42 protein-coding genes and 4 pseudogenes (2 of these 46 running past the window's edge) are annotated in these 57,671 nt (G+C 57.8%); 33 read left to right on the top strand and 13 right to left on the bottom strand.

Annotation, left to right across the window (positions count from 1 at the left end; translation table 11 throughout):
- From CAUR_RS16925 to CAUR_RS16885, 10 genes and pseudogenes are all read left to right on the top strand, one after another.
- Positions 1–1,065 carry the 3' portion of a thiolase family protein gene (locus tag CAUR_RS16925; RefSeq protein ID WP_012259064.1) on the top strand. The gene continues 114 nt to the left of window position 1, outside the view, so 1,065 of the gene's 1,179 nt are visible here — the last part of the coding sequence; its start codon lies beyond the left edge, outside the window; it ends in the stop codon at positions 1,063–1,065.
- A gap of 986 nt (positions 1,066–2,051) precedes the next feature.
- Positions 2,052–6,509: pseudogene (locus CAUR_RS16920) on the top strand (carbohydrate-binding domain-containing protein); the annotation flags it as partial.
- Positions 6,483–7,709: pseudogene (locus CAUR_RS21825) on the top strand (RHS repeat-associated core domain-containing protein); the annotation flags it as partial. The pseudogenes CAUR_RS16920 and CAUR_RS21825, both read left to right, overlap by 27 nt.
- Positions 7,710–8,043: 334 nt before the next feature.
- A complete protein-coding gene (locus tag CAUR_RS16915) occupies positions 8,044–8,496 on the top strand; it encodes a hypothetical protein (RefSeq protein ID WP_012259062.1) in 453 nt (150 codons plus the stop codon).
- A gap of 383 nt (positions 8,497–8,879) precedes the next feature.
- Positions 8,880–9,125 (top strand): hypothetical protein, encoded by a 246-nt coding sequence (locus CAUR_RS21295; RefSeq protein ID WP_012259061.1) that lies wholly within the window; start codon positions 8,880–8,882, stop codon positions 9,123–9,125.
- A 235-nt stretch (positions 9,126–9,360) separates the two neighbouring features.
- Positions 9,361–9,549, top strand: a complete 189-nt coding sequence (locus CAUR_RS16905; RefSeq protein WP_015909380.1) for a colicin D domain-containing protein — start codon at positions 9,361–9,363, stop codon at positions 9,547–9,549.
- Between the two features lie 2 nt (positions 9,550–9,551).
- Positions 9,552–9,857, top strand: coding sequence for a colicin immunity domain-containing protein (locus tag CAUR_RS16900; RefSeq protein ID WP_012259060.1), 306 nt, complete (start codon positions 9,552–9,554; stop codon positions 9,855–9,857).
- A 375-nt stretch (positions 9,858–10,232) separates the two neighbouring features.
- Entirely contained in the window at positions 10,233–10,766 is a 534-nt protein-coding gene (locus CAUR_RS16895; RefSeq protein ID WP_164927831.1) for a hypothetical protein, read from the top strand.
- Between the two features lie 40 nt (positions 10,767–10,806).
- On the top strand, positions 10,807–11,007 hold the full coding sequence (locus CAUR_RS21950) for a GH-E family nuclease (RefSeq protein WP_423191598.1): 201 nt from the start codon (positions 10,807–10,809) through the stop codon (positions 11,005–11,007).
- Positions 11,000–11,575 (top strand): suppressor of fused domain protein, encoded by a 576-nt coding sequence (locus CAUR_RS16885; protein WP_012259058.1) that lies wholly within the window; start codon positions 11,000–11,002, stop codon positions 11,573–11,575. Before CAUR_RS21950 ends, CAUR_RS16885 begins: the two co-directional genes overlap by 8 nt.
- A 461-nt stretch (positions 11,576–12,036) precedes the next feature.
- On the opposite strand, the gene CAUR_RS16880 is transcribed toward CAUR_RS16885, so the two are convergent.
- Both CAUR_RS16880 and CAUR_RS16875 read right to left on the bottom strand, forming a co-directional pair.
- A complete protein-coding gene (locus tag CAUR_RS16880) occupies positions 12,037–12,807 on the bottom strand; it encodes a transposase (RefSeq protein WP_083772591.1) in 771 nt (256 codons plus the stop codon).
- A complete protein-coding gene (locus CAUR_RS16875; protein WP_044233717.1) occupies positions 12,734–13,165 on the bottom strand; it encodes a hypothetical protein in 432 nt (143 codons plus the stop codon). Before CAUR_RS16875 ends, CAUR_RS16880 begins: the two co-directional genes overlap by 74 nt.
- Before the next feature lie 439 nt (positions 13,166–13,604).
- Between CAUR_RS16875 and CAUR_RS21290 the strand changes: the two genes are divergently transcribed.
- The 6 genes from CAUR_RS21290 to CAUR_RS16845 all read left to right on the top strand — a co-directional run bounded on the left by CAUR_RS21290 (position 13,605) and on the right by CAUR_RS16845 (position 17,508).
- Positions 13,605–13,823 (top strand): RHS repeat-associated core domain-containing protein, encoded by a 219-nt coding sequence (locus CAUR_RS21290; RefSeq protein WP_052303789.1) that lies wholly within the window; start codon positions 13,605–13,607, stop codon positions 13,821–13,823.
- A gap of 95 nt (positions 13,824–13,918) precedes the next feature.
- Positions 13,919–14,584 (top strand): hypothetical protein, encoded by a 666-nt coding sequence (locus tag CAUR_RS21625; protein WP_015909377.1) that lies wholly within the window; start codon positions 13,919–13,921, stop codon positions 14,582–14,584.
- A gap of 91 nt (positions 14,585–14,675) precedes the next feature.
- A complete protein-coding gene (locus CAUR_RS16860; protein WP_012259057.1) occupies positions 14,676–14,984 on the top strand; it encodes a hypothetical protein in 309 nt (102 codons plus the stop codon).
- A gap of 220 nt (positions 14,985–15,204) precedes the next feature.
- Positions 15,205–15,897, top strand: a complete 693-nt coding sequence (locus CAUR_RS16855) for a hypothetical protein (protein ID WP_012259056.1) — start codon at positions 15,205–15,207, stop codon at positions 15,895–15,897.
- 230 nt (positions 15,898–16,127) lie between these two features.
- The gene (locus CAUR_RS16850) at positions 16,128–16,583 is read left to right on the top strand and encodes a hypothetical protein (protein WP_012259055.1); all 456 of its coding nucleotides are present in this window, start codon (positions 16,128–16,130) and stop codon (positions 16,581–16,583) included.
- Between the two features lie 451 nt (positions 16,584–17,034).
- Entirely contained in the window at positions 17,035–17,508 is a 474-nt protein-coding gene (locus CAUR_RS16845; protein WP_012259054.1) for an NUDIX domain-containing protein, read from the top strand.
- An 18-nt stretch (positions 17,509–17,526) separates the two neighbouring features.
- Here the strand turns inward: CAUR_RS16845 and dprA are convergent, their stop codons facing one another.
- Positions 17,527–18,612 carry a DNA-processing protein DprA gene (dprA, locus tag CAUR_RS16840; protein ID WP_012259053.1) on the bottom strand — a complete coding sequence of 362 codons (1,086 nt, stop codon included), beginning with the start codon at positions 18,610–18,612 and terminating at the stop codon, positions 17,527–17,529.
- A 111-nt stretch (positions 18,613–18,723) separates the two neighbouring features.
- Here dprA and CAUR_RS16835 point away from each other — a divergent pair, with 111 nt between their 5' ends.
- Positions 18,724–19,008 (top strand): DUF427 domain-containing protein, encoded by a 285-nt coding sequence (locus CAUR_RS16835; protein ID WP_012259052.1) that lies wholly within the window; start codon positions 18,724–18,726, stop codon positions 19,006–19,008.
- A 234-nt stretch (positions 19,009–19,242) separates the two neighbouring features.
- Here the strand turns inward: CAUR_RS16835 and CAUR_RS16830 are convergent, their stop codons facing one another.
- Positions 19,243–20,124 (bottom strand): LysR family transcriptional regulator, encoded by an 882-nt coding sequence (locus tag CAUR_RS16830; protein ID WP_015909376.1) that lies wholly within the window; start codon positions 20,122–20,124, stop codon positions 19,243–19,245.
- A gap of 562 nt (positions 20,125–20,686) precedes the next feature.
- Between CAUR_RS16830 and CAUR_RS16825 the strand changes: the two genes are divergently transcribed.
- From CAUR_RS16825 to CAUR_RS16780, 10 genes and pseudogenes are all read left to right on the top strand, one after another.
- Complete coding sequence (locus tag CAUR_RS16825; RefSeq protein ID WP_157866470.1) at positions 20,687–20,830, top strand: hypothetical protein; 144 nt, start codon at positions 20,687–20,689, stop codon at positions 20,828–20,830.
- 547 nt (positions 20,831–21,377) lie between these two features.
- On the top strand, positions 21,378–23,057 hold the full coding sequence (gene nrfD / locus CAUR_RS16820) for an NrfD/PsrC family molybdoenzyme membrane anchor subunit (protein ID WP_012259049.1): 1,680 nt from the start codon (positions 21,378–21,380) through the stop codon (positions 23,055–23,057).
- Between the two features lie 13 nt (positions 23,058–23,070).
- Positions 23,071–26,034, top strand: a complete 2,964-nt coding sequence (locus CAUR_RS16815; RefSeq protein ID WP_012259048.1) for a molybdopterin-dependent oxidoreductase — start codon at positions 23,071–23,073, stop codon at positions 26,032–26,034.
- A complete protein-coding gene (locus tag CAUR_RS16810) occupies positions 26,031–26,969 on the top strand; it encodes a TorD/DmsD family molecular chaperone (protein ID WP_012259047.1) in 939 nt (312 codons plus the stop codon). The genes CAUR_RS16815 and CAUR_RS16810 overlap by 4 nt, the downstream gene beginning before the upstream one ends.
- Before the next feature lie 1,324 nt (positions 26,970–28,293).
- Positions 28,294–30,051, top strand: a complete 1,758-nt coding sequence (locus CAUR_RS16805; protein WP_012259046.1) for a M61 family metallopeptidase — start codon at positions 28,294–28,296, stop codon at positions 30,049–30,051.
- A gap of 30 nt (positions 30,052–30,081) precedes the next feature.
- Entirely contained in the window at positions 30,082–30,801 is a 720-nt protein-coding gene (rpiA, locus tag CAUR_RS16800; RefSeq protein ID WP_012259045.1) for a ribose-5-phosphate isomerase RpiA, read from the top strand.
- A gap of 52 nt (positions 30,802–30,853) precedes the next feature.
- Complete coding sequence (gene rpe, locus CAUR_RS16795) at positions 30,854–31,525, top strand: ribulose-phosphate 3-epimerase (protein WP_012259044.1); 672 nt, start codon at positions 30,854–30,856, stop codon at positions 31,523–31,525.
- 80 nt (positions 31,526–31,605) lie between these two features.
- Positions 31,606–32,586, top strand: coding sequence for a glucokinase (gene glk, locus CAUR_RS16790; protein WP_012259043.1), 981 nt, complete (start codon positions 31,606–31,608; stop codon positions 32,584–32,586).
- A gap of 60 nt (positions 32,587–32,646) precedes the next feature.
- The gene (locus CAUR_RS16785) at positions 32,647–33,375 is read left to right on the top strand and encodes an NUDIX hydrolase (protein WP_012259042.1); all 729 of its coding nucleotides are present in this window, start codon (positions 32,647–32,649) and stop codon (positions 33,373–33,375) included.
- Positions 33,376–34,501: 1,126 nt separating this feature from the next.
- A pseudogene (locus CAUR_RS16780) lies at positions 34,502–35,571 on the top strand (Uma2 family endonuclease).
- A gap of 403 nt (positions 35,572–35,974) precedes the next feature.
- Here CAUR_RS16780 and CAUR_RS16775 read toward each other — a convergent pair.
- From CAUR_RS16775 to CAUR_RS16750, 6 genes are all read right to left on the bottom strand, one after another.
- Positions 35,975–36,355, bottom strand: coding sequence for a thiol-disulfide oxidoreductase DCC family protein (locus tag CAUR_RS16775; protein WP_012259041.1), 381 nt, complete (start codon positions 36,353–36,355; stop codon positions 35,975–35,977).
- Positions 36,356–36,561: 206 nt separating this feature from the next.
- Positions 36,562–37,611, bottom strand: coding sequence for a serine hydrolase domain-containing protein (locus CAUR_RS16770; protein WP_012259040.1), 1,050 nt, complete (start codon positions 37,609–37,611; stop codon positions 36,562–36,564).
- A gap of 144 nt (positions 37,612–37,755) precedes the next feature.
- Positions 37,756–40,293: a VWA domain-containing protein gene (locus CAUR_RS16765; protein ID WP_012259039.1), complete on the bottom strand. Its 2,538-nt coding sequence runs from the start codon at positions 40,291–40,293 to the stop codon at positions 37,756–37,758.
- Positions 40,290–42,143, bottom strand: a complete 1,854-nt coding sequence (locus CAUR_RS16760) for a vWA domain-containing protein (protein WP_012259038.1) — start codon at positions 42,141–42,143, stop codon at positions 40,290–40,292. The genes CAUR_RS16765 and CAUR_RS16760 overlap by 4 nt, the downstream gene beginning before the upstream one ends.
- Before the next feature lie 149 nt (positions 42,144–42,292).
- On the bottom strand, positions 42,293–43,213 hold the full coding sequence (locus CAUR_RS16755; RefSeq protein ID WP_012259037.1) for a DUF58 domain-containing protein: 921 nt from the start codon (positions 43,211–43,213) through the stop codon (positions 42,293–42,295).
- On the bottom strand, positions 43,185–44,387 hold the full coding sequence (locus CAUR_RS16750; RefSeq protein WP_012259036.1) for a hypothetical protein: 1,203 nt from the start codon (positions 44,385–44,387) through the stop codon (positions 43,185–43,187). Before CAUR_RS16750 ends, CAUR_RS16755 begins: the two co-directional genes overlap by 29 nt.
- Before the next feature lie 92 nt (positions 44,388–44,479).
- On the opposite strand from CAUR_RS16750, the gene CAUR_RS16745 reads away from it, so the two are divergent.
- Both CAUR_RS16745 and CAUR_RS16740 read left to right on the top strand, forming a co-directional pair.
- On the top strand, positions 44,480–45,835 hold the full coding sequence (locus tag CAUR_RS16745; protein ID WP_012259035.1) for an NAD(P)H-dependent oxidoreductase: 1,356 nt from the start codon (positions 44,480–44,482) through the stop codon (positions 45,833–45,835).
- Complete coding sequence (locus tag CAUR_RS16740; protein WP_012259034.1) at positions 45,832–46,701, top strand: NAD(P)-dependent oxidoreductase; 870 nt, start codon at positions 45,832–45,834, stop codon at positions 46,699–46,701. The genes CAUR_RS16745 and CAUR_RS16740 overlap by 4 nt, the downstream gene beginning before the upstream one ends.
- A gap of 290 nt (positions 46,702–46,991) precedes the next feature.
- Here the strand turns inward: CAUR_RS16740 and CAUR_RS16735 are convergent, their stop codons facing one another.
- Positions 46,992–48,119 (bottom strand): PAS-domain containing protein, encoded by a 1,128-nt coding sequence (locus CAUR_RS16735; RefSeq protein WP_012259033.1) that lies wholly within the window; start codon positions 48,117–48,119, stop codon positions 46,992–46,994.
- Between the two features lie 348 nt (positions 48,120–48,467).
- Between CAUR_RS16735 and CAUR_RS16730 the strand changes: the two genes are divergently transcribed.
- Both CAUR_RS16730 and CAUR_RS16725 read left to right on the top strand, forming a co-directional pair.
- Positions 48,468–49,178 carry an SDR family NAD(P)-dependent oxidoreductase gene (locus tag CAUR_RS16730; protein ID WP_012259032.1) on the top strand — a complete coding sequence of 237 codons (711 nt, stop codon included), beginning with the start codon at positions 48,468–48,470 and terminating at the stop codon, positions 49,176–49,178.
- 166 nt (positions 49,179–49,344) lie between these two features.
- The gene (locus CAUR_RS16725; RefSeq protein ID WP_012259031.1) at positions 49,345–50,427 is read left to right on the top strand and encodes a sigma-70 family RNA polymerase sigma factor; all 1,083 of its coding nucleotides are present in this window, start codon (positions 49,345–49,347) and stop codon (positions 50,425–50,427) included.
- Between the two features lie 343 nt (positions 50,428–50,770).
- Here the strand turns inward: CAUR_RS16725 and malQ are convergent, their stop codons facing one another.
- Together malQ and CAUR_RS16715 are read right to left on the bottom strand one after the other, a co-directional pair.
- On the bottom strand, positions 50,771–52,261 hold the full coding sequence (gene malQ / locus CAUR_RS16720) for a 4-alpha-glucanotransferase (RefSeq protein WP_012259030.1): 1,491 nt from the start codon (positions 52,259–52,261) through the stop codon (positions 50,771–50,773).
- A gap of 138 nt (positions 52,262–52,399) precedes the next feature.
- Positions 52,400–52,699 (bottom strand): hypothetical protein, encoded by a 300-nt coding sequence (locus CAUR_RS16715; protein ID WP_012259029.1) that lies wholly within the window; start codon positions 52,697–52,699, stop codon positions 52,400–52,402.
- A gap of 178 nt (positions 52,700–52,877) precedes the next feature.
- On the opposite strand from CAUR_RS16715, the gene CAUR_RS16710 reads away from it, so the two are divergent.
- The gene (locus CAUR_RS16710) at positions 52,878–54,167 is read left to right on the top strand and encodes a DUF58 domain-containing protein (protein WP_012259028.1); all 1,290 of its coding nucleotides are present in this window, start codon (positions 52,878–52,880) and stop codon (positions 54,165–54,167) included.
- 199 nt (positions 54,168–54,366) lie between these two features.
- A pseudogene (locus tag CAUR_RS16705) lies at positions 54,367–57,671 on the top strand (SdrD B-like domain-containing protein) (its annotated part continues 2,422 nt past the right edge of the window); the annotation flags it as partial.

Raw genomic sequence — 57,671 nt, 5'->3', positions numbered from 1 at the left:
ATCGAACGGGCCGGCATTGATCCGGCATTGGTGGAAGACGTGATTATGGGCTGTGCAATGCCCGAAGGCGAACAGGGCCTGAACGTTGCCCGGATCGCCGCCCAACGCGCCGGCCTCCCCGACAGCGTGTGTGGCGTTACCGTCAACCGGTTCTGCGCTTCGGGATTGCAGACGATTGCGATGGCGGCCTACCAGGTTATGTCAGGGCAAAGTGATGTCGTGGTGGCCGGCGGTACCGAAAGCATGAGCATGGTACCGATGAGTGGCAACAAGTTCTCGCCGAACCCCTATCTGGCCCAGCACGATCCGGCAGTGTACATGAGCATGGGCTTAACTGCCGAGCAGGTAGCGCGGCGCTTTGAAATTGATCGTGAAGAGCAGGATGCTTTCGCCTTGCGGTCCCACCAGCGCGCACTGGCAGCACAGGCTGCCGGACTGTTCGACCGGAGCATTGTGCCGGTAGAAGTGGAGCTAGTCGAGCCGGGAGCAGACGGTCGCCCACAGCGCCGTGTCATGGTCTTCGACCGCGATGAGGGACCACGTGCCGACACCTCAGCCGAGGCCCTGGCGAAACTGAAGCCAGTCTTTGCCGCCGAAGGCACCGTCACCGCCGGCAACTCATCCCAGATGAGCGATGGTGCGGCTGCTGTTGTCGTGATGAGTGCTGAACGTGCGGCAGCGCTAGGCTTGAAACCACGGGCACGCTTCGTGAGCTTCGCAGTCGGCGGCGTGGAGCCAGAAGTTATGGGGATTGGCCCGGTCGTTGCCATACCCAAAGCGCTGAAGCTGGCCGGCCTGACCCTTGCCGACATTGATCTGATCGAACTCAATGAAGCCTTCGCCGCCCAATCGATTGCCGTCATTCGTCAGCTCGATCTTGACGAAGAGCGGGTGAATGTCAACGGCGGTGCAATTGCGTTGGGACATCCGCTGGGATGCACCGGTGCCAAATTGACCGTCCAGATCCTCGATGAACTCGAGCGGCGCGGCGGTCGTTACGGCATGGTGACGATGTGCATCGGGGGAGGTATGGGTGCCGCAGGCATTTTCGAGCGGATTAGCTAAGGAACAACGCCTGTTGCAACCGGTGTGAACAACAACAGGGCGGGGGCAATGCCTCCGCCCTGTTGGTTGCTGGCCTTTTGATCACTGGCTACCTGCGACATGTGGTAGTGCATAGGCGTGAGGCGGGAGCATACCCTCCACCACTCCTCTTTCCGCTGACACCTGATCCTGAATTCGCTTGACAGGCGATATCGAATTCTCTATACTCTTATGCGTCAGTAGCGTTCTCATATTCCTGGGTTTACCTTCTTCGGCGGCACTATGTGATAGTACTACCATCTACGCAGGTGTTCGCCGGCACGATTATGACAGGGAGGATGCAGGTATGCTCTGGCAGCGGCGAGCACAGCGATGGTGGTCATGGTTTGTCGCGTGGATATTCTTCATAACCCTCCTGCCACCAACAGGGATACAGGCTGATCCACAACAGCCGCCAGTCACCGAACCACCGCCCGCCCCCCCCCCCCCCCGCAGCGGTAGCTTCCTTACAGCTTGCTCCACAGCCTCCTGATCCGGGTATACCAACCCTGGCCGGAGCTGTTACCGTTTCACCCGATCCCCTTTCACCTGGAACCCCTGCTCTCATCAACGTTACCATCTGGAATCGTTCACCTTACGTCGCCCGTGATGTTACTGTTACGCTTGCAGGGCCAAAAGGGATATTGGCCGGACTTCCCGCCGAGTCTGCTGACACTGCCACAAAGGCAGTAGCCGTCGTCTCACCTGCTGACCATACCTGGCAATGGTCAATCGCTGAACTGGCACCGTATGGAACGGCCGTGCTTACCGGAACCATACAGGTTGATCAGCCGTTAGCGGGGCAGGCGATTGTCCTCCAGGGCCAGATTCAAGCCGCCGGTGTTGCAGAACCATGGTTCGTGCGTGGTGGCGCACTGATCGATACCAAACCACTCACGACCGAAACAACCTTTGATCCAGGACGTACAGCAACGCTCAACCTACCTGATGCACCTGTAACCGTTGAGATGCCGGCAACGCTGAGTCGTCGTCGTCTCACTGTACGGTATACCACGCAATCTGACAGGAGAAGCGTTGTACCTCCACCAGAGATCCATGGACGACCACATCTGGGTACTTTTTACCTGGAGGCCTTCGACGAGCAAGGCAAATCGGTCAGAACCTTCGATGCACCGCTGACCATTCGGGTGCGGTATACACCCGAACAACTTGCTGCACGCGGGATTGCCGAGTCAGACCTGACACTCTTCTACTTCGATGAAGAACAGAGCCGTTGGATACCGCTGCCGACAACCGTGGAGCCGGCAACAGGGATAGCCTGGGCAACCGTCGATCACTTTACTCCCTTCACACTCGGCGATGGATCGACGATATCAACCACGTATGTTCCTTCATTGCAAGGCTTTCAGGTCGGCACCTTTAGCGGTGCAATGAGCTACGGCATCCAGATCGAGGTTCCGGCAGGGCCAGGCGGATTGAAACCGGTTGTCAGCCTCTCGTATTCCAGTGCAGCCTCAGATGGACCTGGTGGATTGCGTGAACTCTGGCAGGCCGGTCCGGTCGGCAAAGGATGGTCGCTTAATGCAGGCGGATCGGTCATGCGCAACAAGAGCCTGGCCGGTAGTAACTGGGATCACTTCTCACTGGTATTTGAGGGTCGTTCATTCGACATCGTGCGCGGACAACTGCTCAGCCCATGTACTGACTATCAAAATGGAGCCGCACTTGAGTGTTGGAGCTGGCATGCGGTCGATGAGCATTTTGTGCGGGTTCGGGCTGAGCAGTCGAACGGAACATATATCTGGCGTGCCTGGACAACCGATGGTACCCGATATGATTTTACGCAACCTCTCTGGAATCGTCCCGATACGGATGTCAATACACCGGAGATATACGGATGGCTGCTGACCCAGGTCGTTGATGTACACGGGAACCGGATCGAATACCTGTACCACATTGATGTCGTCCCGGGAACAGTTTTTACCCCAACCTGGTATCTGGCCGAGATTCGGTGGGGGTTTGACGGAGCAACACCTGGCACCGGCACCCCACGCTATCGGATTACCTTCGAGACGGCCGATCGCGCAACCGGGATCAGTGCGGGAGTAGATGCAAACTATGAACACCCCTACCCAGGGAATGCATACTGGCGGCAGATCACACCTCACCAAAAATACCGGGTTGATAGCATTAGCGTCTGGAGTAGGCCGGGAGCAAACTACGAACTGGTACGGCGTCTCGTTTTATCGTATGCCTCGCTGAACGAGAGTGTTTTCAGCGATGCCCGCAACGGCCAGCGCGTGTTAACGCTCAAGGCAGTCCAACTCGTTGGGAGCGATGGAATACAGGCATTACCGGCAACAACCTTTACCTACCATCCACGAGACACCTCCGTCAATGCACCCAATCCCGGCGCGAATCGTTTGGCGACGATCACAAACGGTCAGGGTGGTAGCCTCACCATCACCTATGAAAAGACATTCCCAGCGAACAGTAGCTGGCTGGAAATAAACTATCATCGGGTTGCCAGCGTGCTGCGCAGCGAGACGGCAATTCCCGGCAGGTCAACCCAGACCCTTACCACGTACAGCTATAGCGCCCCGGCGCTCAATACACGAACCCATGCGGCAACCGTCGTGTTTGCTATGTATCCACCGAGTGGCAACGGGGATAGCCGCCAATTTATGGCCCGCCCCGAAGCGCGGGAATTTCGTGGTCATGGTCGGGTCATTACTCACGTCTATGCAGGGAATACTACGTCCACACCGTTACTCAAACGTGTGGTTGAATATTTCTACCAGGGGAACGGTGGTCCCAATCTTGACGCATTTCAGACCTGCAATCCAGCGCTGGTTACCCTCCCGAACAATCGCCTGGCAGTCAACGAGAGTGATCCCTGTTTTCAGCGGATGGTCGTGTATGAAGCCTGGAAAGGGCGACCATATCGGGTTGAGATCACTGATGAACAAGGGACACTCCTCCAGCAGACGACCTTTAGCTATCTCCACGTTCCACTCCCCTTCTTTGGCGCAGATCCACAGGTGCCAAATTCAGCAACGCTCAGTAACAATTATCGGCGAGCCGGGTTGTGGCGTGCTTTTAGCGGTGAGCAGCAACAGTGCGTCAATCTACCGGCCAATGGGTCAAGTGTTGAGCGTTGCACGGTTACGTTTTACGACCTTTCCCCTGGTCACAACACTAACAGCAATCAACAACCTTACGGCAATGTCACGCGTCGCGATCTTATCGCCAATGGGGTACTGATACGCACGACACGACAGCATCATACCATCGTTGACCAGGGGACAGTGTATCTAACCAATCGAGTGTGGGTAACAGTGGTCACCGATGGACAGGGGCAACGCATCGGTTTCAGCCTGCGTTTTTACGATGGTGCCACGACCCAGGCCGGCATTGGGACACGCGGCTTGCTGACCCGTGAGATCACGTTCAATGTGCCACCGGGCACAACAACTATCCCCAACGGGATGACGATCAGTGGACGGGATCACACCTTTACCTATGATGCGAGCGGACAGCAGGTCACCAGTAGTACCTACAGTGGAGCAGCTACCGCCACCTACCAGAACGGTACGTGGGTAGTGAGCGCACCGGGAGGTGGCAGTCCTGCACGAACTGCAACGACCGTCTATCATCAGGTCTATCGCTGGTTGCCGGTGCAGTATACCGATCCAAGTGGCGCTACCAGTCGGGCAGTGTACGATCTCCGCCTGGGCACACTGATTGAGGTTGATGGGCCGCTAAATGGTGACAACAGCTACAGTTGTACGACCAGTGCGCCAGAGACAATCATTCCCACACTGACAGACGATGTGGTGTGTGCAACATATGACGTTTTCGGGCGCACGACGTCAATCACCAGGCCGGGAGATCGGCGGGTGGAGCCGTCGCTGCGGATATGGTATGCCGATGCTGAACTGCCAGTTCGCTATACCCTCCAGGAACGCGACGGATTGAGCAGCAGCGATCCCTACCGGACAACCCATCACTTTTACGATGGATTTGGCCGCTTGATCCAGACTGCCCAGGAAACGAGCGATGGGACAGCCATCCAACGGATTATTCGAGAGAAGCGCTACGACGCTCTAGGGCGGGTCATTCAGCAGAGTCAGCCATGGCTTGTCAATGGCATGGGGGCAACCTACCAGCCACCTGATGCTCAGGTACGTTGGACGATCACAACGTATGATGCGCTAGATCGCGAACGTCAGGTCATTGATCCTCTGGGACATACCACGACCATAACCTACGGGGTAGGAGGAACAGGGAGCGACCGGTATACCATAAAGACTGTCTTGACACCACGCGGTGTGCGGACTGATTACCGACTTGACGCCCAAGATCGATTAGTGGAAGTTCTGGAATACCCCTTTAGCGGTACAGCAAGGGTCACCCGGTATCGTTACTCAGCCCTGGACCTGCTACGGGAAGTTGTGCGGAGCGATGGGAGCATAACAACCATTACATATGATGGTCTTGGGCGAAAAACCCAGCTCAATGATCCCGATGTCGGCACCTGGTTGTACGTCTACGACATCAATGGTAATCTCATCCGGCAGATTGATCCCCGCGGTCAGCGACTTTGCTACCGCTACGATGTTGTCGATCGCCTCATCGGTGTCCACGAGCGACTTGATGATGGCTGTCCAGCCGATCCGGTACACGATCAATACGTTTACCGCTACGACAATGCTGGACGCCTGATCGAGCATGCCGTCAGGGATGGTGTCACGGTACGCTGGAACTATGATGCGCGGAATCGGCGCCTTAGTATGAGTCAGAGCCTGCCGGCGCAGCCAATGCTCACCATCAGTTGGAGCTATTACGCCAACGACCTTGTGCAGAGCGTGACATATCCGGACACGAATGGCACAAGTGAGATCGTCACCACGAGCTACAACGCCGGCTGGCAACCGACTCAGCTTACCAGCTCGCTCGATGGGGTTATTGTCAGTCATGGCCGATACAATGCGCATAACCTGTTGACCGATCTCCACTACCCGAACGGGCTACGTGAACGCTGGGACTACGACGCAGCAGCCCGGCCCACCCGCTGGCTGCTGGGAACGGCCAGTGCGCCGGGGAGTATCGTTGATCGGAGCTATGCTTATGACGGTCATCACAATCTGACGCGAATTGCCGAAGGAAGCGCCATTCAGACCTTTGCCTACGACGATCGGGATCGCCTGATCCGCGCCAGTGTGCTTGATGCCACCACCCGCAGTCCGACCCTGACCATCCGGGCACGGGGCACCGCAGCCGGCGGGGTCTGGCCGAGCATGGCGCTACGGATCAACGGCGCCATCGTCCAGCGCTGGACGGTCACCAGCACGACCTTTCAGACCTATACCTATACCCACCCAACCCCCCTCGACGCCGATCAGACCATTGACCTGCTCTTCGAGAACGATGGTGTGGTGGGGAACGACGACCGCAATCTCTTCATCGACACCATTCAGATCGGCTCCCAGGTCATTCATGCCGGCCAGCGGGGAGTCAGCTATGACCGGGGGGCACTTGATGGGCGCGACGTGTACGCCAGCACCGGCGCGCTCTACTGGAATGGCGCACTCCGGCTCACCGAGCAGTATACCTATGACAGCGTGGGCAATCTGACCCGGAAAGCAGACCTGCCGATCACCTATGGCACCGCCGGGAATGGCCCGCACCGACCGACGACCATCGGTGGGCAGGAGGTGCGGGCCGACGCGGCAGGCAATCTCACGGCGGTGAATGGGCGGCAGATTGTCTGGAACGCCCACGGGTTACCGGCCAGCGTGAGCACAGCCGGGGTCAGTGAGCAATATGGCTATGATGCGACCGGCGCGCGGGTCACGGTCATCAGCAACGGGGTCCGCCAGCGCGTCGTCGGAGGCCTCTGGGAACAGCACGGCAGCAGCATTCGCCATGTCTATACCCTTGGGCAGCGACTGGTCGGCGTGCGTGACGTCACCAGTGGCACGTGCACCTTCCTCCACCTGGATCACCTGGGCAGTATCAGCGTTGCCACCACGGCCCAGGGGAGCGTCATCCGGCAGGAGTATGACCCGTGGGGTGCCCTACGGGTACCGGCCGTCCAGGCCGGCCACGTCCCGATCACGGCGACGAATCGAGCGTATACCGGGCAAGCGCGTGACGCCAGTGGATTGTTGTATTATAATGCACGATACTACGATCCCGACATCGGGCGGTTTCTCTCCGCCGACACCATCATCCCCGGCAGCCCGCCGCTCACCGTCTGGCCGAGCGACGCGACCGCGCAGGGGATGTGGCGCAGCGCCGGCAGCGGCCCGGTCAATCCGCAGGACCTGAACCGCTACGCCTATGCGCTGAACAATCCACTGAAATACACTGACCCGACGGGGCATTTGCCGCTGCTGCCGGTGCTGCTCGTTGGCGGGATTGCGCTGCTGAAGGCGATTGACTACGGCTGGACGGCGTGGGATGCCTTCCAAGCCACCCGCACGCTGGCCGATCCGCAGGCGTCGGTGGAGGAACGACGCGCGGCGGCTGCCAATCTGGCGCTGACCGCCACGCTGGAAGCGGCCGAACCTGATGACCTGCTGCCGGTTGGCTTGCCCCTCGATGACTTGCTGCGGCTTGGAATCATCGGGGGGAGCAAGGGGGCGGGGTCCCTGCTTCCGCTCGGCCGGTCTTTCGGTCAGTATGGCACGCTCGTTGAGGACCCAGGGATATCGATCACACTCCTTACGTATCATGCTACCAAACAGCACCAGGTAACGCGGGAGATGGTCGAGGCCTGGCAGCAGCTTCCCAAAGCGGTGCTCGCCCAACACAATGGTCAGCGCTTCCTCTGTATCACCAGCGAAGGTGCGTATGTCATCGACCGGGCAGGGCGGGTAGTCACTGCCTACCCCCGGAGTGAGTTTAAGCCTAAACTTATCGAAATCGCTAAGGAGCTTGGGATTATTCAGTAAGTACTGGAGTGGCTGTTATAGCGGCGAAAGGAGCGTCCTGATGTGGTTTGATATCCCTATCTATAATGGTGGCAGTAATCTGATCCTGGTATTCGCCCCCGCCGAACCTCGACGATGGTATAACGTCACCGCCCTATGTGACACCGATGCCGATGGCCGTCTCTTTGGCATCGAATTGTTGATATATGAAGAGCCGGAGATCGCCCTTGCCACGCTCCAGCATCAATTGCACGGCTTTGAGAATGTCGAAGTCAACGACGATGGGTTACTGTATATCACCCTGCGACGAGAACCGCGACCGTCGCACGCCGGCTTTGGGCGTGACGCCTTTGTTGGTATCACCAAGACCGGCCTTCTGGCGCGAGTGGAGATACCGTGGATCGCACTAGGCGCCGCAACGCCGGTGGCCGACCCGGCCAAGGCCCTCGCCGGACTCACATTCGAGAACGGGTATCCACCGCTCTATCCCGAGGACCCCGAGGCAGAACGGTGAAGCCTGCCCCAGAAGGGGCGCACAGGCAACCTGGGCAGCACGGCGGGGCAGGAAGTCGCGCTAACACGATGTCACCGGTCCCCCAGCGCGGGAGGAAAGCAGGTATCCTATCACTGTGGTCGCAGTCTGAGGCCGGTACATCGCCCAACATGGTCATCGCTTCCCGCTCCCCCATCACCCCGTCTCGAACAGTACGTTCCGGGTGATGGCGAGCACAGCGCGCTGATGCGCTGAACACCCCGCTGACATCCACCGACCTGACGGGGCATTGGGTTGAGAGCGCGTGGGACCTTGCCAATCTGGCCCTGAGCGCCGCTGCCGTCTGGCAACATCCCAGCGACCCCTGGAATTGGGCCGCGCTCGCTGCCGACACCGCATCCACCGTGCTGCCCGTCGTTCCTGGCGGCGGAGGGGCACTGATCCGCGCCGCAGCCCACGCCGATGAGGCGGCGGGCGCGGCGCAGGCGGCGGCACGGAGTGGGAATGAGTTTATCGATGATCTTCCTGATGACGACATCCTTTATATGTATTCGCGTCCTCCCAAGGATGGACAATTTCAGGGATTCCCCAAAGACCTCCCTCCCGGCGAGAGCGGCATGTCCTGCCAGATAGTATTGCAATTGCGGTAATGATCCTGTTCGAGGATGTTGGGAATCGTTCGAGAGAATGCCTGGAGCGGACAACTGAGTTCGTCCAACACCCGGTAGCAGAGTGATAGAACGACAGGATGTCAGCAAAACCATATTGCACGTTCCGTTACCCCGCTTTACCATGGGAGTGTCTGCATATGTCAGACGATCTCCAAAGTCGGTGCCCTACAACAGGACAAAGCACGCAACTTGATACACGAAGTAAGGACCTGCTGTGCCGACGGCTCCAACAACCCAGGTCATTCGCGGCACCTATCGTGGTCAAGACGTGATCCATTACTACGACTCTGCCACAGGATTGAATGTCATGACCGATCTCAACGGCACGTTTCTTAGCGGGTGGAAGCTCAGCCCGGAACAGATCCAGCATCTGACGACCACTGGCTCACTTGGCGGAGGATAGCGATGACCCTGACGGAATATAAGCGCCTGATCGAAGCCTTTCTCACGCACGAGATCTCTGCAGCAGAGTTCGAGGAACGGTACATGGCGGCTTTCCTAGCCGAACCGGGAGGTATGGACAAAGAACTGTTCTTGATCCTGGATGCCCTCTTCGCGGCAGTCGACTGCTACTGGCCTGGCTGTGCTCCAGGCGAGGAAACTCCGTTCGAGATCTCCGAGGAGCAGTTGCGCCGCGAAGCCCGTGACGCGTTGGCCCGCCTGGAGCAGCTCGCCGCTCGCCAGGCGCCGCCGCCACAGTCAGAAGACTAGCGGGTAGCGCACGAGCCGCCGGGACGTGGAGCGTGCGCCTGGGCGCACGTGCGCCACGCCTAGGGCGGTCGCCGCTGCACCCACGTCCGAGGCGAGAGTGGGAGCAGTGCCCTGGCGATACAGGCAATGCTTACCCACGCGAGCTACGTTCACGCTCAACGACGAAACGCCACCCAGGGCGGAGATATCTCCCTACGACGCGCCGGGCAATCTGATGAGCAAAACTGGGGTGGGAGCAGACACCCACGGCGCCAACGGAAACGACGGAGGCACGTCCCAGACCATCCTCCTGAGGCGCGGTGCGCAGCGGGGGTATCGGTCAGACTGCGTTCACCTGCGTTCACCGACACCGGACAGCACCTGGATGCCAGGGGGTTGCTGGAGTATCATGCCCGGTACGATGATCCGGCTAGCGGGCAGTTCATTACGCCGGACAGCAGCGTCGTCGGCGCGGGGCCGCTCACCGTCTGGCCGAGCGATGCAACGGCGCAGGGGATGGGGCGCAGCGCCGGCAGCGGCCCGGTCAACCCGCAGGACCTGAACCGCTCCGCCGATGCGCTGAACCATCCACTGACATACACCGACCCGACGGGGCATTGGGTTGAGACGGCGTGGGACCTTGCCAATCTGGTCCTGAGCGCCGCTGCCGTCTGGCAACATCCCAGCGACCCCTGGAATTGGGCCGCGCTCGCTGCCGACACCGCATCCACCGTGCTGCCCGTCGTTCCTGGCGGCGGAGGGGCACTGATCCGCGCCGCAGCCCACGCCGATGAGGCGGCGGGGGCGGCGCAGGCGGCGGCGCGGGGTGGGGGGGTAGTTGCAGCGGGCTGTACCGCAAGCCGGGCAACTGCACAAGAATGCCAACGATGTCACAAAGCGGCCAAGTGGCTTCAGAAAGGGAGTACGTGAAGCAGTTGAATCCAAAGCTACGCGAAATGAGGAAGGTGAAATGATCTGTCCGACTTGCGGACGAACAATGACGAAACCAGATCTGGACCACACCCCACCTTGGAGAGATAGAGTTGCAAGAATGTTCGGTTGGACACGTAAGCAGGTGCTAGATGAATACAATGACGTCACAAAATTGAGGGCTCAATGTCCATCCTGCAATCGCAGTAGGAAGTTTGAACAAGGAGCATCGTATGAATGAGAAGTCATTGGGCTTATGCTATTTTGACCATTTCGTTCTTCACCTGGGTGCAAATCCCATCGATCACCATGTATTTTGTCCGGAAGATGAGAAGGCAAGCTGCATACAAATCTTAACCTTCGACAACATCTTTTCGGGTTGCCGTGCATTTTGCTCTCTCGGATTATCCCTGTATGAAGAGGCCATTGCCAATTTGGCAGAGGTAATCTTGCCGATAAGTGGCGGTTGGGAATCTATTCCTTTTGTGTTGGCTAATACGCTGTTCTATATAATTAAGAATCGGTTAATATTGCGCAGGGGAACAGTAATAGGTGGCATTAGCAATATTGCTCCCGAATTCGCGCAACGATTTGGTAAACAAGCAATCTACTTTGCCCAACCATTTGGATTTCCCGAAGGCTTTGGAGAGCTAGTTTGCGACTCGAGACCTGGACGGGTCTACCTGGCGTGTTTGATCTCACAATCCGAGTATCTGTATCGTAAAGAAAAGGGTACCGACCAGTTTGAGGAGTTACTTGAAGAACGAGGAGTTGATGTTTTCGACATAGAAAGACCTTCTTGCATCTGAGGTGCATCACTTCTCCCAAGAAATTTTCGACAAATACGAAGTAAGCATAGATAATGAATTAAGTGGCGGTATTGCTGTTAATGGAAGAACGAACAGTGATGCACAACAAGGTGTGCTCTATACGCAATCCGTTTGCGTGTATTGCTGTTAATAGAGTCTCTGGGAAAGTGACATGTCCTGCCAGATAGCATCGCAATATGGTGACGGTGACCATCAGTTCTAGGGTGCAGACAACCGTTCGGGCAGAACCTGGACCTGGACAGGCTATTGAGTTCGTCCAATACCCGGTAGCGGGTTGATAGAACGACAGGATAGCAACAAAACCATATTGCGCGTTCCGTTACCCCGCTTTACCATGGGAGTGTCCGCAACTGTCAGACGATCTCCAAAGTCGTTGCGCTACGACAGGACAAAGTACACAACTGGATGCACGAAGTTCACTACCGTACAGAACATGTGGGCTAGGCTGCCTTCTTGTTCGGTGTCTGGATGCGTGCAGCCGGCAAGATTGCTGGAACTATCAAGCCCTCAGGGATTGGGATATACTCTTTGAGACAGCGCGCCAGCAAGCGCATTCCCAGCCGAAACAGGCTCAGGTCACACCGATGCACTCGATGGAGCTGTTGCATCCAGCCATCCCGCAGCGCGCACACGCCCAGGTACACCAGCCACACATACGCCAGGCATGCGGCAATCAACAAACGGCTCAAGCGAGCTGGGTCGCTGAGATGGCTTTTGTGGATGTGGAAGCCGCGGCTTTTCTGGTCGGAGAAGAACGTTTCAATGTGCCCACGTTTGCGATATGACTTGAGCGCAGTATCCAGGTCGAGCATGTTGGTGACCAGATAGATCGGCTGCTCATACTGCTGCTCCCAGACGGCCGGGATGCTGATCGGCCCATACTGCTTCTTGGTCATCCAGGCCGGAGTGAGCGCCAGCACCTCGCCGCGCGCTGGCCCCAGATCGGCAACATGAAAGGCATCGCCGCCAGCCGAGAGCAAGATGTTGGAGGCCGTGCGGCAGACGTAGTGCCAGTGCGCCTGGCGCAGCTGCTCTTGCAGATCGATGCCGTCAAACTCACCATCGCCCAAGAAGGTGACGCTAGTGCCGGGCGGGATGAGCGGCTGGACCTGAGAGAGCAATGCACAGTGAGTGGCCTCAGGGGAAAAGACCTTTGCTGCCCGCAACAACCACCCAGCACAGCGGCAAGGCGCGTCCGTGGTAGACCACACTCAGCATCAAGGCCAGACAGCCACGCCCGACTACACTGCCATCCATCACCAAGTGGAGCGGCTGAGCAGCCAGGGTGCTCAGGAGTTCTTGCGCGACGGGCAAAAACCAGCTTTGGAGCGTTTGGTCGTCGTGCTCAAGCCAGCGCCGAAAGCGTTTGATCAGACTTGCCTGGGTGGCACGGTTGGAAGGAGCATGGTCAGCAATCGTGGAGAGGTGGGCGTGCTGACCACCGGCCAAGCCGCAGATCAGGGCGACCAAGGTATTGAAATGGCGTTCGCGATGGCCTTGCGGGCGCGGGTGATAGAATTGCATGATGGCCTGTTTTATGGCACGATAGCGGCGATGCGTGTCGCTCATGGCGCTCCTCCTGACTACTACAAGTCGTTCGTACGGAGAAGCATACCAGAAGTGGCACGTATCACTGTTTCGAACACATTTTCTGTACGGTAGTCAATACTCGAATAAAGATTGAGCGATCTTCGTAGGTAAACGCTCGTGCAGAAGCGCTCGGCTATGCAATGGCACCCGCTGGCGCGGGCTCCCGGCCTCAGTGTTGCCCAGCTGTCCTGGTATCCGCCGGGCATGGCCGTAGGGCCCGCAGCACGGTAGAGTCATGCACTCCGGGGGCTGGGGTGACGCCCCATCCGTGGGGCTCCGGGGCGGACGGGACTGCTCCGGACGCCACCCGCGCAGGGCAGGCAGTCTGAGCACGAACGGCGTCCGCGGGCGCAGCTGGCGTGTCGCGGCGCATCCACAGCGACCACCCATCGCTCTGCTCAGGGCCGGCCTCGGCAGCGTGAGCCTGACGACCACCAGCGCCGGCGCGCTCGCCAGCCAGCAGGCATTCGACCCATGGGGGAAGGTGCGCGCGGGCAGCGTGGGGAAGACCACGCTGAAGTATACCGGCCAGCGGCTGGACGGGACGGGACTGCTGGAGTATCATGCCCGCTACTATGATCCGGGGCTGGGGCGGTTCATCAGCGCCGACAGCGTGGTGCCGGGGCGGGGGCGCTGACGGCCTAGCCGGGCGATGCCACCGCGCGGGCGGCGTGGGCAGCGGAGGGCGGCGGGCCGGCCAACCCGCAGGACCTGAACCGGTATAGCTACGGATTGAACAATCCGGTCAAGAATACCGACCCGACGGGGCATTGGATCGAGAGCGCGATTGATATCGCCTTCATCGCCTATGACCTCTACGACATCTCGCAGAATGGCCTGACGTGGACCAGCGGGCTGGCGCTGGCAGCAGATGTAGCCAGCCTGGCGCTGCCGATGGTGGCGGGCGGCGGGATGCTGATCCGCGCCGCAGCCCACGCCGACGACGCGGCGGGTGCCCTGCACGCTATGGCCCGCGCCGATGAGGCGGCGGGGGCGGCGCAGGCGGCGATAAGGGGTGGGGAGGCGGGGGCGGGGCAGATTTCGGAGTCTGCGCGCGAGGCATCCATAGTCTATCGCGGACTTGCTCAAGGCGAGGATCCAACAAAAGGTATCGTTGCCAGAGCACCGGGTTTACGCAATGTAGATCCGAAAAGCCACGTCGCAGGACTGCGAGCCAGTCCCTGGATTTCTACCACAAAGGATAAACGCATTGCCATCGAAAAATATGGCCGATACGGCGTTGTGCAAATCGACCTGACGAAAGTTCGTTCTGAGATCGTCGATATCTCGAACGGAATTCCAGGTGTCAAAGGAAGGCTATCCCAGTGGGCTAAGCATGACAAGGAAGTCCTAATCCGTGATTTTATCCCGCCTGAAGCAATCATACGCATTCAATAGATCATCCTGGAACTGAGGCATAGAATCACGACGAGGAAGGAAAGAGATTTCTTGGGAAATGAACGTATGATCGCATAGCAGAGGTGAGGGAATGGATAGCGAACCCATTATTCACGCTCTTGAACAGGAATGGGAACAACCGACAGGCTTCTTCGCCCGTTTGAGAGCGGGTGAGTTTGATGAAGCTGGGCTCGAACGGCTCCTCACCCTTCTTTCGGCAATCGAGCAGGCACATGATGCACCGCTGAGTCGGCGAATGGTCGCGCTGCTATGGTTTATCCCCCTCTTTATGACGTGGCAACGGGAACGATTGGTTGAACAGGGTGAAGACCTGCATACGTTCGAGGAAGCCCTCCATCGCGTGCTGAATAAGTTGTATGGTATTTTAGGGCTACCGTAGGGCAAGCACTGCCTGTGCTGTGCGTGTGAGATGACGTAGGCAGTGGTTCCTGAGGGTCTTTCCAATTGGTGGAGCGCTGCAAATTGATGGTGATCATTTTCGTTGAAAGTGCAGTGATCATGTCTTTGATTGAGGTCTGAGAAGCTCATATCCTGCCGACACCATCATCCCCGGCAGCCCGCCGCTCACCGTCTGGCCGAGCGATGCGACCGCGCAGGGGATGTGGCGCAGTGCCGGCAGCAGCCCGGTCAATCCGCAGGACCTGAACCGCTCCGCCGATGCGCTGAACAATCCGCTGCCCGCCACCGACCCGACGGGGCATCTGCCGCTGCTGCCGGTGCTGCTCATTGGCGGGCTGGCGCTGCTGAAGGCGATTGACGATGGCTGGACGGCGTGGGATGCCGTGCAAGCCACCCGCACGCTGGCCGACCCGGAGGCTCCTGCTGAGGAGAAGCGCGCGGCGACCGTCAACCTGGCCCTGACCGCTGCGCTGGAAGCGGCCGAACCTGATGACCTGCTGCCGGTCGGCTTGCCCCTCGATGACTTGCTTCGGGTTGGGATCATCGGGGGGAGCAAGGGGGCGGGAAGTAGTCGCACACGGCCCTCCACCCTCACTCCAGGGCCATATGCTGGAGACTCGATACCAGCGAGAGGACCAGGACGAGATTTTACGCGCGAGGAGCGCGATGCCATAAATGAAATAGGGCGGATGACTGGCTGTCATACGTGTGGGGCGACAGACCCAGGGACGATCGATGGAAACTTCATCCCTGACCATCAACCACCCAATGCGCTGAGTCCACCTGGCGCGCCCCAGTGGTTATATCCTCACTGCCTTGCGTGTAGTCGACGACAAGGTGGAGAGATTCGGAATATTCAGCGCCGAGGCACTGGGGCAATACAGCCGCAGTAATCAGGGTTATCTATAGACGGGGCACTATAGTTGTTGGACTGACAGTGCGCTCCTTCGCGCAGGGGCCTATGCGACGCCGGTGGATGGTAGATGCGATAGTGCGTTGCACCGCATATCCACGTGTGGAGCGAACAACACAGGCGCGGCGTCGACGTCGGACCGGTAGCATCATGGATCCCAATAGCCAATCACCTGCTCGTCGTGGTATACCAGTATGCTGTGAGGCGTCTATGCAGTACGAGTACACTATCATCACTGACCACTATCAGTTTTATGTGGAAGACGAGGAATGTAGTGCTGATACCAGTACAATCTGGGATACGAGCCAGGGGGGTGGCCTGCTTGCGGTCAATAGCTGCCTGATAAGTATCGGAACTGTTCGTTATGGCGGCGAGACACGGGTCATTGTCCAGGTGCTCGATAGAAGACCGATAGACGCAGTTGACGAGTTTGATCACGTCGTCGAAACAAGCATCGAGGTACCATCGGGACGCCTGGTGGTATGGTCGCCGGAAAACGAATTCAGCACGGCGCCGCGCATCAGTGTGCGGCCCGGCATCTATGGAGTAAGGGTATGCTACGGAAATACCAACGCCGTTGCAGACACGAATGCCACTTCTGGTGACGATTATTATAAAGTGGTGCTCTGGCCTGCTGAAAAGCAACCGGTCAGGGTGCTCAAGTAGAGAGGTTGTGCTCTAACACCAACTGCAGTGGCAGCATGGAAGCCGGAAAGCAGCGGCCCGGTCAATCCGCAGGACCTGAACCGTTCTGCGTACGCGCTGAACAATCCGTTGACATACACCGACCCGACAGGGCATTGTCCGACGTGCGTGGTATCAGGGCGATCCTCCCGAAGGGTACTACCACGGCTGGACGGCGTGGGTCATCCACCAGTAGGTCTTCAGTGACCTCAACATTTACACCTTGGACCAGTACCTGGCAAGGTAAAGCATCATCCTGGCGCTAGAGTCTGGAAGTCAGTGAGTGCGATAGCGACGTCTTGAGGTACACTTTCATTTTCAGCGCCTACTTTCCTGGTCAGTTAACGTGCGGCGCAACCTTGTCATCCCATTCCGCACCTGCTGCTACGCAGTTCTGCTATAATAGCCGGCAATTCGAGCAAAGGAGCGGGCTATGACGGTCAAATATACGCGCTGGCTGCGTAGTTACGTCGGTCATCAGCGAATTTTACAGGTACGGGCAAGTGGTTTTGTGCGCAATGAAGCCGGCCAGATTCTGCTCTGTCGGCGGGCGGATGTGATGCTCTGGGATGTGCCGGGTGGTACGATTAACCTCGATGAGTCGCCGGCCCAGGGCCTGGTACGGGAGGTGCGCGAGGAGACCGGTCTGCTGTTGCGACCCGAAAAGCTGATTGGCATCTACAGTGGCCCCGATTTTGCCTGGAGCTACCCCAACGGTGATCAGTCACAAATCCTGGCGATCTTTTTTGCCGCCCGTATTGTCGGCGGTGAACTCCAACAGGCCGGGCACGAAAATGTGAATGTGGGTTTCTTTGATCCCAATCATCTGCCACCACTGCTCACCCGCACCCGCCGAATGCTGGCCGATGCGTTCGCAAACCGGCCAGAGGCGGCTTTTGACTTTTAGAACATACTGTCAGGCGGGTTATCTGCCCCGTGCGTAGTAGAGCGGGGCTACCTGCCGCACCAATCCTTTCAACTCTAACAAAGCCAGTGCTGCTGCTGTCGCCGCTGCGGATTGACCGGCAGCACGACCGATAACATCGATATGCTGCGGTTCTGCTTCAACCACGGCATAGATCGCTTCTTCTTCCGCAGTCAGCGCAAGTTCTAACGACGGTTCAAACGCCTCTCCACATTGATCGAGATTGAGTGCTGCCAGCACATCATCGGCGCTGGTAACAATGACTGCCCCATCACGGATCAGGCGATGCGGGCCAACACTCAACGGACTAAAAATTGATCCGGGGACGGCCATCACCTCGCGTCCTTGATCGAGAGCAAACTGGACAGTGATAAGGGCACCGCTGTTCGCACCTGCTTCAACTACTATCGTTGCCAGACTCAGCCCGGAGATAATACGGTTGCGCGGCGGAAAATTGAGGGGTGCCGGCGGGGTGCCCGGTGGATAATCGCTTAACAATGCTCCCGATGCAATGATCTGCCCGGCCAGAGCATGGTTGCGTTCAGGATAGATCCGATCAACCCCACTGGCCAGCACGGCAATTGTGCGGCCACCAGCCTCCAGTGCGGCAGTGTGGGCAATTGTGTCAATGCCTAAAGCCAGACCACTGACAATCGTCACTCCCGCAGTCGCCAGATCACGGGCCAAGCGTCGTGCTACTTCACGTCCATAATGACTGGGATGGCGCGTACCAACAATCGCGACCGCCCGCTGATCGGCAGGCGTAAGCGTGCCGCGCAGATAGAGCAGTGGCGGAGGTGCCGGAGTCATGCGCAGCAAAGGTGGATAGAGTGGATCAACGACTGCCACCGGCGTAATGCCGGCAGTCCGAACCCGTGCCAGCTCAGCATCGAGATCGATGCTCTCGCGAACTGCACGCAAACCGGCCATACTACGCGCATCAAGGCCGGCAGCAACCATCGCCGCTTCATCGGCGTACCACGCCTCAGCAATCGAGCCACAACGTTCGATCAGGCGGGCCAGCCGCAACGGGCCAATACCGGGTACCAGATTGAAACCGAGGTAGTAGCGGACAATATCATCCATACATCAAATCCTCTGGACAGATTTCCTATTAATAGAACCGGTTTTGACCCGCAAAAGGTGCGCGACTTGTGGCATCATGAAAAAAATTGCGATACGTGATGGAGGAAACGTATGCCCCGTGCAGTCTGGAACGGTACTGTGATCGCCGAAAGCCCGACAACCATCGTCGTTGAGGGTAATCACTATTTCCCGCCGGAATCGGTGCGTCGCGAATATTTGCGTGACAGCCAGACCCATACGGTGTGCCCGTGGAAAGGAACGGCTAGTTACTACGACGTAGTGGTGAACGGTCAGGTGAATCGTGATGCAGCCTGGTACTACCCGACACCGAAAGAGGCAGCCCGGCAGATAGCTGGCTATATTGCCTTCTGGCGTGGAGTGCGGATTGAGGTGTAACAAACAGAGGGTAGCTGGTCTGGAAGGTGAACGAACCTTTGATCTGAAACGTTCAGGCACACCGAACTGGTATGCACTGGTGTTCGCAGACCAGAAATAACTGCTTACTGGATCAATTTACCGGGAATGATCGCATCCCGTACCCGCCAGTCAGCTCTCTGATACAAAAACCACACCTTGCTACCGAGGCAGGTGTACAACCGACGTGTGATATCGAGCGCGGACGCCAATACCTCAGCCACGATTCTTAAACCATGCTTCCAGGGCCAGACTCTGAGGACGGTCGTGCAGACGGACGCGGCTCAACTGACGTTGTATATTGAGACCAGGAATATTGAGTACCCGCAGCTTACCGGCAATCAGCTCAGATTGGATCGTAAAGCGCGAAACCATGCTCAACCCTAATCCGGCACTCACTGCCTGCTTCACGGCTTCGGTACTCCCCAATTCCATCACCGGACGTACCGTCACGTTATGTGCTGCCAGTGCCTGTTCCATCACCTTACGTGTGCCTGAGCCAGGTTCACGCATAATGAAAGGGGCATCCTGGAGATCAGAACAATCCAGGGTGACCCGACGGGTAAGCGGATGATCGGGAGAGGCAATCACAACCATCTCGTCACTTCGCCACGGCACTACCTGCAAGTCTTCGTTCGCTGCTACCGGCCCTTCCACGTAAGCGACATCAATCTGATAGGATAACAGGCGTTCAATAATCTGTTGGGTATTGCCAATATCCAGGAACAACTCGATGCCCGGATACCGACGATGATAGTTACCGAGGAGTGGGGGTAGCAGGTAAATACCAATCGTACTACTTGCACCAATTGCCAGCCGACCTCGTTGCAGACCGCGTAGTTCGTTCAACGCCTCGATAGCCAGCCGCTCATGCGTAAAGATGCGTCGGGCATGCTCACCCAGGATAGTACCGGCCATCGTTGGGGCCACACCGCGCGCACGCCGTTCGAGCAGAGTCGTGCCAAGTTGACGTTCAAGCTCTTGCACTGCCCGCGATACCGCCGATTGACTCATTGTGAGGACTTCGGCTGCTTTCGTGAAACTGCCCTGTTCAAGCACGGCAACGTAAATGCGTAGTAAATGCAGATTAAGTGTCACTTTGCCTCCCAACAATTTTATTTCTGATGCAATATATACCATAGCTGGCCCTTTCTGCGAATACGTCACTTCCCACTGACATACTCTATGCAATGAGGCAACACACCAGGAACGGTCATTATTGCCTCTGCTCCCTCTTTACAGACATTCACTGTTGTGGCAGGCATGCCAACATGTATGCCAGATATGTCTCTTCTGATCACTAACGCAACCGTAGCCGCTTCCTTCTTCAATCAGGTATCAGCGGCAGGTCAACGTAACACGGCTTTCAGTTTTCGAGAGCGCGCCAGCCGGTGCAGGCAGGCGTTGCGAAAAAGGTAAGAATTCGGTTAACCCGTTGAACATGGGGGGTGTCGCTTCGTGAAAATACGCCATGTAAAGATACTCTATTTTATGCATTCTATTTTATGCATAATGAGCTGAGATTGTATGCACCGAACGTATCAATCTTGCAGACAAGAAGGTCAATTGGTTGTGAACAGCATGGATGTTGTTGTCCTGGAATGATTGAAGCTGATGAGAATCCAGGTGACGACCGGTTTATGTCAAATCCGGCAGAACAATGACACGCCAGCCAGCTATCACCCTGATGCTGCCCTTGAACGATGCACGGCTGGATACCAGCGCGACAGTAGGGCGACGCATGCGTGGCACCTACGACGCCGACAACAACCCACCAGCCCCTCGCCGCTGGCATACCCGGTAATGCTTGAACACGAGAAGTACATCTAAACGGTGACCGCTGCGACATCCGCCCGGCATCAAACTCAGTGGAAAAGAGGATTCCGCACACCACGCGACACGCGCATTACCGGACGTGAAGAATAGCCAGTCCAGCCCAGGTAGGGACGACGCATGTGTCGCCCGCCGATACCAACAAGCCTGATGATAACGAGACTATGCGTTGTGCCTGTGACCGGCAGGGTGACAGCAATGCCTCTCCGCGCACCATCTGTCAACCAGATAACCCAACATTCCTGAACAGCCGCCAGATGCGAACGTATATCAGTACCCTTGACCACATGCTCGCAGCGTGCAGTAATCCCAAAGTGGCCACGAATCCAGGCAGGTCTCTTTCCTGGTATTACAACGCAATCCGTTTGCAGGATGGAAGGCATATTAAAGAGCTATCTTCGATAATGTATGCATATTTTCGATATTAGTTATCGAAAATATCTACTTGTTCGATAGATGCATCTCTGCTATTATTTGCCTAGTCGAGGTTCTTATGCTATAGCCAGAAAGAGCTGGCCATGACAAACTACGGCTTCCTCATCGATCAGCGGAAGTGCATCGGTTGCCACGCATGCAGTACTGCCTGCAAGTCGGAGAATGAAGTTCCACTTGGGGTTTACCGCACGTGGGTGAAGTATGTAGAGACCGGCACCTTCCCCTCCACCCGGCGCCATTTTCAGGTGACACGTTGTAACCACTGCGCCAATCCACCTTGTGTTCGCATTTGTCCGGTCACAGCAATGTATCAGCGCACCGACGGGATTGTAGAGTTTGATCCGAAGGTGTGCATCGGCTGCAAAGCCTGTTTGCAGGCCTGTCCTTACGACGCCATTTACATTGATCCAGAGAGCCACAATGCGGCGAAGTGCCACTTCTGTGCGCACCGTATCGATCAGGGGTTGAAACCGGCTTGTGAAATTGTCTGTCCCGAACAGGCGATCATCTCTGGCGATCTCGATGATCCCAATAGTCTGATCAGCCAATTAATTGCCCGTGAGCCGGTTTCGGTGCGCAAGCCTGAACAGGGCACCGCACCCAAGCTGTTTTACATTGATGCTGACCAAACCACATTGACGCCAACCGCCTCGACGACCAGTTCTACCTTTATGTGGGCTGATGTGGTGAGCGAGCAACTGGTTGGTCACCACCATACGAACGGACGAAAACAACATGCCCGTGAGGTCATTCCGCTTACTGCGGCTTCGGGAGCAAAGATTCGCCCGCCGCGTGAACAGGGGCTGGGAAGTGGTCAGAGCGCGCTGATGCTGGGTGGCCGGGTGGCCGGTCACATGGTGCAAACCGGCTACAACGCTCAACACAAGATTCCGTGGCACTGGCCGGTACCGGCATATCTGGTGACAAAAGGGATTGGGAGTGGTGTCTTTCTCGCAGTGGCCGCCGCTGTTGGTCTTGGACTGGCGCCGCTGACTGCACCACTGCTGGCAATTGCGCTCTTTGTAAGTCTGCTCTTCATTGGTATTACAACCGCTCTGCTGGTGTTTGATCTGGAAAAGCCGCATCTGTTCTTTACCATTCTCACCCGCCCACAATGGCGGAGCTGGCTGACACGCGGGGCGTTTATCCTGATTGCCTTTACGCTGGTTGGCGGGCTGTGGTTCCTGGCTGAGGCCGGCGCTGCCTTGAATATCTGGCCAGAAGCCGCTGTCTCAGGCTTGCGGCCAATCCTGGCCTGGATCGGGATGCCGCTGGCCGTGCTGGCAGCCATTTACACCGCGTTCCTCTTCGCGCAGGCCGAGGGGCGTGACCTGTGGCAAAGTCCCCTCTTGCCGGCCCATCTCCTGGTGCAGGCTGTGATGGTTGGTGCCGGTACGCTCTTGCTGCTCGCACCGTTTGTGGCTATGCCGGCAGCATTTCTCACCCTGCTCGGCTGGCTCTTTGCCGGTAGTTTGCTGATCGATCTCTTTATGCTCCTGGTTGGTGAGTTCGGTATCCCTCATGCCAGTGAAGTTGCTGCCCGCGCCGCGCACGATATTAGCCACGGCCGCTACCGCAACCACTTCTGGCAAGGAGCGATTGCTCTCGGTCACGTTCTCCCGGTGCTGTGCATCATCCTGGCGTTCATTGCTCCGACCCTGGCGATGCCACTCCTGGCAGTAGCCGGACTGGCCGCAATTGCCGGGTTGTACGCCTTTGAATACGCTTTCGTCATGGCGCCGCAACACGTGCCGAACAGTTAAGAGAGGTATCATTATGGCGACATCACTCCTTCATCGCCTGCTTGGAACACTTGGTCAACGATCATCTTCGCGGGTTGAGCCGCTCACACCACCAGTACAGGCGTATGTCACCAGTACTACACCCACGGCAACGCTAACCAGTAGCCAGGAACTGCGTGACTACCCACCGGTCGAACGCTGGCAAGACTGGACGGAGTACGATCCCAAAGCCTGGCCGCAAAAGGTTGCCCGCCGCTACACGCTGGTACCGACGGTCTGCTTCAATTGCGAGAGTGCCTGTGGACTGCTGGCCTACGTTGATGTCGAAACCCTCAAGATCAAAAAGTTCGAGGGCAACCCGCTCCACCCCGGTAGTCGCGGTCGCAACTGTGCGAAAGGGCCGGCAACGCTCAATCAGGTCTATGACCCCGACCGGATTCTCTATCCTTTGAAGCGTGCTGGCAAGCGTGGTGAAGGCAAATGGGTGCGCGTCTCGTGGGATGAAGCGCTCGACGATATTGCCGGTCGTATCCGCAAAGCAATTATCGAGAAGCGCCAGACCGAGATCATCTACCACGTTGGTCGTCCCGGTCACGATGGCTTTATGGAGTGGGTATTGCCGGCATGGGGCGTCGATGGTCACAACTCGCACACCAACGTCTGCTCGTCAGGTGCACGCTGTGGGCAGGCGATGTGGATGGGACTCGACCGGCCTTCACCCGATCACGCGAATGCGCGTGTCATTCTCCTCATCAGCTCGCATCTTGAGACCGGCCACTATTTCAACCCGCACGCCCAGCGGATTATGGAAGGTAAGATGGCCGGCGCAAAGCTCATCGTGCTCGATACCCGCCTCTCGAACACCGCCTCACTGGCCGATGAGTGGCTCTCGCCGTGGCCGGGCAGCGAGACGGCAATTCTGCTTGCGATTGCTAACTATCTCATTCGTACCGGGCAGTACAATCGCGATTTTGTGCGCCGCTGGGTCAATTGGGCAGATTATCTGCGGGCCGAACATCCCGATCTACCGGTTAGCTTTGAGCATTTCGAGATGAAGTTGCAAGAGCTTTACGCTCAGTATACCTTTGAGTTTGCGGCCCAGGAGAGTGGAGTCAGTGCTGAGCAGATCGAGCGTGTAGCCAAAATCATCGCCCGTTGCGAAGGCAAACTCGCCACCCATAGCTGGCGCAGCGCAACCAGTGCCAACCTCGGCGGCTGGATGGTCGCTCGTTGTCTCTGGTTCCTCAATGTCCTGACCGGATCGATTGGGGTCGAAGGTGGAACATCGGCCAATGTGTGGGACAAATGGATTCCGCGTCACCCGAACATGGCACCCCACGTGAAGGTCTGGAATGAGCTGACCTGGCCACAGGAGTATCCGCTCAATTTCTATGAAATGAGCATTTTGCTCCCGCACTTCCTGAAAGAAGGACGGGGTAAGGTTGACACCTATTTCACCCGTGTCTACAATCCGCTCTGGACAAACCCCGATGGCATGAGCTGGCTGGAGGTCTTGACCGACGAGAGCAAGATCGGTCTCCACGTCCATCTCTCGCCGACGTGGAGCGAGACCGGCTGGTTTGCCGACTATATTTTGCCGATGGGTGTCGGCGCCGAGCGCCACGATGTGATGAGCCAGGAGACGCACGCCGGTTGCTGGATTGCCTTCCGTCAGCCGGTTCTGCGCGAAGCAATGCGCCGCCTGGGCAAGCCGGTGAACGATACCCGTGACGCTAATCCCGGCGAAGTCTGGGAAGAGGTTGAGTTCTGGATCGAGTTGTCGTGGCGGATTGATCCCGATGGTAGCCTGGGTATTCGCAAGACCTTTGAAAGCCCGTACCGACCTGGTCAGAAGATTACTGTTGATGAGTTCTACGGCTGGATGTTCGAGAACCACGTGCCGGGTCTGCCCGAAGCCGCGGCGAAAGAGGGATTAACCCCGCTGGAATACATGCGTCGCTACGGTGCATTCGAGCTGCGGAAGGGCGTACAACCCACCTTCGATAAACCACTCAGTGCGGCTGACCTGAGCGACGCGACGATTGATCCGAATACCGGTATCGTCTACACCAAAACACCGGCACCACCATCGTCGAATATTACGCCATTGCCCTACTTCGAGCCTGATCCCGAACGTGGCCGACCAATTGGTATCAAACTGGAAGACGGTTCGATTGTGACCGGCTTCCCCACCCCGTCGCGCCGGCTTGAGTTCTACTCAACTACCTTACGCGATTGGGGGTGGCCGGAGTACGCTATTCCTACGTACATTCACAGCCACGTGCATCCCAGCAAGATTGACCGGAGCAAGAATGAGGCGGTACTGCTCTCTACCTTCCGACTACCTACACTGATTCACACCCGCAGCGGGAATGCCAAGTGGCTATACGAGATCAGCCACAAGAACCCGGTCTGGATTCACACCAGCGATGCCGAACGGCTCGGCTTGCGTACCGGTGACCTGATCAAAGTCGTGACCGAGATCGGCTACTTCGTTGATCGGGTTTGGGTGACTGAAGGCATTCGCCCTGGTGTCATCGCCTGTTCGCACCATCTGGGGCGATGGCGACTCCAGGAAGATGGCGGCGGTCGACTCTCGACTGCTCTGGTCGAACTCAAACAAGAGGGTCAGGGTGAATGGCGTATGCGTCAGCTTCACGGCATCCGCCCCTACGAGAGCGACGATCCCGACACCTCGCGCATCTGGTGGGAAGATGCCGGTGTGCATCAGAACCTGACCTTTGCCGTACACCCTGATCCAATCAGCGGCATGCACTGCTGGCATCAGAAAGTACGCCTCGAACCAGCCGGCCCGAACGACCGCTATGGCGACATTTATGTCGATACCAAACGGGCACACGAAGTCTACCGTGAATGGCTGGCGATGACGCGACCGGCAAGCAAGGTGTCACCAAACGGCATGCGTCGGCCACACTGGCTGTTGCGACCGTTCCGCCCGGCCCGTGAGGCGTATTTCCTGCCGGAGAAAAAATCGTGAACGATACCGCTGACCTTGTAGCCCGCCAGACCCTGGCCGATGTCATTGGCCGTCTCCTTATCGCACCGCCTTCCGCTCAGCTTTGGGCGGAGGCGGTGGCACTGCCTGAACTGGCAACGGTGATGACAGATCAACCGGAGAGCCTGGCGGTTGCGTATGAGCAGACCTTCGGACGCAATGTCTACCCTTACGAGTCGCTTTACCGCGACGAAGAACTCATGCTCAACACCGCAGCCGCCGATCAGGTGGCGGCTTTCTACGCTACCTGTGGCTTTACGCCACCGCAGACTGTTGGTGCTCCCGACCATTTGGGGATCGAATTCCTCTTTCTTGCCCGCCTGATCGCCACTGAAGCAGCAGCTCTGGCCGATGGCGACAGTAGATTGCAGCAGTGGGCACACCAACACGCAGCGTCCTTTCTCGGCAACCATCTCGCCGTCTGGGTGCCGGTTTGGGCGCATGCTGTGCAGCGCATTCCCGGTCATCCACTCTATCAAACCCTGGCCACCCTCGCGGTAGAATTTATCGAGAGCGAGCTGGAGCGTCTTCAACCGGTACCGTCCTCATCTCGCTCATACATTCCGCTCGCCACGAGCGCTGCCTCGCCAGAAACAGATGACCTCAACACGCTGATACGTCATCTCATTACACCGGTACGCGCCGGCATCTTCTTCAGCCGCGCCGATTGCTCACAGTTGGCCCGCCGGCTCGGATTTTCAATCCCAATTGGGGATCGCTTCACGATGATGCGCACCCTCTTCGAGACTGCCGGTGAGTTTGAGCAAGCAGACGGATTAATCGTTGCCTTGCAAGAAATGATGTCAGCCGAAGCACAAAGGTTGTCTATGCTGATTGATGGGCAGGCGGTCTGGCAACCATTTCTCGCCCCGTGGATCGAGCGGTTGGAGCGTAGTCAACGCTTGATCAGCACCTAGCTTTACACCAGACCCGGTCTTCGGCACTCTTCAGCCGCGAATGCACAGGCTTGCGCCTATGCAATTTGCTTGTCGTTATCAACCAGTGCGACTCCACGCGACGTTGCTCACTGCACAACATCAGAGACACATCTTGAACTGATGTCCCCTGATCCCAACGGCTCAAGGATGAACAGAACCTGTGAGCGCGGGCAAGCGGTAGGGCTTGATGATGAGCTGAAAGCCCTCAGCCCCGGCCCCCCTACCGCAGTGCAGGCTATGCATTACCCACGTGTCACGCTGCGTTAGGCCGGGCTGCAAGCGCTCCCCGTGGCGAGGGCTTCCAGCCCGCGTGCAGGCATCCCCACTACCGCCGTCATGTGCTGGTCGTGGCCGCTGGTGCACAGGCTAGAAGCCTGCGCCACGGTCTAATACACCATCTACCTCCGCCACCACTGCGACCATCCGCTTCCCGTTCGTGACGTAACACCCACGCGACAATCCGTAGGGGCAGGTTCTAAACCCGCCCCTACGGAACCGCCCCTACGTCCCACCATCATCAGAGGCACGTACCGGCACGGGAGTCCGCTGCAAGCCTCGCCGGATCGTGAGCACGGCTGGTGCGGCAGCGTGGCTGCCGCACTCCATACCACGCGCCACGGGTAACGCCGCCGGAAACCCGTATCCACCCCGGCGGGTGCAGCGGCAATGCCGTTCGCCGGGTCTGTGATCACGACCATCGTGATCGGGTGATGTCCCTTATTCACCACCTCCCCTGGATGGTCAGGTGAACGGCCCAGGCACCGTCTGTAGGGGCGGGTTTAGAACCCGCCCCTACGGAACCGCCCCTGCGTCCCACCGACACCAGCACGCTGTGGGGCAGGCTGCTGGCCTGCGTTCAGCCATCCCTATCATCAGAGGCACGTGCCGGCACGGGAGTCCGCTGCAATCCGCGCCGGATTGTGAGTACGGCTGGTGCGGCAGCATGGCTGCCGCACTCCGTACCACGCGACACGGGCATCACTGCCCGGTAACGGTATCTTCGCCGAAACGTGATCTCACTGCATGCGGAGCGAGAATGCCAGTTTGGCATCTCAACGCTTAGGGGTGGTGGCAGGGGAATTGTCGGATCACGGCTCATGAACTCTCCTCCACCAGAATCCACCCGGCCTTTTGGCTTTCAGCCCCCGTGCGCTGCCATGCTATACTTGGGTGTGTTTGCATATCTCACAAACACGTGAGAAACGTTGCGCTCACCGGTTTTGCAGGTTATTGTTACGAACAATTGCCTGTCATGCACCGACATTCATGCTCTTTTCGATAGCTTTGGACAAGGAGCTTCATCATGATCACCTATACGATTGCAATGCCAATGCCGCATTCCCACCTCTTTCATGTGCAGATCGAGATCGAACGTAACGAAACCGGTGAGATTCGCCTATCGTTACCGGCATGGACTCCTGGTTCATATATGATTCGTGAGTTTGCACGCCATGTGCAGGAATTTCAAGCAGTTGACACGCAGGGTGTGCGGTTGCCGTGGCGAAAAATTCGCAAAGATTGCTGGCTGGTTGAGGCCGGTGCTGCGTCGCGGGTGATAGTGACCTACAAAGTATACGCATTTGATCTTACCGTGCGTACCAGTCATCTTGACGGATCGCACGGCTATTTCAATGGCGCAAATGTGTTTATGTATGTCCACGGTCGCACGCAGGAACCATTGGCCCTGCACGTCGATCCGCCCACCGGCTGGCAGGTGACGACCGGCCTGACCGCGTTACCGCCCGATCCGGCGCGTCCGCAGCGCGCTTCATTCCAGGCCACCGATTACGATGAATTGATCGATTGCCCGGTTGAATGCGGAACGCATCGCTTGCTCACCTTCACGGTTGATGATGTCCCACACACTATTGCCATTTGGGGCCACGGCAACGAAAACGAAGAGCGATTGCTGGCCGACACCAAACGAATCGTTGAGGTGCAGCGAGCAATGTTCGGTAGTCTACCCTACCGCGACTATACCTTCATCGTGCATCTGACCGATGGCAAGGGTGGTGGACTCGAGCATCGCAATAGTGCTACCAATATGGTTGACCGCTGGACATTCGGTGAGCACTACGAGCGCTATTTGAGTCTGACCTCGCACGAACTGTTTCACGCCTGGAACGTCAAGCGATTGCGCCCGGCACCCCTGGGGCCGTTCGATTATCAAAACGAGAACTACACCCGACTCCTGTGGTTGATGGAGGGTGCCACCAGCTATTACGACGATTTGCTTCTGGTACGGGCCGGGCTGATGAGTGAAGAGCGTTATTTGCAAAAACTGGCAGAGAAGATCGTCCAATTGCAGAGTCAACCCGGTCGTCGTCTCCAGAGCCTCGAACAGAGTAGTTTTGATGCCTGGATTAAGTTCTACCGTCCTGATGAAAACAGTATCAATTCAAGCATCTCGTACTATTTGAAAGGTGCGTTGGTGTGCTGGATGTTTGACATGGCGATCCGGGCGCAAACCAATAACGAACGCAGCTTCGACGATGTGATGCGCTATTTGTACCAGCGTTACCCAATCACCGGGCCTGGCATCCCGGAGGACGGCGCAGTACTGGCGGCAATTGAAGCGATTGGCGGTACAGACAATGGCTTACGTTCGCTCTACGAACGCTATGTTGTCGGTGTCGACGAGCTGGATTATGCAGCAGCGCTGGCTGTTGTCGGGTTGGAACCGCGCTGGCAATACCGCCGACCACGGCCCGATGGTCAGCCACCGGCATGGCTGGGTGTGAGTTGGAAGAAACAGGGTGAGCGCACCATTGTGGCTACAGTGCGCAGTGACGGCCCTGCTTACGAAGCGGGGGTATATGCCGATGATGAGCTGGTTGCCCTCGATGGCTGGCGCGTCAATGAAGAGCGTTTGCAGCAACGACTGCTTGAACGTCAACCCGGTGATGTCGTGCGGTTGACCCTCTTCCGGGGAGATGCGTTGATTGACGTCCCGGTGACACTGGCTGTCGCGCCATATGATATGCTATCACTGGTCAATGTAGCAGCGCCGACGGCTGCCCAATTGCACACCCGTTCAGCGTGGCTGCAAAGAATGGTCTAGGCACTTCACAGAACAAGAGTGACAGCGACGATGAATACAACGTCAACTGAGACACGCAAAGCAATGGCGGCAGCGGCGGCGGTAGCCCTGGTACGGCCAGGGATGGTGATCGGGTTGGGCTTTGGCAGTACTGCCGCCTACGCAACACGCATGATTGCCGAACGTCTGCACCAGGGTGATCTGAACGACATCGTTGGTGTACCGTGTGCCGAGGGCACTGCCCAACTGGCTCGCGAACTGGGTATTCCGCTCACAACGCTCGACGAAGTCGCTGCGGTGGATTTGACCATTGACGGCGCTGACGAGGTTGATCCGCAACTATCGTTAATAAAAGGAGGCGGCGGAGCACTATTGCGTGAAAAGATGGTCGCGCAGGCCAGTCGGCGGGTCGCGATTATTGTTGATGACAGCAAACTGTCACCAGCCCTCGGTACACGCTTTGCCTTACCGCTCGAAGTCGTCGATTTTGGCTGGCGCGCCACTGCACGCTGGCTGGAGGCACAAGGCGGAACGGTGCAGCTTCGCCTGCGGGCCGATGGTCAACCCTTCCGTACCGATCAGGGAAACCTCATTCTCGATTGGAAGTGCGGCCCACTCAATGATCCGGCAGCGCTGGCAGCTCAGCTATCAGCGCGAGCCGGCATTGTCGAACACGGTCTGTTCATTGGTCTGGCAACCGATCTCTTCGTAGCCGGCCCGGACGGTGTGCAGCACGTGACCACCAGCGATTGCGGTACAATAGCCTGGTAGGCTTTCATTCGCGGAAGGCGTGGATTGAAACCATCATAACAACAGGGATGCTATGCGGCTTGCGCCTTCAATTCTCACGGCTGATTTTGCGCGTTTGGGCGAACAGGTTGCCACAGCCTGTGCTGCCGGTATTGACTGGATTCATCTCGATGTGATGGATGGCCGGTTTGTGCCGAATATTAGTTTCGGTCCGCTGGTTGTTCGCGCATTGCGACCACTAGCCGATCAATACGGAGCATTACTCGATGCTCACCTGATGATTGTTGAGCCGGAACGCTACCTGGCCGACTTTGCCGCTGCCGGTGCCGATCTGATAACCGTCCACGCTGAAGCGACGCCTCACGTGCATCGGGCCGTGCAAATGATCCACAATCTGGGCAAAAAAGCCGGGGTTGCTATCAACCCGGCAACTCCTCTCAGCATGGTCGAAGAGCTAATCGATCAGGTAGAACTCATCTTGTTAATGACGGTCAATCCCGGTTTTGGCGGACAGACGCTCATTCCGTCGGTACTCGCAAAAGTACAGCGGCTGCGCACCCTGCTGGGTGATCGTCCGGTGGAGATTATGGTTGATGGTGGGGTAAATCCAACCACCATCGCCGCCTGTGCAACTGCCGGTGCGACGGTGGCAGTGGTTGGATCGGCGGTATTTGGCCCGCAACCAATCCCGGATGCCATTAGCGAGCTGCGCATAGCGTTGGGTGAGGCCGTTCCGGGTAAGTGATGGGCTAAAGGATGCAAGCGGGTCAAAACAGAACCTTACTCTTGTGGACAGGGCATGTGTTGAAATAATGCAGGTGATCTATGTATCTGGCCGGTGACATCGGCGGCACAAAGACAATTCTGGCCCTCTTTGATCAGGCGACCGGGCCACATCATCCGGTTTTTGAACAGACATTTGCCAGTGCGCGTTATCCCGATTTAGAGACGATGATCGCTGAGTTTCGCGAACAACATCCGGTTCCCATTGAGGGCGCAGCGTTTGGCGTCGCCGGGCCGGTGGTCAGCGGACGGGCCAGTATCACGAATCTGAGCTGGACAATTGACGCTGCCAGATTGAGTACAGTGTTAAACGGCGCACCGGTACGCCTGTTAAACGATCTGGAAGCGATTGCCCAATCGGTTCCGATTCTCGAACCTGCTGATCTGGAGACACTTACTGCGGGGCAAGCCATTGCTGGTGGCGCAATTGGGGTCATCGCCCCTGGTACCGGTCTGGGTGAGGCATTTCTCACCTGGGACGGGGTGCGCTATCGCCCGCACCCCTCTGAAGGCGGTCACACGACATTCGCGCCCCGCAATCAGGTTGAAAAAGATCTGCTCGATTACCTGCATCAACGGTACAATCACGTCAGCTACGAACGTGTCTGCTCGGGCATTGGCATACCGAATTTGTACGCTTTTGTACGTGATCGACTGCTCCAACGCGAAACGCCGGCGGTCGCCGAGCAACTGGCCGCTGCCAGTGATCCCACACCGGTCATTGTCCAGGCCGGGATGGCAACCGAACAGATGTGCCTGGTATGCCGTACCACCCTTGAACTGTTCGTTGACATTCTGGCAGCCGAAGCCGGCAATCTGGCGTTAAAGGTACTGGCGACCGGCGGCGTATACATTGGCGGTGGTTTACCACCACGGATGCTGCCATTGATCAAGCGTGAACGATTCCTACAGGTCTTCCGTGATAAAGGACGTTTCAGTGAATTGCTGAGCCAGGTGCCGATTCACGTCATTCTCGAACCGAAAGCCGGTCTCCTCGGCGCGGCAGCAGCAGCAATGAGTTGACACCGTTAGTATTTTAGTGTATAAATAACACTAAATCACAACGGAGGGAGATAATCGATCATGCAGGATGAACGCCCGGTACCTTACGACATCAGCAAATATCAACTGCCGGCTGTCACGGTCGATGTGGTCATCTTCAGCCTGATCAATCGTACCCTGCACGTCTTACTGGTACAGCGCAAGCGCTGGCCATTTGAAGGACGCTGGGCGATACCGGGCGGTTTCATCCGGCTTGACGAATCGCTTGAAGAGGCTGCACGTCGTGAACTCGAAGAGGAGACTGGGGTACGAGATGTGTACCTTGAGCAGCTCTACACCTTCGGCGATGTTCAGCGCGATCCGCGTCACCGTGTGATCAGTGTGGCCTACATTGCACTGGTACGCGCTGATGCACAGACGATCCGGGTGAGCGCTGAGAACAGCGATGTGCGCTGGTTCCCGGTTGACCACCTGCCCACGCCGTTGGCCTTCGATCACGATCAGATTCTGGCCTATGCCCTCTCGCGATTGCGCTCGAAGCTTGAGTATACGACGCTGGCGTTTCAGTTGCTACCTGAACTCTTCTCGATCCTCGAATTGAAACACATTTACGAGCAGATTTTGGGGGAAAAGCTCGACAAGGGCAATTTCTACCGCAAGATCAAAGAGGCCGGTATTCTGGAAGAGACACCCTATATGCGTGAAGGCCGTGGGCGACCAACCCGCCTCTGGCGGTTTCGCCGTGATCGATCCGGCGATAAGCAATTTGTCTTCCGCTGGCGCGAGGATCGCCGTGAAGGGGTGAGTTGACCGACCCCAAGATCAGCTTCTCTAATGTTTCTGCAAGCGTTTGTCATCAGAATCGATAGGGTAGAACCCTGTTCTCGCTTCGTGCACCCCCGTGCGGGACTGCCATGCATTACCCATAACTCGAATACTGCATAGCTCGCATGCGGGCGAGGGGCCGGGGATGAGGGCCGGCGAGTCGGCGGGTTAAAACCCAGCCTCAATTCGTAGAAGCCCCGCCGGGGCTGACCTGACGGCGAGGAGTGGTGCCAGACGCACGTGTGGATAACCCCAACGGGGCTTCCACGTCGTGAGGGAGGGCTTCAGCCCGCACGACCAGATCGGCGGGTTTGGCTGCACGCGGGATCGAGGCTGCGGAACACCTGACGCCTGGTGTGCGTGACGAACGATGCGCCGTGTTCAGCACGATGTGTTATGAGGGGTCATACCGGCTTCTGTGTGACATGTGGGTAATGCATAGGCGGGACTGGTGGGGTAGCGCGAGGAGGGGGTATCGCACTTGCCCTAACGGGGCTTGCACGCGGTCAGGCAGGGCTTCAGCCCGCATGACGGCAGGACTGGCCTGACGGCGGGAAGGGGACATAGAAGTTACGGTATATCGCTCCCCTGAGCCAACACGCGACAGCAGGAGCCATCTGTCACCGGTAGTTCCCACCCCCAGAGATGAAATAGGATCGGGGCGTGTCGCAGGTCACTGGTGGATACAACACCACCGTTACCCACTCATCACCCATCACGCTGGCGCTGTACCTGAGCGTGATAACCCGTGAACCGGTTCGTGTGCACCGCTGACAAACCACCATAAGCGCACTGGTAGTACGCCGGCAGTGCGCCAGCATGGGTCTGACGACCCGAATGATGTCATTCAAGATATGATTTACTCACTATATTCCGCGCAACGTTTGCGCTCCTGAACCGGTTTATATAGAGAACACCGTTTCTGCTCAGGAGCGCATTATGATCCAGTACGCTCTTCCATCTGCCCGCCACTGCTGCCTTTGCGCACCGACCATCAACAGACCGTCTCTCTCCCACACGCATCACCCGGCACGCTGGCGATCCGGTGTGGTACAATACTGTTCCAACGCCGCTTCCACGCCGATACCAACATCATCAGGGAGGTATCACGATGACCCACCTCAAGCCCAACCTGACTCGTGCGCGCGCACCACGTACAGCCCCTGCCGACGACCCGTTTCGCTACGGCTGGCGCTTTGTGCCCCGCCCCACCCCCGACGATCCCCATCACCTCGAACAGGTGCCACTCACTCTCGAGGATGTCCTCCATCCGGAGGTGGGAGACGTCATCGTGCATAGCGCGACCGTCACGAAACCGACCGGATGTATCTCACCAGTGTGTTGCGGGAGCGCCTGGAGCCGTCGGGGATAGCCATTGTGCTCACCGATGTGCGTATCGCCTGGGACGTGCCCAACCTCCGCCCGCACAGCCCGGATGTGACGGTCATTCCCGGTCTCCCCGCACGGCGGAACTGGAGCACTTTCGATGTGCGGGATGAAGGCCAGCGTCCGGCGCTCATCATTGAGATTACCTCGCCGGAGACCCGCCAGAATGATCTGGAGGCCAAGGTTGAGCACTATGCCTGGGCAAGGGTGGCGCAGTACGTGATCGTCGACACCACCCGCTCTGAGCCACGACAGCTGCGCTTACTGGACTATCGATTGGTCGGGGATCGCTATGTACGCCAGCGGCTCGACGCGAATGGGCGGGTGTATCTGGCGATAGCCCGGCTCTGGGTCGGAATTATGGGCGACCACGTGGTATGCTACGACGAGCAGGGGGTGGAGATCGGCGACTACACTGAGGTGGTGCGGCGTGCCCGCCAGGAAGCGGCAGCCCGGGCGCTAGCGGAAGAGCGAGCACGCCTGGCTGAAGAACAAGCCCGCCGTGAGGCCGAGGCTCGCGCCGCTGCTGAAGAACAGGCCCGCCGTGAAGCCGAGGCCCGCGCCGCTGCTGAAGAACAGGCCCGCCATGAAGCCGAAGCGCGTGCCGCAGAAGCGGCAGCACGCGCCGCTGCTGAAGAACAGGCCCGCCGTGAAGCCGAGGCTCGCGCCGCCGCTGAAGCACAGGCCCGCCGTGAAGCCGAAGCACGAGCGGCAGAAGCGGCGGCACGGGCGGAAGTCGAAGCTCGTCTCCGCGAGCTTGAGGAAACATTACGTCGATTGCACGGCAACGGATAGTGTTATCGGGAGTGCAGCATAGTGTGCGGCGAATGGGCTTGTCACATACGCAGCCGGTTCGGGAGTTTCCCTATTTCATGTGGTGTCCTGAACTGGCTGCCTGTGTAGCCAGGATGTAAAACGTTGTTCAGCTTCTCGACGCCAAGGCTCGCATATCGATCAGATTACTACTGATAACTCAAGTTGCCGCCTGTACTATGGGCATGCCATGGAGTTTGACCGCCAGGATAAACAGCACGACGTTGTGCGCAACACTGTGTGGCGTACCTGCATGAACGATGTGGGGAGTATCCAGTTCCCATCGATGCGCTACGTCACGCCTCACGGTAGCAACTCAGGTTATACCTAATCCTCTGTGGTGACAAAGGTAGCAACCTGGGTTACTGGCAAGCCGGATACGGCATTAGCGACGTCGACAGGCATCATCATCGCACGTCGTGCTACCGCCGAAGAGATAGCGATTGCGGGCAATCAATTCGTACACCGGCTGAGCCAGTGTCAGGGCACCAGGCAGGCGCAAGAGTTCACCTAAACCGCGCAGTGTCGGTAGCTGTAGGAGAATTTCGCGTACTGCCTCGGCACCACGGTAGATGGTACCGTCTGGGCCGACGACATGCAATTGCCCCATCGCTTCTTCGTGGCTAATTTGGGGAAAACGTTCCCGTGCACTGGTGCTGTTGGCGTCGAGTAGCTCGATCTGGTTGTGATCATCGTAACCGGCAATCAATGCGGCCTGGCTGCGACATATCCGGCAGTTGCCATCGTAAAGCATTGTGTAGCGCATAGGTGTTTTCTATCGATCAGTACGGCACAATCGCCGTTACAACTAATGCCAGAACCAGAATGCCGATGATGACGGCACTCAGAATGCGAAACCATTGCTGATAGCGTTTGCGACTCATATCACTCTCCTGGAAGAGGTTGAATCAAACGGTTTTATCGCTCTCTATCATTATACCCGTACTTATGGCAATCTGGCTGGCAAGAGCGCTAACGATCTATCGCCTGGATGATTGCGTCTACAACCATAGCAGCAATCGCATGGTGACGGTACGGCGGCGGTGTTCGTTTGGGGTAGGTGCGGTTGCACAGCAGGACGATTGCCAGTCTCCGCTGGGGAATGCCGATCAGGAGGGGGCCGGTGAAGCCACTATGGCCGAAGCCGTGGTGGATGGCGCTCCCCATGTATGGGCGGTGTAGCATCCAGCCCAGGCCACTCACCAATCGGCTGGTGTCGGAGGCCGGTTGTGGGGTTAGTGCAGCCAGTGCTGTGCCGGCCCGCAGGAGCTGGCGGTCTTGCCAGGCTCCTTCCTGGATGAAGAGCTGTACCAGCCGCAATGCTTCAGCCGCCGGGCCGAAGAGGCCGGCATGACCGGCAACGCCGCCCAGCGCATACGTGCTTTCGTCATGCACCACGCCGTGTACAAGGCCACCACGCCATTCCCAGTCCCATTCGGTGGGGGCAATGGTTGCCCGCCACTCCGTCGGTGGGTTGAAGCGCGTCTTGTGCAGGCCGAGCGGTACACAGACCAGTTCGGTCAGGGCGTCGGCCAGTGAACCACCGTAGATCGCGGTCACGACATCACCCAACAACAGGGTGTTGAGGTTGGCATACTCAACGATGCGACCGGGTGGATGGCGGGGAGTGGCTGTGTAGACCATTGTTCTGATCGTTGCGGCGCCGGCGCGGGCTAAGGGCGCCAGTTGGACGGTCAGACCACTGGAGTGACTCAGGAGATGGCGAACGGTGATGTCGGGTGCATGCAGTGCCGGTAGCCAGTGCTGGATGGGTTGGTCGAGTGGTAGCATGCCGGCGTCGTGCAGGCGGAGTGCGGCGGTGGCGGTGAAGACTTTGGTTAACGACGCCAGATCGTAGATGGTATCGAGCGTGACCGGCATGGTGCCGGGGTCATCGTACATCGTGGTGCCATAAGCAGCCGCATGCAGGATGTGGGTGTCCTGCGCCACCAGGACAATGGCGCCTGGAAAGATACGCTCGTGAATCGCGGTGGTGATGATGTGATCAATCTCAGGTATCATATCGTTGTGGGTACGAAGGTTGCTCCCTTATCTGCTGACGCTTTCCTGAAAGTATACGCCTGTTGTGAGGTGAAGGAATCGGTGCGGCTCAAGCCGATACCAGTAGCCTTCAGGTTGGGCTACCGTGCTGTGGTCTCAGCCGCACTACACGAGCAGGCGATTTCTGCGCAGGGCAATCTCGACCAGCCAGAGCAGGAGTGCCAGTCCGGCCAGGTATGGCCAGAGCGCTACTACTTCGCCGCTTGTGCGAGCCGCCGGTGTGGTCGCAGAGAGATCAACCTCCATACTCCCACCGGTTAGTGTGGCAATCTGTTCCAGTAAACGCTCACCCTGTAATGGCTGTGGTGGCGGAAACGCATACTCCGCCGGGGGTAGTTGGACGTAGCCGATGCTACGTTGTAACGTCTGCCCGTTGGCGAAGAGGGTCACCGTGATCGCATAGGGGCCAACGCTTGTAAACGAAAGATCGCGAGCGTATCGCCCCGGCGCGACCTGGATCAGATTGATGTTCTGCTCGTTTCCGTTGGGGAGCGCGATTCGGGCAGTGACCTGGGCCAGGTCTATCGGCTTCCCTCCGGCAGAGCGAGCGTCAACGACCAGGCGGGTACGGCCATGCGCAGTTTCAACCTGCACTTGCAACGGGCCGCTATCGGGGGTTGGTAGCGTGTACTGCACGATCTGCGCCCAGAATTGCTCGTAGCCTGGCCAACCCGGCCATGAACCTGCCCACGGCGAGGTTGCACTCGCCGCCCAGGCGACGCTGCGCCCCAACCCATACTGCCAGACTGCCAGCAGCGGGTCTTCCGCAGGACTTTTCAGCACCATTGAGGCTTCAGGACGTGGCTGGAGGGCGATGTATCCGTCAAGCGGAGGGAGTTCACGCGGATTGAGGTTTCGTACCAGGGGGTGAGGCTGATGCAAGATCACCGGTACCGGTTGCTCGACGGTGAGTTCAGCGGTTGCGATCTCGCTCTCTTGAAACGTGATCCGCGGGAGATCGGTCGCGTCGGCGACAAAGTAGTAACGGCCATTCCCCCAACTGGCTAACTGATTGAGGAGTTCGGTGTCAGAGTCACTACCAATGGCGATTGTCGAGAGCGTTATCTGCGCAGCGCGCGCAGTCTCGACCAGTTGCTGGTAGCGCGGGTAGTTGTTGCTGTAACTCCGACCATCGGTCAGTAATACCGCATGGCGTGTGCTGTACGGTTCGTTCGCCAGCGCCGGTAGCCCAACCGAAAGGGCGCGTTCGATATTCGTTCCACCACCGAGCGACATTGTCGCAATCTGGTCTTGCAACTCAACCAGCGAAACACCTTCGCCAACCGTGCGGAACGGCACCGTCCAGATCGTCTCGGTATCGAAGGCCAACACACCAACCCGGTCACCCGGTTGGAGCGTCGTCAGTGAGAGGATGGCAGCCTCTTTGGCCATATCAAATTTGCTGATCCCAAAGGTAGCACTCATACTGGCCGAACGGTCAATAATGAACAGGATCGACACTGGCGCTCGCTGTGGGCGTGGCGGTGGTGTCATCAACAGCGGCAGTGCATCGGCGAGAGGGGTTTCGGCATACCCGCCAAGGGTGAACGACTGATTACCACCGATGACGGTCAAGCCTTTGCCTTCGCTACGTACCACCTCGCGCAGGGCAACCATCTGCTCTAATGAGAGCTGAGTGGCCGGAACATCAACCAGCACGAAGCCGTCGAAGCGGGTAAGCAGATCGAGGTTGGCCGGCAGTTCAGAGGCGCTGCTGCGTTCGATCACCATATCGGCCCGACGTAACGCATCGGCGAGGACAGCACCCTCATCACCACTATCTTCAATCAACAGGATATTTGGTGGCGGCATGACCAGCGTGGTCGCACCCGCTACATTGTTCGCTGTAAATGTGTCATTCCTATCGGGCACAAGCTCGGTGCGCAGACGGATAACACCAGGTTCGGTGGCGGTGTGCGTCGCTACAAACTCGTAGGAACCGGAAGGAATAAAGATCGGTTCTTCACCGAGCAGTTGATCGTCTGCCCATACCCGTAACCGGGCGGCCAGCGCGTCACTACTGACCGGTGACTGGTAAAACGTAGCGATGCGTAGTTCAAAGGTTTCCCCACTACGCACAAACGCAGGCGCATCGAAGCGCGTCACTGCTACTTCAGAAACCGCTGGTGGCGAGACAAGACGCACATCAATCCGAATACCGACCTGCGCAGCCTGTTGTGCGGCAATCAGAGCATCACCCCCCGTCGTCTGACCATCGCTGATCAGAATGACTCTCCCGCCACCGGGGAGCAGGTGGCGAACGGTGGCGATGGCGGCGGCCAGATCACTACCGGCGCCATCGGGGAGCCGATCACCACCTGCCACCACATCAGCCCCGAACGCGAGCAGCCGGGTCTCGGGGCCGGCGGCAGCGGCAATCGCTTCGGCTTCGGCGCGAATAGCCGCCTGCCCGGCAGGTGTCAGGCTATCGGATTGATCATAGAGCACGATCAGCGGGCCGGCGAGTGGCGCACCGGGTAACGGGCGGATAGGATCGGCCAGGGCACCAACCAGCAACGCGACGATTGCCAGGCGCATCCCAACCACGCTCCAGGGCAGACGGTTGCCGGCACGACGCCAGATGAGCAGCAGCGCCGGCAGAACCAGAAGCAGCCAGAACATATGCGGTGCTTGCCAGATCATCGTCCCTCCTGGATTGGTCTGCGCTGAATGTAGAGCCATTCTGCGACCAGGATGCCGATAGCCGCGATCACCAGCCACGACCATACAGGCTGTGGCACGGGAGTACGTGTAGCCGGCATCGGCGCGAATGTCGGGTTAACGGTGGTATTGTCAATCCGTGGCGTCACATCAGATTCGAGCAGAGAACCAGCGTTCACCGGAATCTGCGCCTCGCGCAGCACCTGCCCGCCAGACAGCTCACGAACCTGGTAAAGCCCGGCTTGTGACGGTTCCAACGCGACGGGCAACGCCGGTTGGATGGTCATCACGTCACGGACACCGTCTGGATGGCGCACTTCCAGGTCAGTCGTCCGTAGATCGGTCGCGTAGATGACAGGTGTGCCAAACGTCACTGCCGTTGGCAATACCGGCGGCGCCAGGTCACGAATGGTACGGGCCACCAGTAACGGAAACGCCAGGCGTCTGGTGATGGGATGATCGGTCAGATCAAAGTTCCAGACCGCGACATCACTGCGCTCAAAACGGCCCCGCAAGATAAGCGGATGATTGCCACTGAAGGCCAGCGGCGTCAACCAATCGGGCGGATTACCGAGCACTACTGATCCCCAGTTCACACCGCTCAGATTAATATCGCGTAGCAGCGTTTCACCGGCAGGGGTCAGCGTCACGGTTGCCTCAGCCGGCGCCCGCCCCTGAACCGCCAGCAGCGACCCATCAGGCGGATTGATGACCAGCACCCCACCCTCCGGCCAGCGCGACGGCAGCGTGTTCACCAAAACGGTAACATCGGCCAGAGGAGCCTGATCGGGATTATAGGTTGCTGATGATATTGTCGTCAGGGTTACATCCGGCATCGCTTGCAGCGCGCGCGTAAGCGCCTCAACGTCACTGCCAACCAAGAGGACTCGAACCGGTTGTTGATTATTCATCACCACCGTGGCAGTATCGTCGAGTGGTAAGCCATCGTTACCGGCAATCTCTAGCCGCACCTGGCGGGCCGGGCCGGGAAGTGTCCAGGTCAATTCGAGCGTAGCACCTGCCTGCATTGTCACGGTTTCGGTCAGGCTGTTCTGATCGTCGATCCAGAGCCGAACCGGGCCACGGAAGAAGCGATCACCGGCGTTCAACAAACGAGCGTAGATATGAACTTCGTTCGCCGGCCCCGGTTGTGCAGCCAGAGTCACGACCGCACGATTTGCCTGCACGGTACCCAACACCTCGACCCGAATGGGTAGTTGTCGTGCGGTGAGATCAGGTGGTGGTAAGGCCCCATCAGTCAGCATAACAACCCCGGCACCCGGTTGATCGATCAGAAACGTCTCGGCGATAGTCAGCGCGCCGGTAACATCACTCCCGGCACCTTCAATACGCAATGCAACAAGGGCAGCGAGTAATCGCTCTCTATCAACCACCTGCCCCCGGTCGATCAGACGCGCCTGCGGGCCGGCACTGATCAATATCACCTGATCGGAACCTCGCATCTGCCCAATCAACGTCGCTGCCTGTTGACGAGCCTGATCCAGCCGACTCCTGCCATCTTCGACCAGCGCCATACTGGTCGACGTATCAATAATGATGGCGAGATTGCGTGGCGAACCGAGCCACGGCCAGGTTATTTGGGGTTGGGCAATGGCCATGCCGATCAGAAATGCGGCCAACAAATGCAAGAAGAGCAAGAGAGTCAGGCGTAGCCGGCGCCGACGACGAGCTATGGGCTGTAGTGGCAGTTGTTGCCAGAGGAGCAGGGAAGGCACTTCTACCCGCCGCCGCCGTGATTGGATCAGATGCAATATCACGATCACCGGCAGCGCTAGCAGTGCGAGTAAGCCCAATGGCGCAAGTAGTGTCATGGGTCTCCTACATTGACAGACTCAGAGCCTGGCACATGTGATACGTCGTTATCACGAACATCCGCGCAGAGAGCAACTGCCCTGAACGGAATCACGACCGGCGATGCTCAATACCGGATTTGCACAACAGCAAACGCGCCTAACCGACGTCAGGTCAGAAAGCGGCGGATGCGCAAAAACGGGATCACTTGCCGTTCCAGCACCCAATCGGTCAATACCGGCGCATAATGCAAACCACGGGCAGAGCAGTGCTGAGCGATTGATGTACGCCAATGCTGTACCGCAGCACGATAAGCCGCCAATGTCGCCTCATCAAGATCAACAACCAACTGATCACCGGTTTCGCTATCAACCAGCTCCAGCGGCCCGTACAGATTCGGGTTCAGATCGGCGTTACTCAGCAGGTGCAGCACCATAACCTGCCAGCGCGGTGCAGGCAAAATCTGGTTCAGCCGCTCAATCGGCATCGGGGTGAGCAGGTCGGAGAGTAACAACACCAGACCGCCCCTGGGATGATGTTGCACTATCTGGCGAGCTGCCTGCTCTAAATCGATGCGACGGGTCGGTGTCAGGTCACGCAGCGCCTTGAAGAGTTCAACCGCGCGCATTTTGCCACGTGCCGGGCCAAAGAGTGGCTGTGGTTGATCACCGGTCAAGACGGTCACTCGATCACCGTGGGCCAATGCCAGATAGCCCATGGCACCGGTCAACTGAATTGCCCGGCGCAACCGTTCCGGATCGCCGGTCACCATACTACGCGAGGTATCAAGGATCAGACTAACCGCCACATCCTGTTCGGTTTCACCCAAACGCACCAGCAGATGTTCCTGGCGAGCGTAGACATGCCAGTCAAGATACCTGGGATCATCACCGGGCGTATAGGGACGATGATCGCTAAAAATGGTTGCCGGCATCGGTTGCCGACCGGGATACCGACCAACAATTGGCGTACCGCGCAGCGTTCGCTGCGCTTGCAGACTCAGTCGTTCAAGCCGACGCAGAAAGGCTTCGTCGAACAAAGGTGGCGGCGGATTATCTGATTTACGGCGAAAAATAGTTGCGAACCACATCGCGAACATCCGTAGGAATCTGAAGCGGATCGGTGGCTGTCTGCACCGGGCCACCGGCATTGACGCTGCCGGGACGAATCACCAGTTCACCCGCTGAAGCACCGGTTGATTGTTCAGCAGACGTACCGGTTGTCGGCACCTGACCACTACCATCAGTCGTTAGCTCTAACGGCGTACCATCAACCCCAGATGGGTTAAACGACTGCTCACGGCGCTGGCTCCCCGGCGTATTCCCGGCCCCACCGCCACCGCCGGCTACCGGTGCCGTCGGTTGACGCTCAAGCGCATCGGCCAGCGCATCCATACCGGTCGCACCGGCAACACCATCGCCGTACTGAAGTGCATCAGCAGTGGCTCGCAACTGATCGGCGAGATCAGGACGGGTCTGGTCGATTGCACGGGCTGCCTCGCGCAACGACTCGGCCAATGCTTCGCGAGCTGCCGGTGAAATCTCACCCATCTGATCGGCCAGTTCGCGCAGGGCATCAGCCGCCCCGGCAAGATCACCCTGATCGAGAGCTTCTGCTGCGGGGCGCGTCAATGCCTGATCGCGCAGGGCATCGGCCAGCGCTGAAATCACGTCCAGATCATTACCTGATACCGGTGAGAGAGCAGCTTCAGTGGGAATCGGATCGGGTTGGGTGGCAACCGGATCGGGTTGGAGAAGATCGGGCAACGGTTCCGCTTCACCAACGGCTGGGATTGGCGGGGAGACGATCATCAGCAAGCCGGCGAGCATCAACAGTAACGCGACTGGCATGAGTGCTTCTGACCAGATCGGCTGACGGGATCGGCTGAGATACCTTTGCACGCGCTGTACACTCTCTTGCGCCTGTGCCTGCAACCTGCCGGCAACCCCTACTTGAGCGCCCTGTAGTTCCAGAGCCGTGCTCAATTGCTCTTGCAGCCCAAACCGCCGATCCAGGCGACGGGCGGCCGTCGTTGGTGTCAGCCGGAACTTCAGCGCCCGTAGACAGCCAACCATCGTACTACCGACAATGATCCAGCCAAACAGCGACCGTGGCAATGGGGCAAAGCCAAACACCGGCAGCATTGCGCCAATACAAGCGACAAGCAGCCCGATACTGAGCGAACGTATCAGTTGTTCAATTGTATACTGCCGCCAGCGTTGCGCACTCAGGCGACGAAGTTGTCTGATTAATTGTTCCTGCATACTGGCAGTGTACCACAATCTATCGAGTAAAATATGATTTATCGATGAATGTCTGGCAAAAGATACCGGCTGAGTAGCAGATTGAGGAGAATATGAACGATCTACACGCGCTCCTGGCCCGTCGTGTTGCGGAAGGGCGACCGTTACGGGTAGGTCTGATTGGCGCCGGCAAATTTGGCACCATGTTTCTGGCCCAGGCGCGACGGGTGAAGGGACTACACGTCGTCGGCGTCGCAGACCTGGCGCCGGAACGGGCGCGGCTGGCATTAGAGCGCGCCGGTTGGCCAAAGGAGCAGTATGCCGCTCCATCGCTAGCCGCCGCTCTGCAACACGGCACGACCTTTATTGGCGATGACGCACCTGCTCTGATTGCGGCAGAGGGGATTGAGGTCATTGTTGAAGCAACCGGCGCGCCGGCGGCCGGTGTGGCCCATTGTCTGATGGCAATTGAGCACCACCGCCACATCGTTATGGTCAATGTTGAAGCCGATGCCCTCCTGGGGCCATTCCTTGCCCGCCGCGCTGCCGAGGCAGGCGTGGTCTACTCACTGGCCTACGGCGATCAGCCGGCATTAATTGCCGAACAGGTCGAATGGGCACGGGCGTGTGGATTCGAGGTGATCTGCGCCGGCAAGGGAACCCGTTATCTACCACACTATCATCAGAGCACGCCGGAAACGGTCTGGCACTATTACGGCCTCAGTGCCGAACAGGCCGCCGCAGGTGGGATGAACCCCCAGATGTTCAACTCATTCCTTGACGGCACCAAATCGGCGATTGAGATGGCGGCTGTCGCTAATGCCTGCCTGCTGCGTCCACAACCGCACGGCCTGGCATTTCCACCGTGTGGCGTGGACGATCTCCCTCACGTCTTGCGTCCACGTGAAGCGGGCGGGCAACTCTCACATGCAGGAACGGTCGAGGTTGTCTCGTCGTTAGAGCGTGATGGACGGCCGGTATTTCGTGACCTGCGCTGGGGCGTTTACGTCGTCTTCGCAGCCCCTGACGACTACGTGCGGCGCTGTTTTGCCGAATACGGTCTGGTGACCGACGCCAGCGGCACGTACAGTGCCCTGTATCGGCCATCCCACCTCATTGGACTGGAATTACCAATCTCCGTATTGCGGGTCGGCTTACGGCAGGAGCCAACCGGATACCCACAGGCATTCCTCGGCGACGTGGTTGCGGTTGCCAAACGCGATCTGATCGAAGGCGAGACCCTTGATGGCGAAGGTGGCTACACTGTCTACGGCAAACTGATGCCGGCAGCCGACTCGGTTGCGCTGGGCGCACTCCCGATTGGCCTGGCCCACAACATCCGCACCCTTCGCCCCATTCCTGCCGGTGCAGTCGTGCGCTGGGACGATGTTGCCTACGAGACCAATCATCCAACAGTACGACTACGCCGCCTTATGGAGCGCACCATGCTGACGGAGACAAGCCAATGAAGATTGCATTAATCGGCCTGGGTTTAATGGGAAGGCCAATGGCGCGTACATTGTTGAAGGCAGGATTCAACGTTACCGGCTGGAATCGCTCACCACTCGACCCCGCGCTCACTGAAGGGATACCACTGGCCGCAACACTGGCTGAAGCGGCTCAGGCCGAGACCCTCATCCTGATGCTCAGCGACTCAACGGCAGTCGCTGAACTCTTAAGCCGGCTTGATCCTCTCTTGCGCGAGGGGCAGTTAATCATCGACATGGGCAGCTCCGATCCACGTCACTCCCAGACCCATGCCACAACCCTGGCAAACCGCGGCATCGGCTGGGTTGATGCACCTGTTTCAGGCGGGCCAGAGGGTGCGGCTGCCGGAACACTGGCCATCATGGTTGGCGGCACGGCCAGCGATGTCGAACGGGCAGAACCGATCCTTCGTGCATTGGGGCGCCCAACCCACGTTGGCCCGCCGGGTGCCGGACATACAGTAAAAGTCATCAACCAGCTTATTGTCGGCCTGACAATCCAGGCTGTCGCCGAGGCGATGGTTCTGGCCGAAGCCTACGGGATCGACCCGGCACTGTTACGAACAGCATTGGCCGGCGGTTTTGCCGACTCAAAAGTGCTCCAGATCCACGGCCAGCGCATGGCAGCGCGACGCTACACCCCTGGCGGCAAGGTAACCACCCAGCTCAAAGATCTGCGCATGGCCGCAGCAATGGCATCGGCAGCAGGCATTGCTTTACCACATCTTAACGACACCATCGCACGCTACGAAACACTGGTAGAGCGCGGCCTGGGTGAACTGGATCATTCCGCCTTGCATATCCTGTTAGATGAGAGGCGCGCAAGAGGGGAAAAGGACAACGCTTGAGGTAACCCAAGTTGCCACCTACGCTGTGAGCAGGCTACGGAGGCTGACTGCCAGGATGAACAGCACGACACTGCGCACAACACCGTGCGCTGTAACGGTATGAACCATGTGGGTAGTAGCCAGTTCCCATCGACGCACTACTTCGCATTTCATGGTAGCAACTCGAGTTATAATTGTGTCCTCCGTGACTCTGTGGTGGCAAAGGTAGCAACTTGGGTTATAGTTTACGTAAACACTGCCACACACAGCGCTCTCACCTGCGGATAGAGACATCCTGGGTGTGCGACACCTCACCTGCTCTGCCGCAACGCATACTGCACTCCATCACGTAGATCGGCACGGGTCACAATCGTGCTTAGATCAACACCAAGCGCAACCAGAGTCTGCGCAACATCAGGACGGATCCCGGTGATCACCAACTGAGCACCGAGCAAGCGCAACGACGTAGCGCACTGCAAAATAGCATGCGCAACCTGCGTATCAATCACCGGCACCCCGGTTACATCGAGCACAACAATGCGTACCTGTCGGCGCTGCACTGCCTGTAAGAGTGACTCGATTAACGTCGCCACCCGTGCACTATCGAATGCGCCGACCATTGGTGCCAACAGTACTCGTGTGGCAACTTCGAGTAAGGGTGTCGACAGCTCAGCCAGCAATGCAGCCTGGGTTGCAATGACCTCTTCGCGCACTGCCAGTTGCCGGCGCAGCTCCTCTGCCTTCTTCAATTCAGTGATGTCAATCCGCAATCCGACGATCCCCCCATCGGCAGTTCTTCGCTCAACAATCCGAATCCAGCGCCCATCGGCGAGATGTTGCTCGACCGGTTCAAGTGCGGCATGTTTCCGCAACCGCTCCGCAACCCACTCGTCAACCCGCCCAATCGCTTCAGCGTACTGCCCTCGCTCGGCGCCAATCCGAATCATTTCGGCAAATGGACGGCCAGGTGTCACGAGATCAGCACTGATGGCATACAATTCACGGTAGCGTCGATTGCAGAAGACGATCCGATCATCTTTATCAAGCAGCAGAAAGCCCTCTTCCAGACTGTCCAGTGCGCTCAAAATCACATCAAGCTGATGCTGAGCTGCACGTTGCGCAGTCAACAGCGCTGTCACTTCGACAACCTGAGCGGTCAATGCGGCCTCACTGCGTAGGATCATGATCTGAACATGACGTGTCGGGTCACGGCGCAACGGCGCTGCCAGTTGCAGCGGCGGATCGCCGGCAGAGAGTGTCGCAATCCATTGCCTGGCTGCTGCAACCTCAGACTCGTTCCAGGCCAGAATCTGTGCACAGGCTTCCACCAGGTCTCTCGCAACTCCTCCGCCATCACTCAACTCCAGCCATAAACGATTACACTGCACCGACCCTCCATCAGGTGCATAGGCGGTCGGCAACGGTAAAGTATCCAGCATTGCTTTGCTCTCGCTAACTTGCCTGAGAACCGGTGAAAATACGCTTGCATTATAACCCACCTGACATGAACTTATAAAGCTGCACCATCCACGATCCGCGATGCAGGTGTCGCGTGACCCGGCATGCGTATGCACAGCTTCCCCCACCATGCTCCAGACGCTGGTCGTGCCGGTCACAGGTACGACGCGCATAACCGTCACGATTGTCTGGCCTACCGGTGATGAATGAGCTAAATTCATACAATGTCGTCATAACAACCATCATTGCGTCCCTCGCTGCGGCAAAGTGTGGTATAACGATGGTGTAGTGCAAAATATTTGCAAAACATTGACAAAAGGAGAAGGGTTATGACGTTAAACGGCATACATGCTCTGGTGACCGGTGGTGGTCGTGGTCTCGGTCGGGCCAGTGCGCTGGCGCTGGCCCGTGCCGGTGCCCAGGTTTCGGTATTAGCCCGCAGTGCCGACGAGGTTGCCGAAACGGTCTGGCTCATTGAAGAAAGCGGCCAGAGCGGTTTGGGGCTGACGGCTGATGTGCGTGACCGTGCTCAACTGAACCAGGCCGTGGCTCAGGCTTACGACCACTTTGGCCCCATCCGCGTACTGGTTGCGGCTGCTGGTGTTGGCCTGCGTGCCCCGATTCAGGAGACCAGCGAAGAGCAGTGGGATGCAGTGATCGATACGCTTCTCAAAGGAGTGTTCCTGAGCGCTCGTGCAGTCATTCCCCAGATGATTGAAGCTGGTGGTGGCAACATTATCGTCATTGGCGCACCGCTTGAACGCATCGCTGTACCCGGTTTTGCCGCTTACTATGCGGCCAAAGCCGGCGTCGATGGCCTGGCCCGGGTGATGGCCAAAGACCTTCGTCGCTTCGGGATTAATGTCAATATCGTGCATCCCGGTGGCTTCGCCGATACGCATATGGTACGTACAACAGTACCAGAGGTGCGCACCGGTCTGCTTAGCCCCGACGAGATCGGGCCGGCGGTGGTTGAACTGGCTGCACTGCCTCCTCGAAGCCAGACCGGGCAGACGATTGATGCCCACGCCCGAAAATGAGTGCAAAATTAATCCGTACATGATCTTGACAAAACCTGTGCAAAGATCGAAAATATACTCATCCAAAATCTTTGAGGAGGCGTATATCCAGATAGCGAATTATTAACGCCTCGCAAAGAACGGTCGCGGAATCGTTGCCGTCAACCGGAGATGAAGGAGTACTGCCGTGAAAGCCTTCCCTCAAAAGCACGCAGCCGATAGTGAAATGGAGCCGGAATTGTCCGCGGAGGCCACCGAACTCGATGCTGAGTGGGATGGCGATGTTGATCCCGAACCAGAGGATCTCGAGGTAGCAGAACTGGAGCCACTCGATGACCTCGAGAGCGAGGGTGATTTTGAGCCAGTTGAGGATTCGGTACAGCTCTACTTGCAAGAGATCGGTCAGGTTCCACTGCTTACCGCCGAAGAGGAAGTAGAGCTGGCCCGGCAGTACAGTCGCGGTAAAGAGGCACGGCAACGTCTACGCAACGAGGATTTCGCCAACGACCGCGAACGGATGCGGCTGGAGATGGAAATGGCTCGCGGTGAAGAGGCGCGGCGGCGCCTGATTCAGGCCAATCTGCGCCTGGTGGTGAGTGTGGCGAAGAAGTATATCGGCAGTCCGATGGCCTTCATGGATCTCGTGCAAGAGGGGAACATCGGCCTGATGCGTGCAGTCGAGAAGTTTGACTACACGAAGGGTAATCGCTTCAGCACCTATGCCACCTGGTGGATCCGCCAGGCCGTAACCAGGGCTATCGCCGAGCAGAGCCGTCTTATCCGTCTCCCCGTTCATCTCAGCGAGTCGATTGTGCATCTGCGCCGCGCCATCTATCGCCTTGAACAGGAGCTGGAGCGCGAACCAACTGCCGAGGAGCTGGCTCACGCCCTCAATATGAGTGTGCGCAAAGTCAAGCGCCTGATCCGCGCTTCAACTCAGCCTATCTCGCTCGAACAACCGCTCAACAACGAGCAGGAAGGTCGGGTGAGCGAAACACTGGCTGATGAGACGGTGGCTTCACCGATGGAGATCGCCGAGCAGAAGATGCTTCACGCCGAGTTAACGGCTGCTCTGAACGAGCTGCCGGAACGTGAACGCAAGATTCTCCAGTTGCGCTACGGCTTGATTGATGGTCAACGCCGCACCCTCGAAGAGGTTGGGGCAACGTTTGGCATCACGCGCGAACGCACCCGCCAGATCGAGGCCGAAGCGTTACGTCGCCTGCGCCATCCCAGCGTTGGTCAGCGGTTACATAGCTATCTTGACTAGAAGTGGTCTCACAAACAGATACCGGGAGAACAGCGAAGGGCGACATGTGTGTCGCCCTTCTCGCATTATGTCACATCTGACAGCACGCGCCGCTAACGCTCCCAAAACATCAGCCACTAATACAATACCGGACATTCACAGATAATACAAATCTTGCTCAACAATGTGCATCGTTCATGTTTGATCCTTGTGCAGAAGCGTTAGCGGGTTATGCCACCAGCAAGTCGCCAGTGGGTGTTGGCGACGCAGGGGGCACGGCATGCCGTGCCCCTACCACCTTCGCAGTAATCGGTATCTGGTGTGTCTTTGCCTCTACGCTACCAGGTTTTAACCGGCAGACGCCCTACACCCGCCCGTACAACCCGGTCAGGTACGCCAGATGATGCGCCAGATCGAAACTGAGCTGGTCTCTTCGCATGCGCCACGCCCAATTACCCTCCGCTCTGCCCGGCAGATTAAGCCGTGCCCATGAACCCAATCCCAACACATCTTGCATGGGAATAATGGCCGTATCAGCGACCGACATCAAGGCCGCCCGAATAAAATCCCACGCGATATGATCGTCACGTGCGCCCAGATAATCCCGCACGTGCTGGCGAGTACGCTCATCCAGCGTTGACCACCAGCCTACCGTCGTATCATTATCGTGAGTACCGGTGTACACCACGAGGTCATGGGTATAGTTGTGCGGTAAGTAGTTACTGGTCGCGTCGCCACCCCAGGCAAATTGCAAAACTGCCATGCCGGGAAAACCGAGTTGCCGGCGTAACGCTTCCACATCAGGCGTAATCAGGCCCAAATCCTCAGCGATGATTGGCAACGAACCCAACCGGTCCTGTACCGCTTCAAAGAGGGCTGCGCCAGGGCCGGGCACCCAGCGCCCTTCGAGCGCCGTTTCCGCCATTGCCGGCACTTCCCAATACGCTGCAAAGCCACGGAAGTGATCGATACGCACAATGTCTACCAACTGCAAGAGCACCCGAAATCGCTCAATCCACCAGTCATACTGCCGTTCCGCCAGCCGATCCCAGCGGTAGAGCGGATTACCCCAGCGTTGACCGGTAGGACTGAAGTAGTCTGGTGGCACACCGGCAACGACGGTTGGATTACCTGCATCATCCAGATGGAAAATATCGGGATTGGCCCAGACATCGGCACTGTCGAACGCTACAAAAATCGGTAGATCGCCGATAATCTGAATACCACGCTCATTCGCGTACTGGCGCAGTGCAGCCCACTGGCTGAAAAAGAGCCATTGCAAGAATTGCTGAAAGCGAATGCGATCCGCCAGCCGCTGACGAGCCTCTGCCAGAGCCGTCGGTTCACGTCGCGCCAGAGCCGCATCCCAGCGGTTCCATGGCGCACCCCGGTAGGCTTCCTTCAGCGCCGCAAAGAGGGCAAATGTGTCTAGCCACGCATGCTGTTCGTCACAGAATCGCGCAAATGCCGCCCGCTGATCTGCACTACCATGCGCAAGAAAACGGGCAAACGCCCACTCTAAACGAGTCAGCTTCCAGGGAATGATCGCACCGTAGTCGATCCAATCACCGTTGCTACCCGGTGCCCCAACCAGCGCCCCCTCATCAAGCCATCCCATCTGCACCAGTTGTTCAAGTGAAATGAGCAACGGATTCCCTGCCAGTGCCGACAAACCGGCATACGGCGAGTCACCATAGCTGGTTGGCCCAAGTGGCATAATCTGCCAGCGTCGCTGCTTCGCCGTTGCCAGCCAGTCTACAAACCGGTACGCCATGTCACCAATATCGCCAATCCCTCCGCTGCCCGGTAACGCCGAAGGATGGAGGAGAACACCACTAACCCGCCGACCGCTCATGTGCCACCTCAAGTCGCTCAATCATCTATTTCGTTGCATACGCAATTATAGCATAAAAAACTATTCGCAAGATCGTCAGTACTCGCTCTCATCTCGCACGTGCGAACCCGCAGCCCGCCGTAGCAAGCTTGGAGCAGGCTAGAAGCCTGCTCGCTGCCAGGCACTCCCCACCCAACTGCCGGTCTGCGCCACCGCTGCCGTCACCACTTTTTGGAGTGCGGCAGCCAGGCTGCCGCGCCTTCCCCCGCCCGACCGCCGGTCAGCGCCACTTCTGCCGTCACCACACCGCATCCCCGCCCAACCGCCAGTCAGCGCTACCACTGCCATCACTGCTTTTTGGAGTGCGGCAGCCAGGCTGCCGCGCCTTCCCCCGCCCGACCGCCGGTCAGCGCCGTGCCTCCCTGCCCGACTGCCGGTCAGTGCCACCACTGCTGTCACCGCACCGCACCCTTCCCTGCCCGACTGCCGGTCAGCGCCACCGGTGTTCTCATCAACTCACACCTTCCCGCGCTCATCATCGTGAAGGTCGTCTGCAACGACAGTTCCCCACTCCCCATTCCCACCTCACGTTGTGCTACAATTCGATAAGACGTATCATAATGCTTACGGTTCCAACATGAATGTTACCCGCCCACTCTTAATCTTGCTCCTCGCCGGTGCCAGTTATCTGGCTGCCCAAAGCACCGGTCAACGCCTCTTTTTCCACCTGAGCTACATTCTGGACGGTTTACCTCTGGTAGCGCTCACCTGGACGTGGCTCAATTTGCGTGGTCTAAGCGTCGAGCGTGAACACTCCAGCCTCCGCGCCAGCGTTGGTGAATATACGCGGGAACGAATTACGATTCGTAACCGCTGGTGGTTACCCAAACTGTGGATCGAACTACAAGACGAGTCGGATCTCCCCAACCACGAAGCCGGTTTCGTCACCTATCTGGGTAGCCGCGAGACAACACGCTGGACAACACGCACGCTATGTACCCATCGCGGACGGTTCAGACTCGGCCCAACCCGGATCATCAGCAGTGATCCGTTCGGCCTCTTCCGCTTCTCTCGCCTGATTGCCGGTGGTGGCGAGATCATCGTCTATCCACCCACCGAGGTCTTGCCCGATGTTCGGCTGCCCGGTGCCGACCTGATCGGTGGATCGTCGAGCCTCATCCGCACACATACGATGACCCCCAATGTTGCGACGATCCGTGATTATCAACCCGGCGATAGCCTGAACCGCATTCACTGGCGCAGTACTGCCCGCCACGGACGGCTGATGGTCAAAGAATTCGAGCTAGACCCGTTCGCCGACATTTATCTCATTCTCGATTGCCATGAGCGAGCGGTCGTGCGTATGCCATCAGCACAACCGGAACGCGATGAACGGCAGAGCGCTCCCTGGTGGCAGCGCCAACCTCCACCTCGCCATCGCCCACCACCTGACTCCACGGAAGAGCATGCAGTGTATGTTGCTGCTTCGCTTGCCCGTACCCTGCTCGCCCAAAACCGGATCGTTGGCCTGCTCGCCTGGAGTGAACGACTTGAGGTCATTCCGGCTGAACGTGAGGAGCGTCAGCTCTGGAAGATGCTCGAATTGCTGGCCGTACTACGCGCCGTCGGGCAACATTCGCTGGCCGAACTCCTGATCGCCGAGGGGCAGCGCTTCGGGCGTGATACGACATTGATCATTATTACGTCCGATCTCGACCCTCGCTGGATTACTGCCCTGCAACAACACCTCTACCGTGGGGCACGGGCTGCTGTGATTTTTATCGATCCGCGCAGTTATGGCGGATGGAATGACCCAACTCCACTCCTCAACCATCTCACCAGCTTACGGATCGATGTCTACCATGTCCGGCGCGGTGAAGCGTTAGCCGAGTCGTTGCGCTTCCCACTTCAATCAGGAACGCAGTAATAGTATCTCTGACCCTTAAACAAAACTCCTGTGGTCAGACCATTGAGCATCTCATTGCAATCACCAATGTAGTACTAACGTCGAGAAGGAATAATTAACTATTGCACTCTGATACTGGTGCGCAGTACAATAAAATCGTTGTACTGCGCATTGTAATTCATAGTGTACCTGCTCTTGTGTAAGTGATGAGAGAACACGAATGGCTCACCAGACACTCGCCAGAATCCAGACCACACCTGCCAGAAAACGATTGTTCCTTCTTGCCCTCATTCTTGTCTGTACAATCAGTATGATCTTTGGCGCGGCCCTGTCGGTCTTCGCTGCCGGTACGCTAACTGTTCAGGTCTATCTGGATAGTGATCGTGACGGTACATTCGACAGTGGTGAGACCGGGATCGGTGGGGTTCAAATCGCCGTCTACTCTGCTGAGAGTGTGATCGTTGGGCTGAACACGACTGATACCGGCGGGCAGGTTGTCTTCCCCGCGCTTCCCGATGGTAATTACCGCATCGAGGTTAGCAATATCGGCGCCCGCGTTGTGTCAGTACCGGGGCCAGACAACCCCGGTTTGTTGTCGTTTGTAACCATTGCCGGCGGTGCCGTCACCCAACGCATTGGTCTGCGAGAGCTTGACGGCGGTTCGATAGATACCGGTGCTCCGGCAGGTACCCGCAGCATTTCGGTGCGGGTCTGGGACGACAGTGATGCCGATGGAATTCAGGATGCCGGCGAGCCGGCATTCAGTGGTCTGCCGGTCCGCCTGGTTGACAGCATCGGCAACACGGTTGCCGGGCCGGTAAATACCGACTCACTGGGCCGGGCCACGTTCAACAACGCTCCGACCGGTGCCGGGTATCGGGTGCGTATCCTGGCGGCTGACATCCCTACGGGCTACATCGTCACCCAATCCTTTGTCAACGACGGCGATCCCAACCCCGGTATCCGTGACTCAAATGCAGTGCTGACCGGTGGCAACGTCGAAGCATCGTTCCCCAACACCGGACGCGGCGTTAATATCGACAATGTTGACATCGGTTTCACCCGTGGTGCCATCAGTGGTTTCGTCTGGCGCGATAACAACCGGAATGGATTGTGGGATACGACCGAGCCTCGCCTGAACGGGGTTACTGTCCAACTGGTAAACACGTCAACGTCAACCACTGTCGCAACGACCACCACCCGCCAGCGCATCGGCTCAACCCAGCCTGAAGAAGGGGGTATCTTCGTCTTCCCCAATCTCCCCCTTGCCACAACGTATCAGGTGGTGATTCCAAACAGTCAGTTTGCCAGTGGTGCCCTGCTCTTCGGCGCAGCCAATTCACCAAACGCGACCGGCGGTGATGTGGGTTCGCCAGACGGTGTACCTGCGGGTGATGTTACCGGGCCATCCATCACTCTGAACGCAACAACCAATACCAGCACCGATCAGCGCTTTGGCTTCTACAAGGGTGTGGTTGGCGATTTTGTCTGGCTTGATGACGATAGTGATGGTACTCAAGACACTGGTGAAGCCGGCATCAATGGCGTGACCGTCTTTGTTGACGATGGTCGCGGCGGTGGTATCGCCAACGACGGCATTCGCAATGGCGGAGAGATTGCTACCGTTACCTCCAATAATCCCAATACCAGCCAACCTGGCTACTACCTGTTCGATGATTTACCGTTAGGGAGCACGTATCGCATCGTGCTTGACCCGACCAACTTCCAACCCGGCGGGGCGCTGGTAGGGCTGGGTAATTCTACAGGAACTGCTGCAACTAACACCAACGGTGATCGCTACGTTTATCGTGTAACGACCGTCAACGACACCACACCCGAAGATACCACTGTCGACTTCGGCATGACAAGAGCCAGTATCGGTAACCGGGTGTTTGAAGATGCGGATGGGGATGGCGTGTTCGATGCGGGTGAAGCAGGCATTCCAAATGTTACGATTAGTGCCTATCGAGCCAGCGACAACACGCTTCTGGGCACTGCCACAAGTAACGCCAGTGGATTTTACAACCTCCCTGGCCTGCCTGCCGAGCCGATCTATGCCACCTTTGACCTCTCAACCGCCGGTGCCGGATACATCGGTTTCGTCGGTAGTCTACAGCCATCCGGTGCAACGATTGATCCAACTGAGACCACATATCCAGACTACAGCGATCTCATATCTAACGTCGGTGGCAGCGTCTGGCGTACCGACATTTTTACCCCGACCTTAAACACAGCAAACAATGGCATTGATGCCGGCTTCTATCGTCCAGTACGCATTGTCGTCCGTGTCTTTGGTGAGACAGTGACGATCAACAACACGCTTGAAGGTGGTGAACCTGGAATTAGCGGGGTCACCGTTCAAGTCACCGGCACCGAAGCGCAGACGCTCACCACAAATATCGGTGGAGAAGCCATCTTTAATCTGCGCCCCGGTTCGTATACGGTCACGGTCACCACACCAACCGGTTATCTGGCTTCCCCCGGTAATACCGGTAGTGTTAGCTTCGCGAATTTGAATAGCCAGGCAGCAGTGAACGCGGATTTTGGCTACTACCGTCCGGGTAGCATCAGTGGGCTTACCTTCTTCGATGCCAATGCCGATGGTCTGGCTAACAGCGGCGAGCCACGTCTACGCAATGTTACCGTTGAACTTGTTGACACGTCTAATACCGTAGTTGCTACCACAACGACTGCGACAAACGGTACGTATACATTCAACAATATTCTGCCTGCCGATTACACGGTGCGCTTCACCAATCCAGATACCGGCAACTATGTCTTTATCACCGGTGGTGATAGCGATGTAACTACCGCCGGAAATGTTGCCACCAGTAGCACGAATACGCTGACCGTCCCCTATAACGGTTCTCTGACCAACATCAATGCCGGTTTCCGAGGTCAAACAACGGTCAGTGGTCGTATCTTTGAAGACAACAATGCCGACAATCTGCAAGATGCCGGCGACACCAATCTGAGTGGTGCCACCGTCACATTGACGGTAACCGCGAATCTGACCAATCTGGTCGCCACCTATCAGGCAACCCTCAACACGCCTGCCCCCACCTATGCCTTTAACAACTTACCCGGTGGCAACGGCGTGAGCTACACCGTAATCTTTGCTCCGCCATCTTCTACCTATATTGCCAGTGACGCCAATGTCGGCAGTGACGATACGATTGATAGCGATGGCCCGACCGTCACCATCACTAATCCCGCGGCTGGCGGAACGATTACGAATGTCGATCAGGGTTACTTCCGTAACGTAACCATCACCGCCCGCGTCTTCCGCGAACCATCGGCTGGACGCAACAATCAGTGGGATAGCGGAGAAAATGGGATTGTCGGCGTTCGTGTCTTCCTCGAACAAGGCGGCACACCGGTACTGACCAGAACCACGACAACCGGTGGTCTGGTAACCTTTACCATCCGCCCGGGTTCGTATAACCTCAATGTTGATGAAGGCTCCAGTGCACTCAGTGGTCTCCTGCCCTCATCAGGCTCAACAGCCGCTGTGCCGGTAGCCGG

Origin of the sequence: Chloroflexus aurantiacus J-10-fl, assembly GCF_000018865.1 — a bacterium.
Classification (GTDB): domain Bacteria; phylum Chloroflexota; class Chloroflexia; order Chloroflexales; family Chloroflexaceae; genus Chloroflexus; species Chloroflexus aurantiacus.
Note: the sequence above shows the minus strand (reverse complement) of the source record. Positions and strands in the feature narration are given on the sequence as shown.

What these genes read in the sequence shown, in the direction of transcription:
- rpiA (WP_012259045.1), top strand. Translation starts at nt 30,082, where the DNA reads ATGAATACAACGTCAACTGAGACACGCAAAGCAATGGCGGCAGCGGCG.
- CAUR_RS16755 (WP_012259037.1), bottom strand. Translation starts at nt 43,213, where the DNA reads ATGTGGTTCGCAACTATTTTTCGCCGTAAATCAGATAATCCGCCGCCA.
- CAUR_RS16710 (WP_012259028.1), top strand. Translation starts at nt 52,878, where the DNA reads ATGAATGTTACCCGCCCACTCTTAATCTTGCTCCTCGCCGGTGCCAGT.
- CAUR_RS16740 (WP_012259034.1), top strand. Translation starts at nt 45,832, where the DNA reads ATGAAGATTGCATTAATCGGCCTGGGTTTAATGGGAAGGCCAATGGCG.
- CAUR_RS16735 (WP_012259033.1), bottom strand. Translation starts at nt 48,119, where the DNA reads ATGCTGGATACTTTACCGTTGCCGACCGCCTATGCACCTGATGGAGGG.
- CAUR_RS16915 (WP_012259062.1), top strand. Translation starts at nt 8,044, where the DNA reads ATGTGGTTTGATATCCCTATCTATAATGGTGGCAGTAATCTGATCCTG.
- CAUR_RS16855 (WP_012259056.1), top strand. Translation starts at nt 15,205, where the DNA reads ATGTGGCGCAGTGCCGGCAGCAGCCCGGTCAATCCGCAGGACCTGAAC.
- CAUR_RS16885 (WP_012259058.1), top strand. Translation starts at nt 11,000, where the DNA reads ATGAATGAGAAGTCATTGGGCTTATGCTATTTTGACCATTTCGTTCTT.
- CAUR_RS16850 (WP_012259055.1), top strand. Translation starts at nt 16,128, where the DNA reads ATGCAGTACGAGTACACTATCATCACTGACCACTATCAGTTTTATGTG.
- CAUR_RS16815 (WP_012259048.1), top strand. Translation starts at nt 23,071, where the DNA reads ATGGCGACATCACTCCTTCATCGCCTGCTTGGAACACTTGGTCAACGA.
- CAUR_RS21950 (WP_423191598.1), top strand. Translation starts at nt 10,807, where the DNA reads ATGATCTGTCCGACTTGCGGACGAACAATGACGAAACCAGATCTGGAC.
- CAUR_RS16860 (WP_012259057.1), top strand. Translation starts at nt 14,676, where the DNA reads ATGGATAGCGAACCCATTATTCACGCTCTTGAACAGGAATGGGAACAA.
- rpe (WP_012259044.1), top strand. Translation starts at nt 30,854, where the DNA reads ATGCGGCTTGCGCCTTCAATTCTCACGGCTGATTTTGCGCGTTTGGGC.
- CAUR_RS16765 (WP_012259039.1), bottom strand. Translation starts at nt 40,293, where the DNA reads ATGATCTGGCAAGCACCGCATATGTTCTGGCTGCTTCTGGTTCTGCCG.
- CAUR_RS16785 (WP_012259042.1), top strand. Translation starts at nt 32,647, where the DNA reads ATGCAGGATGAACGCCCGGTACCTTACGACATCAGCAAATATCAACTG.
- glk (WP_012259043.1), top strand. Translation starts at nt 31,606, where the DNA reads ATGTATCTGGCCGGTGACATCGGCGGCACAAAGACAATTCTGGCCCTC.
- CAUR_RS16835 (WP_012259052.1), top strand. Translation starts at nt 18,724, where the DNA reads ATGCCCCGTGCAGTCTGGAACGGTACTGTGATCGCCGAAAGCCCGACA.
- CAUR_RS16775 (WP_012259041.1), bottom strand. Translation starts at nt 36,355, where the DNA reads ATGCGCTACACAATGCTTTACGATGGCAACTGCCGGATATGTCGCAGC.
- CAUR_RS16750 (WP_012259036.1), bottom strand. Translation starts at nt 44,387, where the DNA reads ATGCAGGAACAATTAATCAGACAACTTCGTCGCCTGAGTGCGCAACGC.
- dprA (WP_012259053.1), bottom strand. Translation starts at nt 18,612, where the DNA reads ATGGATGATATTGTCCGCTACTACCTCGGTTTCAATCTGGTACCCGGT.
- malQ (WP_012259030.1), bottom strand. Translation starts at nt 52,261, where the DNA reads ATGAGCGGTCGGCGGGTTAGTGGTGTTCTCCTCCATCCTTCGGCGTTA.
- CAUR_RS16900 (WP_012259060.1), top strand. Translation starts at nt 9,552, where the DNA reads ATGACCCTGACGGAATATAAGCGCCTGATCGAAGCCTTTCTCACGCAC.
- CAUR_RS16875 (WP_044233717.1), bottom strand. Translation starts at nt 13,165, where the DNA reads ATGAGCGACACGCATCGCCGCTATCGTGCCATAAAACAGGCCATCATG.
- CAUR_RS16845 (WP_012259054.1), top strand. Translation starts at nt 17,035, where the DNA reads ATGACGGTCAAATATACGCGCTGGCTGCGTAGTTACGTCGGTCATCAG.
- CAUR_RS16730 (WP_012259032.1), top strand. Translation starts at nt 48,468, where the DNA reads ATGACGTTAAACGGCATACATGCTCTGGTGACCGGTGGTGGTCGTGGT.
- CAUR_RS16825 (WP_157866470.1), top strand. Translation starts at nt 20,687, where the DNA reads ATGACACGCCAGCCAGCTATCACCCTGATGCTGCCCTTGAACGATGCA.
- CAUR_RS16770 (WP_012259040.1), bottom strand. Translation starts at nt 37,611, where the DNA reads ATGATACCTGAGATTGATCACATCATCACCACCGCGATTCACGAGCGT.
- CAUR_RS16745 (WP_012259035.1), top strand. Translation starts at nt 44,480, where the DNA reads ATGAACGATCTACACGCGCTCCTGGCCCGTCGTGTTGCGGAAGGGCGA.
- CAUR_RS16760 (WP_012259038.1), bottom strand. Translation starts at nt 42,143, where the DNA reads ATGACACTACTTGCGCCATTGGGCTTACTCGCACTGCTAGCGCTGCCG.
- nrfD (WP_012259049.1), top strand. Translation starts at nt 21,378, where the DNA reads ATGACAAACTACGGCTTCCTCATCGATCAGCGGAAGTGCATCGGTTGC.
- CAUR_RS16805 (WP_012259046.1), top strand. Translation starts at nt 28,294, where the DNA reads ATGATCACCTATACGATTGCAATGCCAATGCCGCATTCCCACCTCTTT.